Annotated in this window: 49 protein-coding genes, 4 tRNA genes and 1 pseudogene (2 of these 54 running past the window's edge); 40 read left to right on the top strand and 14 right to left on the bottom strand. The window is 60.6% G+C overall.

Annotated elements, in window-relative coordinates; translation table 11 throughout:
* From ACKUUJ_RS03650 to rplA, 11 genes are all read left to right on the top strand, one after another.
* A protein-coding gene (locus ACKUUJ_RS03650; RefSeq protein WP_409064697.1) for a hypothetical protein crosses the window boundary here: on the top strand, positions 1 to 206 show its 3' portion. The gene continues 793 nt to the left of window position 1, outside the view; only the last 206 of its 999 coding nucleotides appear in the window; its start codon lies off the left edge, out of view; it ends in the stop codon at positions 204 to 206.
* A gap of 481 nt (positions 207 to 687) precedes the next feature.
* Positions 688 to 769 (top strand) — tRNA-Tyr (locus ACKUUJ_RS03655).
* 10 nt (positions 770 to 779) lie between these two features.
* Positions 780 to 855 (top strand) — tRNA-Thr (locus tag ACKUUJ_RS03660).
* Between the two features lie 3 nt (positions 856 to 858).
* Positions 859 to 935: transfer RNA gene (locus ACKUUJ_RS03665), tRNA-Met, on the top strand.
* A gap of 96 nt (positions 936 to 1031) precedes the next feature.
* A complete protein-coding gene (gene tuf, locus ACKUUJ_RS03670; RefSeq protein WP_152073434.1) occupies positions 1032 to 2222 on the top strand; it encodes an elongation factor Tu in 1191 nt (396 codons plus the stop codon).
* 277 nt (positions 2223 to 2499) lie between these two features.
* On the top strand, positions 2500 to 2649 hold the full coding sequence (gene rpmG / locus ACKUUJ_RS03675; protein ID WP_117655047.1) for a 50S ribosomal protein L33: 150 nt from the start codon (positions 2500 to 2502) through the stop codon (positions 2647 to 2649).
* 13 nt (positions 2650 to 2662) lie between these two features.
* Positions 2663 to 2738: transfer RNA gene (locus ACKUUJ_RS03680), tRNA-Trp, on the top strand.
* Positions 2739 to 2814: 76 nt separating this feature from the next.
* Positions 2815 to 3153, top strand: coding sequence for a preprotein translocase subunit SecE (gene secE, locus ACKUUJ_RS03685; protein ID WP_117583102.1), 339 nt, complete (start codon positions 2815 to 2817; stop codon positions 3151 to 3153).
* Between the two features lie 3 nt (positions 3154 to 3156).
* Complete coding sequence (gene nusG / locus ACKUUJ_RS03690; RefSeq protein WP_099432095.1) at positions 3157 to 3693, top strand: transcription termination/antitermination protein NusG; 537 nt, start codon at positions 3157 to 3159, stop codon at positions 3691 to 3693.
* A 120-nt stretch (positions 3694 to 3813) separates the two neighbouring features.
* Complete coding sequence (rplK, locus tag ACKUUJ_RS03695) at positions 3814 to 4242, top strand: 50S ribosomal protein L11 (RefSeq protein WP_152067404.1); 429 nt, start codon at positions 3814 to 3816, stop codon at positions 4240 to 4242.
* Between the two features lie 117 nt (positions 4243 to 4359).
* Positions 4360 to 5067 (top strand): 50S ribosomal protein L1, encoded by a 708-nt coding sequence (gene rplA, locus ACKUUJ_RS03700; protein WP_409064698.1) that lies wholly within the window; start codon positions 4360 to 4362, stop codon positions 5065 to 5067.
* A gap of 287 nt (positions 5068 to 5354) precedes the next feature.
* On the opposite strand, the gene ACKUUJ_RS03705 is transcribed toward rplA, so the two are convergent.
* The 10 genes and pseudogenes from ACKUUJ_RS03705 to ACKUUJ_RS03750 all read right to left on the bottom strand — a co-directional run bounded on the left by ACKUUJ_RS03705 (position 5355) and on the right by ACKUUJ_RS03750 (position 17309).
* The gene (locus ACKUUJ_RS03705; protein ID WP_409064699.1) at positions 5355 to 6065 is read right to left on the bottom strand and encodes a metallophosphoesterase; all 711 of its coding nucleotides are present in this window, start codon (positions 6063 to 6065) and stop codon (positions 5355 to 5357) included.
* On the bottom strand, positions 6062 to 7978 hold the full coding sequence (locus ACKUUJ_RS03710; protein WP_409064700.1) for a BMP family ABC transporter substrate-binding protein: 1917 nt from the start codon (positions 7976 to 7978) through the stop codon (positions 6062 to 6064). The genes ACKUUJ_RS03705 and ACKUUJ_RS03710 overlap by 4 nt, the downstream gene beginning before the upstream one ends.
* 92 nt (positions 7979 to 8070) lie before the next feature.
* Positions 8071 to 8838, bottom strand: a complete 768-nt coding sequence (locus ACKUUJ_RS03715) for a mechanosensitive ion channel family protein (RefSeq protein ID WP_409064701.1) — start codon at positions 8836 to 8838, stop codon at positions 8071 to 8073.
* A 128-nt stretch (positions 8839 to 8966) separates the two neighbouring features.
* Positions 8967 to 10991, bottom strand: a pseudogene (locus tag ACKUUJ_RS03720) (bifunctional metallophosphatase/5'-nucleotidase).
* 72 nt (positions 10992 to 11063) lie between these two features.
* Entirely contained in the window at positions 11064 to 11858 is a 795-nt protein-coding gene (locus ACKUUJ_RS03725; RefSeq protein WP_117756907.1) for an ABC transporter ATP-binding protein, read from the bottom strand.
* Positions 11851 to 12774, bottom strand: coding sequence for an ABC transporter permease (locus ACKUUJ_RS03730; protein ID WP_409064702.1), 924 nt, complete (start codon positions 12772 to 12774; stop codon positions 11851 to 11853). Before ACKUUJ_RS03730 ends, ACKUUJ_RS03725 begins: the two co-directional genes overlap by 8 nt.
* 204 nt (positions 12775 to 12978) lie before the next feature.
* Positions 12979 to 13959: an ABC transporter substrate-binding protein gene (locus tag ACKUUJ_RS03735; RefSeq protein ID WP_409064703.1), complete on the bottom strand. Its 981-nt coding sequence runs from the start codon at positions 13957 to 13959 to the stop codon at positions 12979 to 12981.
* 160 nt (positions 13960 to 14119) lie between these two features.
* Positions 14120 to 14902 (bottom strand): hypothetical protein, encoded by a 783-nt coding sequence (locus tag ACKUUJ_RS03740; RefSeq protein ID WP_409064704.1) that lies wholly within the window; start codon positions 14900 to 14902, stop codon positions 14120 to 14122.
* A gap of 258 nt (positions 14903 to 15160) precedes the next feature.
* Complete coding sequence (asnS, locus tag ACKUUJ_RS03745; RefSeq protein ID WP_409064705.1) at positions 15161 to 16564, bottom strand: asparagine--tRNA ligase; 1404 nt, start codon at positions 16562 to 16564, stop codon at positions 15161 to 15163.
* 181 nt (positions 16565 to 16745) lie between these two features.
* Complete coding sequence (locus tag ACKUUJ_RS03750; protein WP_409064706.1) at positions 16746 to 17309, bottom strand: PTS glucose transporter subunit IIA; 564 nt, start codon at positions 17307 to 17309, stop codon at positions 16746 to 16748.
* 244 nt (positions 17310 to 17553) lie between these two features.
* Here ACKUUJ_RS03750 and ACKUUJ_RS03755 point away from each other — a divergent pair, with 244 nt between their 5' ends.
* Entirely contained in the window at positions 17554 to 18456 is a 903-nt protein-coding gene (locus tag ACKUUJ_RS03755) for an alpha/beta hydrolase (RefSeq protein WP_409064707.1), read from the top strand.
* Between the two features lie 470 nt (positions 18457 to 18926).
* On the opposite strand, the gene ACKUUJ_RS03760 is transcribed toward ACKUUJ_RS03755, so the two are convergent.
* Both ACKUUJ_RS03760 and ACKUUJ_RS03765 read right to left on the bottom strand, forming a co-directional pair.
* Positions 18927 to 20048 carry an IS110 family transposase gene (locus ACKUUJ_RS03760; protein ID WP_349089033.1) on the bottom strand — a complete coding sequence of 374 codons (1122 nt, stop codon included), beginning with the start codon at positions 20046 to 20048 and terminating at the stop codon, positions 18927 to 18929.
* A 232-nt stretch (positions 20049 to 20280) separates the two neighbouring features.
* A complete protein-coding gene (locus ACKUUJ_RS03765; protein ID WP_368140208.1) occupies positions 20281 to 20931 on the bottom strand; it encodes a GntR family transcriptional regulator in 651 nt (216 codons plus the stop codon).
* 255 nt (positions 20932 to 21186) lie between these two features.
* Between ACKUUJ_RS03765 and ACKUUJ_RS03770 the strand changes: the two genes are divergently transcribed.
* The 6 genes from ACKUUJ_RS03770 to ACKUUJ_RS03795 all read left to right on the top strand — a co-directional run bounded on the left by ACKUUJ_RS03770 (position 21187) and on the right by ACKUUJ_RS03795 (position 29761).
* Positions 21187 to 21963: a dimethylarginine dimethylaminohydrolase family protein gene (locus ACKUUJ_RS03770; RefSeq protein ID WP_368140207.1), complete on the top strand. Its 777-nt coding sequence runs from the start codon at positions 21187 to 21189 to the stop codon at positions 21961 to 21963.
* A gap of 109 nt (positions 21964 to 22072) precedes the next feature.
* Positions 22073 to 23536 (top strand): basic amino acid/polyamine antiporter, encoded by a 1464-nt coding sequence (locus ACKUUJ_RS03775; protein ID WP_409064708.1) that lies wholly within the window; start codon positions 22073 to 22075, stop codon positions 23534 to 23536.
* Between the two features lie 448 nt (positions 23537 to 23984).
* The gene (gene feoB, locus ACKUUJ_RS03780; protein ID WP_409064709.1) at positions 23985 to 26345 is read left to right on the top strand and encodes a ferrous iron transport protein B; all 2361 of its coding nucleotides are present in this window, start codon (positions 23985 to 23987) and stop codon (positions 26343 to 26345) included.
* 121 nt (positions 26346 to 26466) lie between these two features.
* Positions 26467 to 27663, top strand: coding sequence for an MFS transporter (locus tag ACKUUJ_RS03785; protein WP_409064710.1), 1197 nt, complete (start codon positions 26467 to 26469; stop codon positions 27661 to 27663).
* A 154-nt stretch (positions 27664 to 27817) separates the two neighbouring features.
* On the top strand, positions 27818 to 29194 hold the full coding sequence (locus ACKUUJ_RS03790) for an alpha-amylase family glycosyl hydrolase (RefSeq protein ID WP_368135316.1): 1377 nt from the start codon (positions 27818 to 27820) through the stop codon (positions 29192 to 29194).
* 3 nt (positions 29195 to 29197) lie between these two features.
* Positions 29198 to 29761, top strand: coding sequence for a uracil-DNA glycosylase family protein (locus ACKUUJ_RS03795; protein WP_409064711.1), 564 nt, complete (start codon positions 29198 to 29200; stop codon positions 29759 to 29761).
* 1 nt (position 29762) lies between these two features.
* Here the strand turns inward: ACKUUJ_RS03795 and ACKUUJ_RS03800 are convergent, their stop codons facing one another.
* Positions 29763 to 30422, bottom strand: coding sequence for a hypothetical protein (locus tag ACKUUJ_RS03800; RefSeq protein WP_409064712.1), 660 nt, complete (start codon positions 30420 to 30422; stop codon positions 29763 to 29765).
* 93 nt (positions 30423 to 30515) lie between these two features.
* Between ACKUUJ_RS03800 and ACKUUJ_RS03805 the strand changes: the two genes are divergently transcribed.
* From ACKUUJ_RS03805 to rpsJ, 12 genes are all read left to right on the top strand, one after another.
* A complete protein-coding gene (locus ACKUUJ_RS03805) occupies positions 30516 to 31652 on the top strand; it encodes a pyridoxal phosphate-dependent aminotransferase (RefSeq protein ID WP_409064713.1) in 1137 nt (378 codons plus the stop codon).
* A gap of 505 nt (positions 31653 to 32157) precedes the next feature.
* Positions 32158 to 32679: a 50S ribosomal protein L10 gene (gene rplJ, locus ACKUUJ_RS03810; RefSeq protein ID WP_117646079.1), complete on the top strand. Its 522-nt coding sequence runs from the start codon at positions 32158 to 32160 to the stop codon at positions 32677 to 32679.
* A 102-nt stretch (positions 32680 to 32781) separates the two neighbouring features.
* The gene (gene rplL, locus ACKUUJ_RS03815) at positions 32782 to 33159 is read left to right on the top strand and encodes a 50S ribosomal protein L7/L12 (RefSeq protein ID WP_006235005.1); all 378 of its coding nucleotides are present in this window, start codon (positions 32782 to 32784) and stop codon (positions 33157 to 33159) included.
* 313 nt (positions 33160 to 33472) lie between these two features.
* On the top strand, positions 33473 to 34381 hold the full coding sequence (locus ACKUUJ_RS03820; RefSeq protein ID WP_390398728.1) for a UTP--glucose-1-phosphate uridylyltransferase: 909 nt from the start codon (positions 33473 to 33475) through the stop codon (positions 34379 to 34381).
* 351 nt (positions 34382 to 34732) lie between these two features.
* On the top strand, positions 34733 to 38161 hold the full coding sequence (locus ACKUUJ_RS03825) for a DNA-directed RNA polymerase subunit beta (protein WP_409064746.1): 3429 nt from the start codon (positions 34733 to 34735) through the stop codon (positions 38159 to 38161).
* Positions 38162 to 38167: 6 nt separating this feature from the next.
* On the top strand, positions 38168 to 42646 hold the full coding sequence (locus ACKUUJ_RS03830) for a DNA-directed RNA polymerase subunit beta' (RefSeq protein ID WP_409064714.1): 4479 nt from the start codon (positions 38168 to 38170) through the stop codon (positions 42644 to 42646).
* 201 nt (positions 42647 to 42847) lie between these two features.
* Positions 42848 to 43366, top strand: a complete 519-nt coding sequence (locus ACKUUJ_RS03835; protein ID WP_409064715.1) for an RNA polymerase sigma factor — start codon at positions 42848 to 42850, stop codon at positions 43364 to 43366.
* Positions 43317 to 44393: a hypothetical protein gene (locus ACKUUJ_RS03840; protein WP_409064716.1), complete on the top strand. Its 1077-nt coding sequence runs from the start codon at positions 43317 to 43319 to the stop codon at positions 44391 to 44393. Before ACKUUJ_RS03835 ends, ACKUUJ_RS03840 begins: the two co-directional genes overlap by 50 nt.
* Before the next feature lie 544 nt (positions 44394 to 44937).
* Positions 44938 to 45315 (top strand): 30S ribosomal protein S12, encoded by a 378-nt coding sequence (gene rpsL, locus ACKUUJ_RS03845; RefSeq protein WP_006235012.1) that lies wholly within the window; start codon positions 44938 to 44940, stop codon positions 45313 to 45315.
* A 73-nt stretch (positions 45316 to 45388) separates the two neighbouring features.
* Complete coding sequence (rpsG, locus tag ACKUUJ_RS03850; protein WP_006235013.1) at positions 45389 to 45862, top strand: 30S ribosomal protein S7; 474 nt, start codon at positions 45389 to 45391, stop codon at positions 45860 to 45862.
* 19 nt (positions 45863 to 45881) lie between these two features.
* Positions 45882 to 47981: an elongation factor G gene (gene fusA, locus ACKUUJ_RS03855; RefSeq protein WP_022094183.1), complete on the top strand. Its 2100-nt coding sequence runs from the start codon at positions 45882 to 45884 to the stop codon at positions 47979 to 47981.
* A 60-nt stretch (positions 47982 to 48041) separates the two neighbouring features.
* The gene (gene rpsJ / locus ACKUUJ_RS03860) at positions 48042 to 48350 is read left to right on the top strand and encodes a 30S ribosomal protein S10 (RefSeq protein WP_022094184.1); all 309 of its coding nucleotides are present in this window, start codon (positions 48042 to 48044) and stop codon (positions 48348 to 48350) included.
* A gap of 115 nt (positions 48351 to 48465) precedes the next feature.
* Here rpsJ and ACKUUJ_RS03865 read toward each other — a convergent pair whose 3' ends face one another.
* On the bottom strand, positions 48466 to 49242 hold the full coding sequence (locus ACKUUJ_RS03865; protein WP_409064717.1) for a biotin--[acetyl-CoA-carboxylase] ligase: 777 nt from the start codon (positions 49240 to 49242) through the stop codon (positions 48466 to 48468).
* Between the two features lie 176 nt (positions 49243 to 49418).
* Between ACKUUJ_RS03865 and ACKUUJ_RS03870 the strand changes: the two genes are divergently transcribed.
* The 10 genes in view from ACKUUJ_RS03870 to accD are tightly spaced (at most 51 nt apart) and all read left to right on the top strand, a layout consistent with a single transcriptional unit that may run on beyond the window.
* The gene (locus ACKUUJ_RS03870) at positions 49419 to 50378 is read left to right on the top strand and encodes a 3-oxoacyl-ACP synthase III family protein (protein ID WP_409064718.1); all 960 of its coding nucleotides are present in this window, start codon (positions 49419 to 49421) and stop codon (positions 50376 to 50378) included.
* Positions 50379 to 50429: 51 nt separating this feature from the next.
* A complete protein-coding gene (locus tag ACKUUJ_RS03875; protein ID WP_409064719.1) occupies positions 50430 to 50666 on the top strand; it encodes an acyl carrier protein in 237 nt (78 codons plus the stop codon).
* 2 nt (positions 50667 to 50668) lie between these two features.
* Entirely contained in the window at positions 50669 to 51613 is a 945-nt protein-coding gene (gene fabK, locus ACKUUJ_RS03880; protein WP_409064720.1) for an enoyl-[acyl-carrier-protein] reductase FabK, read from the top strand.
* Positions 51601 to 52527 (top strand): ACP S-malonyltransferase, encoded by a 927-nt coding sequence (locus ACKUUJ_RS03885; RefSeq protein WP_409064721.1) that lies wholly within the window; start codon positions 51601 to 51603, stop codon positions 52525 to 52527. Before fabK ends, ACKUUJ_RS03885 begins: the two co-directional genes overlap by 13 nt.
* A gap of 30 nt (positions 52528 to 52557) precedes the next feature.
* Positions 52558 to 53331 (top strand): 3-oxoacyl-[acyl-carrier-protein] reductase, encoded by a 774-nt coding sequence (fabG, locus tag ACKUUJ_RS03890; RefSeq protein WP_409064722.1) that lies wholly within the window; start codon positions 52558 to 52560, stop codon positions 53329 to 53331.
* A 39-nt stretch (positions 53332 to 53370) separates the two neighbouring features.
* Positions 53371 to 54618, top strand: a complete 1248-nt coding sequence (fabF, locus tag ACKUUJ_RS03895) for a beta-ketoacyl-ACP synthase II (protein WP_409064723.1) — start codon at positions 53371 to 53373, stop codon at positions 54616 to 54618.
* Between the two features lie 3 nt (positions 54619 to 54621).
* A complete protein-coding gene (accB, locus tag ACKUUJ_RS03900) occupies positions 54622 to 55098 on the top strand; it encodes an acetyl-CoA carboxylase biotin carboxyl carrier protein (protein ID WP_409064724.1) in 477 nt (158 codons plus the stop codon).
* Positions 55099 to 55107: 9 nt separating this feature from the next.
* Positions 55108 to 55530: a 3-hydroxyacyl-ACP dehydratase FabZ gene (gene fabZ, locus ACKUUJ_RS03905; protein WP_006235025.1), complete on the top strand. Its 423-nt coding sequence runs from the start codon at positions 55108 to 55110 to the stop codon at positions 55528 to 55530.
* 10 nt (positions 55531 to 55540) lie between these two features.
* Positions 55541 to 56884 (top strand): acetyl/propionyl/methylcrotonyl-CoA carboxylase subunit alpha, encoded by a 1344-nt coding sequence (locus ACKUUJ_RS03910; RefSeq protein WP_409064725.1) that lies wholly within the window; start codon positions 55541 to 55543, stop codon positions 56882 to 56884.
* On the top strand, positions 56877 to 57671 hold the beginning of the coding sequence (gene accD / locus ACKUUJ_RS03915) for an acetyl-CoA carboxylase, carboxyltransferase subunit beta (RefSeq protein ID WP_409064726.1). The gene runs 924 nt beyond the window's last position; only the first 795 of its 1719 coding nucleotides appear in the window; its start codon is at positions 56877 to 56879; its stop codon lies off the right edge, out of view. Before ACKUUJ_RS03910 ends, accD begins: the two co-directional genes overlap by 8 nt.

The following is a 57671-nucleotide window of genomic DNA, read 5'->3' on the forward strand; positions in this document are numbered from 1 at the left end:
CGCGTGTGTGTCTTGCGGGCGGCGGGAGCGTGCAAGGGATTATCTTGCCGCGAGCTGAGCTTGGGCGCTTCTTTGCGAGTCGTCCACAAGCGGCGAGGGACGATGCAGCCCAAGCGGATTCACGACCCAAGTGTGTCGTCTGGCGAAGCGATGATGACTACGACGTTATTGACTGGGCAGATGTCGTGGATGTAAGGCGAGAATAGATAAATGTCTCGATCTGTAACACGAAGGGGCGGAAAACCGTTCGTACTGTTACAGAATGAGACGTAAGCCAGAGTCTCTGCGAAACATCTCGATCTGTAACAGATAGGGGAGAAAATGTTCTCTAAATGTTACAGATCGAGACAAAGGCCGGACCGGTCCCGGTCATCCTGGTCGATCGTGCCGGAAAAGTCCGATCGCGACCTATGTAATAGTGCAAGAGGGTCGTTATCGAAGGTCGATGCTGTAGGCGTACTCCACCGTGCCAAAGTGTTCCCTTGGGAAATGCCACCAGCGTAGCGAAATCCACCGTCCTTCATATCTAAACTCAACAAAAACGCAGGTCAAAGGCATATAGATACGCCCGGCACCGTGTATCTAGAGGTTTTCGTTGACAGCCCCCAAGGTTGCATCGTATTATCTTTTTCGTTCGCGGGGGCGGCGGTCCAAAAGACCAAAGAACCTGCGGATACTTGAACGATTGGGAGTTTGCCCGAGTGGTTAATGGGGACGGGCTGTAAACCCGTTGGCTCTGCCTACATAGGTTCGAATCCTATAGCTCCCACCCGTCAAGTGCCTGTATAGCTCAGTCGGTAGAGCACTTCGTTGGTAACGAAGAGGTCACCAGTTCAAGTCTGGTTGCAGGCTCCATCCGGCGGTGTAGCTCAGTTGGTTAGAGCACACGGTTCATACCCGTGGCGTCACTGGTTCGAATCCAGTCACCGCTACCATAGGTAACACGGTGGCTTCTCAATAGTATGTTGAGAGGCCACTATGGTATAAAGGCAAAGTCCCGTCCGGGGACGACCTGTTAAGAGGAGGGCTTTATGGCCAAAGAGAAGTTTGAGCGCACTAAGCCGCATGTTAACATCGGCACCATTGGTCACGTCGACCACGGCAAGACCACGCTGACCGCCGCCATCACCAAGGTTCTCTCTGAGACCGAGGGCTGCAAGGCTGACTTCACTGCGTTCGAGAACATCGACAAGGCTCCCGAGGAGCGCGAGCGCGGCATTACGATCTCCGTCTCCCACGTTGAGTACGAGACTGCTGCCCGTCACTACGCTCACGTTGACTGCCCGGGCCACGCTGACTACGTCAAGAACATGATCTCCGGTGCTGCTCAGATGGACGGTGCTATCCTGGTCATCGCCGCTACCGACGGCCCCATGGCTCAGACTCGCGAGCACATCCTGCTCGCCCGTCAGGTCGGCGTTCCCTACATCGTCGTCTTCCTGAACAAGTGCGACATGGTCGACGATGACGAGCTCATCGACCTCGTCGAGATGGAGACCCGTGAGCTCCTCTCCGAGTACGATTTCCCCGGCGACGACATCCCCGTCATCCGTGGTTCTGCTCTGGGCGCTCTCGAGGGCGACGCCAAGTGGATGGACGCTATCCGCGAGCTCATGAAGGCTGTCGACGAGTACATCCCGACGCCTGCTCGTGACAACGACCTCCCCTTCCTGATGGCCGTTGAGGACGTTATGACCATCTCCGGCCGTGGTACCGTTGCTACCGGTCGTGTTGAGCGCGGAGAGCTCAAGCTCAACGAGCCCGTCGAGATCGTCGGCATCAAGGATACCCAGAACACCGTCGTTACCGGTATCGAGATGTTCCGTAAGTCCATGGACTTCTGCGAGGCTGGCGACAACGTCGGTCTGCTGCTCCGCGGCATCAAGCGCGAGGACATCGAGCGCGGCCAGGTTCTCTGCAAGCCTGGTTCGGTTACCCCGCACACCAAGTTCACCGGCGAGATCTACGTTCTGACCAAGGAGGAGGGCGGCCGTCACACCCCGTTCTTCGATGGTTATCGTCCTCAGTTCTACTTCCGTACCACCGACGTTACCGGTACGGTCAAGCTGCCCGAGGGCACCGAGATGGCTATGCCTGGTGACCACATCACCATCGAGGGCGACCTCATTCACCCGATCGCCATGGAGGAGGGCCTGCGCTTCGCTATCCGCGAGGGTGGCCACACCGTCGGTTCGGGCATCGTCTCCACGATCATTGAGTAAATTAGCTCTTTGATATAGCTGACTTAGAGAACCCGGCACTTATAGGGTGCCGGGTTCTTTTCTACGCGGGGCTTGTTCCCTGCCGATTGCGCTTCGCTCGCTCTTAAGCCGAGCGTGAGGGATCGATTAGATCTCGCTGGCTTCATTGATGTGTTCCAAATATGAATGGATCCAGCGAGAACCAATTGATTCGAGGTTTTCATTGACAGCACTTACGTAGAGCTGATAAAGTACCAACTCGTGCCCGTACGGGGCGGAAATGAAAGGTTCAGGATAAATGCGTACTCTAGTTACTCTTGCGTGCACTGAGTGCAAGCGCCGCAACTATACGACCACCAAGAACAAGTCGAACATGCCTGATCGTATGGAGATCAAGAAGTATTGCCCCTGGTGCCGTCACCACACGCTGCACAAAGAGACTCGCTAGTCTCTAGTCACATACGCCAGTAGTTCAATTGGTAGAGCATCGGTCTCCAAAACCGAGTGTTGAGGGTTCGAGTCCTTCCTGGCGTGCCAGTCATTATTCCGTAAGCTCCCAATTGGGGGCTTACGGTTTACTCATGTATAAGCGCATTGCGCGGAGGTAACCCAAATGGCCAACAAGAAGAACAAGAAGAAGGCTCAGCAGCCGGCACCTGCCAACAACGCTGCCGCCAACTCCAAGGTTGAGGCCAAGAAGGCCGTTGCCAAGAAGAACGAGAAGGCTGCGAAGTCCAAGAAGAACGAGAAGCCTGGTTTCTTCGCCCGCACCAAGAAGTATTTCGCTTCGGTGAAGTCCGAGATGAAGCGTGTCACGTGGCCCGATAAGAAGGAGCTCGTGAACTACTCGGTCGTCGTTTGCGCTTCTCTGATCGTCGTCGGCGTCGTCATCGCTCTGCTCGATGCTGGCTTTGGCGAGGCTCTTGCTCTGTTCTCTGGATTGAGGGGCTAAACCATGTCTAAGCGTTGGTACGTCGTTCACACTTACTCTGGATACGAGAACCGTGTTAAGTCCGATCTCGAGCATCGCATCGAGACCATGGGCATGCAGGACCGTATCTTTGATATCGAGATTCCTATGGAGCGCGTCACCGAGATCAAAGAGGGTGGCAAGCGCGAGACCAAGGATTCCAAGATCTTCCCGGGTTATGTCCTGGTTCGCATGGAGATGGATGACGATGCGTGGACGTGTGTTCGCAACACGCCCGGTGTCACTGGTTTCCTGGGCGGCAATGGCAAGCCCGCTCCGCTTTCCCGCGACGAGTACAATAAGATGACTCGTCGTCCCGGTAAGGGCGATTCGCCCAAGCGCACCTCGGTTGATATTGAGGTCGGCACGTCCGTCCGCGTCACTGATGGCCCGCTTACCGACTTTGATGGCAAGGTCTCCGAGGTTAACACCGAGGCAGGCAAGCTGAAGGTCACCCTGATGATCTTTGGCCGTGAGACGCCGGTCGAGCTCGACTTTAACCAGGTCGCTGTCATCGCTTAAGTTTTCGTCCGTTCGCGCGAGCGTGCTTCTTCTGTGACTGCTCATCTCAGGAGTGCTTCTAACACGTGCGTGCTTACGATATAGCAAGTACTTCACACTCGTGATTCGAAAGGAATGACCATGGCTGAGAAGAAGGTTGCCAACGTCATTAAGCTCCAGATTCCTGCTGGTGCAGCTAACCCCGCTCCTCCCGTCGGCCCCGCCCTGGGCGCAGCTGGCGTGAACATCATGCAGTTCTGCCAGGCCTTTAACGCCGAGACGCAGGACAAGAAGGGCGACATCATCCCCGTTGAGATCACTGTCTTCGAGGATAAGTCCTTCTCCTTCATCACCAAGACCCCGCCGGCGGCTCACCTCATCAAGAAGGAGCTGAACCTCAAGTCTGGTTCCGCTAAGCCCCAGGCCGACAAGGTTGGTCAGCTCTCCCAGGAGCAGCTCACCAAGATCGCCGAGATCAAGATGCCGGACCTCAATGCCAACGACATTGACGCCGCCAAGAAGATCATCGCCGGTACCGCCCGTTCCATGGGCGTCACCATCGCTGAGTAGCGATTTCTTTTGGTAACGACGGGTGCTCCAACCGGGGCGCCCGTTAAATGTGTGCAATAGGGCACACGATACGATGTGGGAGGGCTCGCGCCCGTTTAACCACAGGAGGTAATGCACATGGCTAAGCATGGTAAGAGCTATAACGCCGCTGCCGAGAAGATCGACCGCGCCACGCTCTACACCCCCCTTCAGGCTGCCAAGCTCATCAAGGAGCTCGACACCGCCAAGTTCGACGAGACCGTCGAGGCCCACTTCCGTCTGGGCGTCGATACTCGTAAGGCCGACCAGAACATCCGCGGCTCCATCTCCCTGCCCCACGGCACCGGCAAGACCATTCGTGTTGCCGTCTTCGCCGAGGGCGAGAAGGCCCGCGAGGCCGAGGCTGCCGGCGCCGACATCATCGGTTCCGACGAGCTCGTCGCCCAGATCCAGAAGGGCGAGATCAACTTCGACGCCGCTATCGCTACGCCGAACATGATGGCCAAGGTTGGCCGCATCGGTAAGATCCTTGGTCCCCGTGGCCTCATGCCGAACCCTAAGCTCGGCACCGTGACCATGGACGTCGCCAAGATGGTCTCCGAGCTCAAGGCCGGCCGCGTTGAGTATCGCGCCGACCGCTACGGCATCTGCCACGTGCCCCTGGGCAAGAAGTCCTTCTCCGAGCAGCAGCTCGTCGAGAACTACGCTGCCCTGTACACCGAGATCCTGCGCGTCAAGCCCGCTTCTGCTAAGGGCAAGTACGTTAAGTCCATCTCCGTGTCTTCCACCATGGGCCCTGGCGTCAAGGTCGATCCCGCTATCCAGCGTGACTTCTTGGCTGAGTAACTAACGGTTACTGCCTGAGCAAAGCAAGCATTGCTAAAGAAACCCGGTTCTGTCTCGTGCAGGACCGGGTTTCTTGCTATCTCGGGCCAAAACCACCACAAAGGGGACAGGCACCTTTGTGGTGGTTTTGGCACTTTGGCGTCAATGTTATGGCATCGCAGCGAGCCGGTTCCAAGTGCCCCAGGTCGCCCCGAAAGAGGAGCGACGCGTACTTTGGTACGCGAGCGACGGCTTGAGGGGCGAGATGGGGTGCTTGGGGCCGGCGCAGCGTCAAGCCTTAAAGGTGGTTACCAGGGGGTTCTAGCGGTTGAGGACTCGATAGCCTCGTGGCGCTTGAGTTCACGACGCATGGTTTGCGAATTAAGCCAGGCTGCCTGCCAGCCACGGATGGGGTAGCGCGCTTCGTCCAGCTCAAACTGCGTATAGCCGCAGGCGTTGATGATCGTTGCCCCGCATGCGTGCTGACGCTCACGTTGAAAGTCGCGACCATAGCATTGGTGCACATGCCCGTGCACCATGTAGTCGGGATTCCAGGACTCGAGCGCTGTGTTAAAGCATTTGAATCCTCGATGTGGCAGATCGTCCAGATCGCCCTCGCCGGCGGCGGGCGCATGGGTGAGCAAGATGTCGCAGCCACCGACCATCCTCACTTTACGAGACAGCTTGCGCACGCGCTTGGCCATCTCGCGCTCGGTGTACATGTTGGCGCCATCTCGATAGCGCATGGAGCCGCCAAGGCCTGCAATGCGGACGCCGCGGTACACGTAGACAGCGTCTTCGACACAGATGCAGCCACCTGGTGCATGACGCGCATAGCGGTCATCGTGATTGCCTCGCACGTAGATGAGCGGTCTGTTGATGACCGTGACCAAAAACTCAAGATAGTCCGGGTCCAGATCACCAGCGGACAAAATCAGGTCGACACCCTCAAAGCGTTCTTTGCGAAAGCACTCCCAAAGGCATCGTTCTTCGGTATCGGCTATGGCAAGGATTTTCATAGGGCGCGGACCTTCGGCTCATCGTCGGGCTGCGGAATGGTGCCCACCACGTTGTCTGCCAGCCAGTCCATCTCGACGATTTGCGTGCTCGGCAGCGGGGGAAAGCCTTCGATCTGCACCACGCCGTCTTGGCTATGGAGCTCGCCGCCAAATGGATTGATGGAGCCCTCGACAATGCCATTGCGCAGTAGCTGAACGAGCTTGCGCGTCTGATAGGGCAGGCCTGGAGCGTAGCGAATATCGATAACGCCCGAACTCATGCCATACCAGTAGTTGACGGCGCGAACCTGGCTGTCGTCACTGGTCTCATCCCAGGTGCCATGCAGCAGGCTTCGCACGATAAGCTCGTAGTAACGGCCCCAGTTCCATACCGGCATGGCAATGCCGGCAACCTTGCCATCGACCAAGCGGTGGAGTCCGTAGGCCGTGGGGTCTTCGAGCGGCTTTGACATGTCGGCGCCGGACATGACGCTTACGCCTTCGCGGCACATGGCCTCGGCAAGGCCACCGGCGGGCACATCGCCCCAGGTCAGGATAATTTGCGCACGGGGGTCGAGTAGCGAGGCTCCAATCGCAAAGGCGTTGATCTCGCTGAGTGCGCCCGAGGCGAAGACCGACGCGTGGTAACCGATGCGGTGGTTGTCCGCCATGCTGGCGGCAAGGGCGCCCAGGAGAAACTTGGCCTCGTACATCTTGCCAAAGTACGAACGGACGCTTTGGTGGGGAAGGCCGATAGAGCAGTTGAGGAACCGAACCCGGGGATACTCCACGGCTGCCCTGAGCGTGTATTCCATCAGGCGGTGCGAGGTCGAGAAGATGACGTTAGCTCCATGTTTGACAGCCGTTTCGACGGCGGCGTAGAACACGTCCGGATCGTGGCAGTCCTCAAACGCCTCGGTGCGCACGATACCGCCAAAGTGCTCGTCAAGATACTGACGCCCTTGGTCGTGCAGACTGTCCCAGCTCGACGTCGCACAGGGGAACTCATGGATAAAGGCGATGCGCAGGGGGTTGGCCGCCGAATAGACGGTCTTGCCCATAAAGAAGTTGAGCACGCCGGAGGTGGACTTGGCGTGCGTCTCCTCCTCGTCGACACTCGGTGCTTCGACAAGATCGACCTTGTCCTCGTCATTTTTGCCGGCAATGACCAGCTCGCGCCAAATCTTACACAAGCGGTTTACGACGATATCCGTCGGCGTATCCAGCAGGCGGTCCTGGTTGTACACATTGAGGTAGACGAGCATGGCGTCTGCGGGCGTAATGTCCAGGTGGTCGCCGCCCGCGCGAAGGTAGGCGCGCTTAAAGAGTAGGAAGGTGTGGCGCAGGTAGTCGACCTTTTTCTGCGGCCATTTTTCGATAAGGTCCTGACCGAGCATCTTGGCGAGCGTCTCGTAGCTTCCCTCGCGCGAGAACTCGATCTCGTATAGGGGACAGACGCGCCAAAACGCGCAGAACTCACCGTACAGGCGGCTTTCGACGAAATCCCATGTGCCGGGGTAGAGACGGGTGACCTTGGCCGAAACCGTCGGGGCGTCCAGGAATTTGAGGACACTGACGCGCTTGTTGCCCTCTTGGACGTAAAACCGATGCATGAACTCGGTGACGATGACGGGATCGCGATAGCCCTCGGTCACCTGGATGTCGTAGAGGTTGGACCACTTGCGGGCGAACTCCGTGCTAAACGGCAGCAAGGGCATAAAGTTGCATGAAAAGGCCGACTGACGGCCCTTGGTAACCGTACCGACGACCATTTCGAGTGGAATGTCTCTCAGGCCGACATTCTCTCGCTGGCCTAAGGGGAGCTGGGCAACCAAGCTATCGAGGTCCGTGAGATACGGATGCTCGCTTTGACTAATGGCGCGTCGACGTCCTTGCTCGCCGCGCTTGCGTGCTTGACGATAGGCCTCTTCCATAGTTTTGCTCCCTTAGTCGTTTAAACAACTATATGAACCATGGTATCACGAATGAAAACCACCACAAAGGTGCCTGTCCCCTTTGTGGTGGTTTAGGCGATGATGGGGGCGATGGCGCGGATGCAGGCGTCGGCCGCCGTAAAGGTGGTGCTGTCGTCGCTGACGATAAAGATGATTTTGCCCTTAATGCCAAAGTCGCCGATCTCGCTAAAGAGCACGTAGGGTTCCTTGTCAAAGCCTGAGATGGGTGAGACGGCCGTTTTGGTGGCGCTGACGAGCTCGTCTGCTAGCACATCGAGCGATGCCCATTTGGAGGGGTCTTTGACCGCGACGGGGACGGCCACGCGCCCAAAGGGCATCAAATGCACGAGTGTGTTCTTGGAAATGTTGGAGTTGGGGACGATGACGGTCTGCCCGCAGGCATCTTCGATGGTCGTGTGGCGCCAAGTGATGTCCTGGACCACGCCCGACACGCCGCCGACCTCGATATTGTCGCCGGGCTTGATAATGCCCATAAAGGTCACCTGCATGCCGCCGATAAGGTTTGATAGCGTGTCCTGAAAGCCGAGCGAGATGGCGATGCCGCCGACGCCAAGAGCGGCGACGAGCGCGTTTGCGTTAATGCCAAAGCAGTTGTCGAGGATAAAGCTGCCGCCGATCACCCAGATGACGGCGCGCGTGATATTGATGAAGATACTCGATGCCGGAAGCGGGTTATCGTCGCGGTTGAGTAGGTGACGCAGAGTCTTGGATGCGACCTTGGCGGCGACGGCGGTGCCTATCGCCAAGATGACGGCCCAGATGATGTTGTGGACCCACCGTTGCTCAAAGAAATGAAGAATCGGCTCAAACAATTCCATGTAGGGAAAACCTCCTAATGATCATTCAACCATGATACCCACCAAAAAGCCCGTCCGATCACATCGGACGGGCTTCTGTGCTCGATATAAGGTTTGCACGGAGGGGCTGCAAGGCCCGGCGGTGTAGCTTAGCGGCGGCGCATCCAGATAATGCCGAGCATGATGACGATGATGCCGCCGATGAGGCATGCGCCGACCACGGCCGGCGTGCGGTCTCCCGTTGCGACAAGCTTGCCGGTTGTCTTCTTGGCGCTGGTTTTCGTGGTCGTAGTAGTCGTGCCGGGCTTGGGCGAGGGCTTAGGCTTTGGATTCGGATTGGGCGTGGGGTCCACGGCTGCGGAGCTGAAGCTGATGGTGCCGGCGAGCCCGGCCATCTTGTTCTCCCAGTCGCTCTTCCCGATCAGCGCTCTGATCGCCGCCTCGCATGTGCCCCACTCGGTGCGCTTGGTGGCATTTGCGAAAGTGGGAAAGTCGGTCGTGTTGGTAATGATGTAGTTGTTGGTGGCGACGGTGTAGTTCTTGGCGGGATCGAGCGTGCTGCCATCCTTGGTGAGCGTGGCGCTCACAATGCGCTTGCCTTCGGGCTACGTCCAATCAATCGTCACGTTAATGCCGCCAAAGGAGAGAACGCTGCCAGAGTCATCGCGCCACTTGTACTTGTCTTGCGCCTCCTGCTCGGTGTGGCCGGCTGCCACATAGGCTTGCTGAAGCTCGTAGCTGTCGTTGCAATCGTCGCTGATCTGCAGTGAGTGCTCAAGCGCTGCGAGGAAGTTTGCGCCGGTCATGCCCCAGGTCTCCACGGTGTTGCCATAGGGCGAGATGGCGACGACGTTGCCGGCGGTCACATCGCCCGCCGCGATGCCGCCGCGGATGCCGCCCGCGTTTTCGATGGCGAGGTCTGCCCCCGTCAGAGCAAGATAGGAGCCGCAGATAACATGCCCGATGGTCTGGGCTTTGGTGGCGTCGCCCGCTTTGCTGGGACGCAAATCGGTAGTGCGCACCATCTCCCAGCCATGCGTACCCGCGGCGTCCTCGCCGTAGAAATAGTTGGTGGAGGATGTGCCGAGCACCTTGTTCGATTCGCTTTCAAAGGCATCGTCGAGTGGCTTGATTTTGTTGTTGCGAACCTCGTCAAGGATGTTCTGGTTGTTAGGGTCTGCCAAAAGGTCGTCGACGTCCTTGGCGGTGTAGAGCTTCTCGTCGCTGTCGCCTGCGGAGACCGTCACCATGTCGTCGTTGGTGGTTTCGGTACCCCTGGTGTCGTACTCATAGGGAATGGAAAGCAGACCAACCTCGGCAAAGGCGCTGCCTGCCTCGACGACGCGGACCGGCTTGCCGTCGGCCCCCGTCACGTTTTCGTCTAAGTTGATGTGCTCGTGGCCCGCGACCAGTGTATCGACCCCAACGAGCTTTGCGGCAAAGGTCTTGGCGTTGAGCGTGTGCGCGATGCAGACGATAACGTTGCAGCCCTCATCCTCGCGCAGTCGCTTGGCCTCGGCATTGATGGCGTCCGCTGCACCCGAGAACGACGTGCCCGCGACCAGGTCCGCGCGTAGCGAGGAGCCCAGCGACTCATCCATGGCTCCGACGACGCCGACCTTAATCTTGTAGTTAAACGTGGGGCTGCCCTCGCCGTCCTTCCAAGTGCGATTGAGCGTCTTGGTGATGCTCGAGCTCCATACGCCGCTCGAGGACGTTGCATTCGCGCAGAGCATGGCGAAAGGTGTACTGGTGGCACCATTGCCGGCCATCGTGCGAAGCTTGTCCGCGCCGTAGCTCCAGTCATGGTTGCCCGGTGTGGTCGCGTCGTAGCCGTTTGCGTAGAAGGTGTTCATGAGTTCGGCGATGCTCTTGCCCTCGCTCATGGTGGCAAAGGACTGCCCGTGGAAGGTGTCGCCTGCATCGAGCAGAAAGTCGGGGGCGTTGCTTTGAGCGCTATAGAGAACCGCCAGCCCGTCAAAGCCAATGGTGCCCGTGCCCTTGCTTGCGTTGTAGCTGTACTTGTAGCTGCCGTGGATGTCGTTGGTGTGCATGACGGTTACGGCGCCGTCAATAGCGGCGGGCAGGTTCCCCGCGAAAGCGAGGCTTGGGATGCCTGCGAGCGCGCCGGCAAACAACGCGGCAGCTAACGCAAGGCGGGGGAGTCTTTTCATGGCAGTCTCCTTACTCTTTAACAAAAACCACCACAAAGGTGCCTGTCCCCTTTGTGGTGGTTTTCTAGGTCGTTAGCTCAGCAGCATGCGGTCGTTGGCGAGCTCGCCGCCCGAGACCTCCTCGAATTTCTGCAGCAGGTCGGCAACGGTGAGCGACTTCTTCTCGTCGCCTGCCACGTCGTAGATTACGTGGCCCTCGTGCATCATGATCAGACGATTGCCCAGACGGATGGCGTCGTTCATGTTATGCGTGACCATGAGCGTGGTCAGGTGGTGCTCGTCGACGATTTCCTCGGTCAGATTGAGCACCTTAGAGGCCGTCTTGGGGTCGAGCGCCGCGGTGTGCTCGTCGAGCAGCAGCAGGCGTGGCTTGGTGAGCGTGGCCATGAGCAGGGTGAGTGCCTGGCGCTGGCCACCCGAAAGCAGACCGACCTTGGCGTTGAGGCGCGTGTCCAGACCGAGGTCTAGGCGCTTGAGCAGCTCAACGTACTCGTCCTTCTCGGCCTTGGTGACGCCCCACGAAAGACCGCGACGCTGGCCGCGGCGCTTGGCGAGGGCCAGGTTCTCGGCAATTTGCATGTCGGCTGCGGTGCCGCGCATGGGGTCCTGGAACACGCGGCCCAGGTACTTGGCGCGCTGCGACTCGCTCAGACGCGAGATGTCGGTGCCGTCGAGCTCGATAACGCCCGAATCGAGCGGATACACGCCGGCGATCATGTTGAGCAGCGTGGACTTGCCGGCGCCGTTGCCGCCAATCACGGTTACAAAGTCGCCGTCGTTAAGGGTGAGGTCGACGCCGGTGAGCGCGCGCTTCTCGGTGACGGTGCCCTTGTTAAAGGTCTTCTTGACGTGTGAGAGCTTAAGCATCTGCCTCATCCCCCTTCGTGTAGGAGCTGCGGAGCTTATAGCGCTCCCAACCCACGGGCACGCACAGGGCCACGGCGACGATCACAGCGGAAAGCAGCTTCATGTCGTTGGCGTCCATGCCCAACTGCAGCACGATGGCGCGGATGAGGAAGTACACCACGGAGCCAAAGACGGCGGAGGCAAGACGGACGCTAAACTGCGTGAGGCCGCCGGGCAGCAGGCGGCCGAGCACCTCGCCGATAACAATGGCGGCAAGACCGATAACGATGGCACCGGTGCCCATGCCAATGTCGGCATACTTTTGGCTCTGGCAGATGAGCGCGCCCGAAAGGCCGATGAGGGCGTTGGAGAGCACGAGGGCGATCATCTTGGTGGAGTTGGTGTTGACGCCCAGAGCGCGGATCATGTACTCGTTGTTGCCGGTGGCGCGCAGCGCCGAGCCGATCTCGGTGCCAAAGAACCAATACAGGATGGCGACGATAGCCACAGCGAGCAAGATGCCCAGGATGATGGCGACGGTGGACTGCGGCAGGCCCGTCATGTTGCTGACAGACGAGAAGATGGTGCCCTTGGCAAGGATGGGCGTATTGGATTTGCCCATGATGCGCAGGTTGATGGACCACAGGCTGATCTGCGTCAGGATTCCGGCGAGGATCGCGGGAATCTCAAAGACGGTGGTCAAAATGCCCGTGACGGCGCCCGCGATGGCACCGGCACACATGCCGGCCAAAACAGCGAGCAGCGGGTCGACGTTGTTATTGACGATGAGTACGGCGCAGACGCAGCCGCCGAGGGCAAAGCTGCCGTCGCAGGTCATATCGGGGATGTCGAGCAGGCGGAACGTGATAAACACGCCAAGCACCATAATGCCCCAGAGGACGCCCTGCGAAACGGCGCCCTGCAATGCAATAAGCATGCTTCATACCTCCTAGGATAGGGTGGACACGTGAGTCACCATGATAGCGGTAACAATGCATAAAAGAGCTGCGGCCGGATGTTTTGTCTCATCCGTAACAAGCAGGGCGAACGCCGGTCTTTGGCGTTCGCCCCTGTGGCTCAGATATTGAATAACGCAGCTATGGCGCGAGTGCGGGTCCTAGACGCGTTACCGCGCATGGCGCTACTCGTCCAGAGCGGAAAGGTCGATGCCCAGCGCCTCGGCCATCTCGTCGTTCTTGACGACGACCAGGTCCTTGCTCGAGAGGTGCTTGATCGGCATATCCTCGGGTTTGGCCTTGCCCTTCAGGATCTTAACGGCCATCTCGCCCGCGGCGTAGCCCAGGTCCTCATAGTTGATGGAGAGGGTGAACAGGCCGCCGGCCATGCACATGCCCTCCTCGCCGGTTACGAAGGGGAGCTTATTCTCCTTGCAGATCTGGCCGACCTGCGAGGCGCCCGCGGCGATGGTGTTATCGGTGGGGGAGTACAGCGCGTCGACCTTGCCCACGGCAGATTCGACGACGGACTGGATCTCGTTGGAGCTCGAGACGGTGAAGTCGGTGTAGTCCAGGCCCAGCTTGTCGAGCTCCTTCTTGGCGGCCTTGATCTGGACGTCGGAGTTGGACTCGGCGGTGCAGTAGAGCAGACCGACCTTCTTTACGTCGGGCAGGACCTTCTGCATCATCTCGAGCTGCTCGGCGACCGGGGTGAGGTCGGAGGCGCCAGTGACGTTGGTGCCGGGCTTTTCGTTGTCCTGGACCAGGCCCGAGGCGGCGTAGTCGGTGATGGCGCAACCCACGATGGGGATATCGGCGGTGGCGCCGGCGGCGGCCTGCGCGGCGGGCGTAGCGATGGCGTAGATCAGGTCGACGTCATCGCCCACGAACTTGTCGGCGATGGACTTACACGTGGACTGGTCATTCTGGGCGTTCTTCTGGTCGATTTTGACCTTAAGGCCGCTCTTCTTGATGGCCTTGACGAAGCCGTCGTTGGCGGCGTCGAGTGCGGAGTGCTCGGTGAGCTGCAGAACGCCGACGGTGTAGTCGGAACCGGCGGCAGCAGAGCCGGAACCAGAGTTGCCGCCGCATCCGGCGAGCGGAGCGAGCGCGAGCAGGCCAGCAGAGACCAGAAGGCTCCTGCGGCTGATGGTGATGTCCTTCATATCGTTACCCCCAGTATAGAAATGGCTGGAAATACTGCACTCAAACAAAGTGCAAGTGGAACTATAGTAGCGCGGATGTCCATTTTTACAATAACCTGGCAGGTTTTTTAATACAGAACCGGATGGGCGGTACGGGTAGTCGAATGGACGGCGGAGGTTCTTATGCGGCGGAGGCGTCGTCCTCCTCCAGGGCGGCGAAGAGCTTCTTGCCGTCGAGGAGACGCGTGGTGACGTTTCTCATGCGCCCGATCTCTACGGTACGCAGCGTGTCATCGGCGCCTCGGGCGTCATAGACCGTTCCCAGCAAATACGAGATGCCGTCTCGTTGCTTGATGGCAAAGGGGCGGAGTGTCATCCGTGCTACTTCGGTTTCGCCACGTGCCGTGACGCTCGAAATATCAAAACTCACCGTGGTTCCGTGGTCGATGGCCTGCTCGACGAGCTCGCAGGTGTCGATGCGCTTGACGGGCGTGCGCGTGGCCTTGGTGGATTTGCCGCCGGCGCTTGGAGCAGGCTCGGGTGCATCGAGGTAGCCGCGAACATCGGCGCTCGCCATGGCGACCAAGTGCTGCGCCATGCTTTTTCGAATGGCGATGGGCGTAGAGCGGTTGCGCATGACCATGCCGTGGAGCCGGATGATCTCTTCGTCGGTGAGCGGACGGGTCAAGAGCCGATACCCCACGCCGCGTTTGTACTCAATTTCGTATCCGGCATGGCGAAGTGCGGAGATGGCGGTGTAGATGCTGCGCCGCGCCGCCGAGATGGGCATGCGGGCGGGGTCGTCGGGATGGGCGAGGAGCCGGATCAACTCATCGGAAAGCATGGCCTTGTCCTCGCCGGTGTTCTCGCTTAATAGCTGCAAGATGCGAACGGCGCGATAGGCTGCCATCGACGCGGCGCCCCTAGTTGTGGTGTCGTAGGTTTCAACAGCGGTTTCGGTCATGGTGCCCACGTCCTTTCCGTTTTGGGTGGCGACGGTATGGAGCCTAGGGCGCGGGGTTTTCCCAGGGGCGCAGGGCGCTCTGGGCGGTCGGTAGTCGTCGGCAAACGGCGGTTCGAGTTTTCAACAGCCCTGCCCAACTGACCAAAAACTTGCCAAAAGCTTGACGGATGCTGTTGAAAAAAGCGTCTCTCGACCGATGTCGAGAGACGCTTGTGCGATGAGCGTTGGCGTGTGGCGACGCGAGCTAACGTCCGACGATTAGAAGTCGGCGTTGCCCACGGTGCGCGGGTGCGGCAGGACGTCGCGGATGTTGCCCACGCCGGTCAGATACATGACCAAGCGCTCGAAGCCCAGACCGTAGCCGGCGTGCTTGCAGGAACCGTAGCGGCGCAGGTCAAGGTAGTACTTGTACTGCTCGGGATTCATGCCCAGGTCCTTGATGCGGGCCTCGAGCAGATCCAGGCGCTCCTCGCGCTGGGAGCCGCCGATAATCTCGCCGATACCGGGAACCAGGCAGTCGGCGGCGGCGACGGTCTTACCGTCGTCGTTCATGCGCATGTAGAAGGCCTTGATCTCTGCCGGGTAGTCGGTCACGAAGGTCGGGCGCTTAAAGTGCTCCTCGGTCAGGAAACGCTCGTGCTCGGTTTGCAGGTCGATGCCCCAGCTCACGGGGTAGTCAAACTTGTGGCCGGCGGCGACGGCCTGCTCCAGGATTTCGACGGCCTCGGTATAGGTGACGCGGGCAAAGTCGGAGTTGGCGACATGGTCCAGGCGCTCGATCAGGCCCTTGTCCACAAACTTGTTGAGCATGTTGAGCTCGTCGGGACAGGTGGCCATAACGTCCTTAAGGACGTACTTGAGCATGGCCTCGGCGTTATCCATGTAGTCGTTCAGATCGGCAAAGGCCATCTCGGGCTCGATCATCCAAAACTCGGCGGCATGGCGCGTGGTGTTGGAGTTCTCGGCGCGGAAGGTGGGGCCAAAGGTGTACACGTCGCCAAAGGCCATGGCAAAGTTCTCGGCATTGAGCTGGCCGGACACGGTCAGGCTCGCATGCTTGCCAAAGAAGTCTTGGCTCCAGTCGACCTCGCCGGACTCGGTGAGGGGCGGATTTTTGGGGTCGAGCGTGGTCACGCGGAACATCTCGCCGGCGCCCTCGCAGTCACTCGTGGTGATGATGGGGGTGTTGACGTAGACAAAGCCCTGCTCCTGGAAGAAGCGGTGGATGGCGGCAGCCGCGACAGAACGGATGCGGAACACGGCGCGGAACAGGTTGGTGCGCGGGCGCAGGTGCTGCTGGGTGCGCAGGAACTCGACGGTTGCGCGCTTCTTCTGCAGCGGGTAATCCGGGGCGCTGACGCCCTCGACCTCGATGGAAGTGGCAGAAAGCTCGAAAGGCTGGGGCGCATCGGGGGTCAGCTTGACAGTGCCGGTGCAGATGAGTGCGGCCGAGACGTTTTGATGGGCGATCTCGTCGTAGTTGTCGAGTGCCTCGCGGTTCATGACGACCTGCAGGTCGCGGAAGCAGCTGCCGTCGTTGAGCGTAACAAAGCCAAAGTTCTTCATGTCGCGGACGGACTTGACCCAGCCGGCGATGGTGACGGTCTGGCCGCCGAGCGACTCGGCGTCGGCGTAGAGCTGCGCGATTTTGGTGCGGTTCACGTATCCTCCCATAACGGTTGAATGATAGTTATCCATACAGTTCGATATTCTAGCAGCTCGGCTCATTTGGGCTATACAGATAAGGCATTGGCGGGATGGTTTTTCAAACGAAAAGCGCCCGCGGCCAAATGGTCGCGGGCGCTTGACGAGGTGCCTTTTGGCTGTGTGGCGCGGGGCCTGACTACTTGGTCTTGGCCACCAGCAGCGGGTCGCCCAGCTTGACGAGCGGGTTGCCGCCGATAAGCGTTCCAGACTCGCCGACATGGTCGATGCTCTTAAGACGATCGAGCTCGGAGACGATGACGGTCACGATGTCTTCGTGACCAGCGGCCTTAATGGCCTCGCGGTCGAAGCTGATGAGCGGCTGGCCTGCCTTGACCACATCGCCCATCTCGACAAAGCGGGCAAAACCCTTGCCGTTCATTTCCACGGTGCCCAGGCCAACATGGATGAACACGCGAAGACCGTCCTCGGTGATCATGCCAATGGAGTGGTTGGTGACGGTGGTAGCGCCGATGCGACCGTTGGCGGGCGCATAGATGGTGCCGGTAATGGGCTCGATGCCATAGCCCTGGCCAAGCATGCCCGAGGCGATCGTCTCGTCGGGGACCTCGTTCAGGTTGACGAGCACGCCGTTGACGGGGGCATAGATGACGCCTTCGCGGGTGGCGAAGCTTGATGCGGGCGGAACGGACGCCTCGCCCGTCGAGGTGAAGGTGGACTTAAGCGAATCGAGCAGACCCATAGTTGCCTCCAACTTAAATAGGCGCATATCGCGCGTTTGGTTTGCCGGAAACGTTTCATATGTGTTTCGCGGCTTGGTCAACATCCCTCATTCTACGCTGCTCAGCGATGGTCCTGAGCTGGGATTATGTGATATATCAGTTGATGGGAAGCTTATTGCTGAAGTGTTTCTGTGCCACGGGCCCAAGTGGGGTACGCTTGAAAACGAAAAACAAGGGCGCATAATTTGCGCGAAGGGAGCACATATGATTGTCGAGAACCACGCGCTGTGGGGCGAGGAGCCGACCGAGGAATATCCAGCGACGTTTACGTATTTGGGTGCCGAGCCGCTGCCCGATAAACCGAATGGCCGCCGCCCTGCCGTGATTATCTGCGGCGGAGGTGCGTTTACGCATATCGCCCCGCATGAACAGGATCCCGTGGCGTTTGCGTTTTTGGATCACGGTTACCAGGCCTTTGTGCTCAACTATGTGACGAGTGGCACGGGTGACGTGAGCTTTCCGCACCCCCAGGCAGATCTTGCCAAGATGGTCGCCACGGTTCGTGCGAATGCCGACGAGTGGCATGTCGATCCCAAGCGCGTGTGCGTTGTGGGCTTTTCTGCGGGCGGTATGATCTGCGCCTCGCTGGCAACACAGTGGAAGACCGGCCCCTTCGCGGGCCTGGCAGGGGCGCGTCCGGACGACATTCGTCCCGATGTCGTGGTGCTGGGCTATCCGCTGCTCGACTTTGCCTATGTGCGCGACATGCAGACGCGCGACCCGCGCATCGACCTGCGCGTGCCAAAGACGGGCGGCAAGACGGGGCGCGATTTGCTCAACGACTATTTGTCGATGGTGACGGGTGGCGAGGCAACTGACGAGCATCTGGCCGACATCTGCCCCACCACACATGTTTCGCGCCAGATGCCGCCGACCTTTGTGTGGGGCGTGTCCGATGACAAGACGGCGCCGATCGCGCAGGTCTATCCGTTTGCGCAGCGCATGGCCGAGGAGGGCGTCGCATGCGAGATGCACGTCTTTGACCAGGGCGGCCACGGCCTTTCGCTCGGCAACGCCAACACCGCGGTCGACAACGAGGACAAGCAGGTGGCTGTCCGTCCTTGGATTCGCTTAGCCTTCCGCTTCCTGGAGCGCCATGGGTTTTAGTTACGGCGTTTTACCAAACGCCGTAACCACTTGACGCTGCGCCTTTGGTTCCGCCGTTCTAACGAACGGCGGACCGGTCGACGCTGCAAGCCCGCCAGAGCGGCAATCTGACGTTCAGCTTCGGCGGCATGACCAGAAGGTCAATGCCTCCTCGCTTCAAGGCACCTTGCTCGCTCTGGCGGGCTTTCGCTCATATGACCCAATCCGCTGTCAAGAGCCACAATGGCCCCGCCGACCGCTTGCAATCGGTCGGCGGGGCCTGCCGTTGAACCCGTCCCGGTCCGCCCCCGGCATGTCGTCGACGCCTTCGGCTCAGTCTCATATCCGCGGATACCGTTCTGTCGGCCCGCACTCCGTTCCTTCGGCGGGGTTCCCCAAGTCTGTCGAGGCGCATGCGGAGGGCTCCGCGCGCACAGCGAAATAGGGGGTATCCCCGAAGGCCGCCCGGCTCGCCGGGACGGGGGCTATGTCTATTCCGCGCCCTCCCGGCACATCATGCCGAGGGCCCAGAGCCACCTCACGAGCTCGGCCGCGGTGGCCGCGTTGGCCTTCGCCGCGGGCACGCCGCGGGCGAGCATCTCCTTGCGCCGCCGCAGGAGCCGCTCGGACCCCTTCCTCCCGTGCATCCTTATCTCGAGGGGCACGCCCGTGTCCCTTGGCATGAGCTTCGGCTGGTGCCGTGCCGCGGCGTAGCACCATGAACCCTCAACGGCCAGCTTCCTCACGAGCGCGTTGCCCGCACCGCTGATGCCTCCGAGCCGCACGGAGTCGCCACTCGACCTCTGACTCGGCGCGAGGCCGAAATAGGCCGTGACCTGCCTTCCGGAACGGAACCTCGTGAAGTCGCCGACCTCGGCCGAGAAGGCTGCGGCCAGCGCGAAGGCGCAGCCCTTGATCGACTGGAGGGCGGCCACCTCCGCGGCGATCGGGCTGGCATCCACGGCGGCCCTGTACTCGGAGAGCAGGTCCGCCCGGGCCTCCGCCGCGGCCTCGACCTCGTTCCTCAGGGCGGCGAGCGTCCGAACCCCGCCATCGTCCTCCGGCCTGACCTTGTCGAGCCACCTCAGGAAGTCGTAGGTCCAGTACTTCCTCGGGTTGCCGGCGGGCGTGGTGCCGCCGTAGACGAACCCTCGCTTTGCGAGGAAGGCGAGCAGCCGCTGCTTGGCGGTCGCCAGGCGCGCGGTCGCCCCGTCGTAGGCGCCGGCGAGGTCCCTGATGCCTTCGACCTCGGGGGAGGGGATCCATACGGGGGAGATGTCGTGGGCGAGTATCGCCTTGGCCATCCTGGCGGCGTCGTTCCTGTCGTTCTTGGAGGCCGAGTCGGCGGCCGACCTGGGGATCTTCGAGACCGCGGCGACGACGCACTCGACGCCGAGCCCGGCGAGCTCCCTTTGCGGGGCGAAGCCGAGGTAGCCGCTCTCGTAGGCCGCGAGCGACGGCCCGGGGAACCCATCCATCCACCCGGCGATCTCGCCCCAGGGGTTGCCGGGGAACCTCCTCGTCACGGCCTCGCCGGTGTCCGCGTCGAGGGCGCAGACGGTGGTCGACCTCAGGTGGACGTCCATCCCGAACGCGGTAGAATACTTTGGCATGGGAGCCTCCCAACCTCGTTGCGGCGCGGCTGCGCCTATGGCACTTCAACATCATTGTCGCAGCCCCGACCCGCGGTCACGAGCGGGGGCTCCTATCTTTTTAGTGCCCTCGGATTGGGTCATAGTGTCTGTCGTTGCCAAAAGAATGATCCCTTGGGGACGGAGGAAAACGGATCAGTTTGGGCGGTGCTGGCGCCAAGGTTTAAGACCGACGTTGTCCCTTGTTGCATCCCTACCAGACGGTGAACTGGGCGTTTTCTGTGTTCCAATGGACATCGCGAACGTAGTCGCGCACGCCCGTCGCATCTCGTGCTTCGAACAACTCAAGAATATGGGCATGTTCGTTGTTGGCTTTGTTGAGCAGTTTGCACGCCGTCTCCTGGTCGACAGTCTCGTAATCGCGCTTGATAAAGCAGCGCTCGAGCTGCGAGATCATATCGCGCAGACGGTCGTTGCCGCAGCGGTTGAAGTACGTCAGATGAAAGTCTCGCTGAATGTCGTCATACTTTCGGATGAGACCGCCTTGGATCGCGAGGTCCATAGAGCCGACGAGAAATTTCAGCTGCGTAATGTCATCGTCGGTTAGGTTCGGACAGGAGAGATATGCGGCCTGCCCGTCGAGCGGTCCCATAATCTCAAAGACTTCAACGGCGTTTTGCTGATCGAACCCACGGACGCGGAATCCGCGGCGGGGGAGATTGTCCAGGTAGCCATCGCTTGCCAGCTGGATGAGCGCTTCGCGGACCGGCGTGCGCGACACGCCCATGGCATCGCAGATCGTCTGCTCGCTCAGCCGGTCGCCGGCGGACAATTCGCCGGCGTCAATACGGCTCGAAATATAGTCGTATACGTGGTCCTTCAGGGGCCTTCTGAGCGTTTCCATGAGCTTATGTTCCTTAACTGTATATTTCTAAAATTAAATACGTTTCGCTTGAATAGCTCAATTGAATTATAGAACGACCAGCTAAATCGCGCTACTTTGCGCCGATACGTAAGAATACGCTTACCGATGAATATCTACCGTTCAGTATCGTATACAATATACAAAACAGGAAAACCGCACTAAGATAAAGCCATCGAAAGGAAGGCGGGCGCGAAGAAGTCCCGCTCTCTGCTAAGAGATCCAAGGAGGATCATCATGACCAAGTTCAGCCACGTCATCATCCGCCGCCCCGGCAAGTCCCTGAGCAATGGCATCACGAGTGCCCCCGAGCTTGGCCAGCCCATCTACGAGCGCGCCATCGAGGAGCACTACGATTACGAGCATGCGCTCGAGCAGTGCGGCGTGGATGTCTCGGTGCTGCCGGCACTCGAGCAGTATCCTGACAGCTGCTTCGTCGAAGATCCGGCCGTTATCACTCGCTGCGGCGCCATCATTACCAACCCCGGCGCCGATAGCCGCAACGGCGAGAAGGACGAGATCGAGCCGGCCGTCCGTCGCTTCTTTGACGACGAGCATGTCAAGCACATCGTTTCTCCGGGCACGCTCGACGGCGGCGACGTCATGATGGTCGGCGACCATTTCTACGTCGGTCGCTCCGCTCGCACCAACGAAGAGGGCATCCGCCAGTTCTGCGAGATTCTCGAGGGCTGGGGCCTCGAGGGTTCCGAGGTTCCGCTGGAGGAGGTCCTGCACCTCAAGACGGGCGTCAACTACATCGAGGACAACAACATGCTCGTCTCCGGTGAGTTTATCGATAAACCCGACTTTGCCCAGTACAACAAGATCATCGTGCCCGAGGACGAGGCTTACGGCGCCAACTGCATCTGGGTCAACGGTACGGTCATCGTCGCCGAGGGCTATCCGACCGTGCTCAAGGCCGTGCAGGATCTGGGCTACAAGACGCTCGTCGTCGATACCTCCGAGTATCGCAAGGTCGACGGTGGCCTTTCTTGCCTGTCGCTGCGCTTCTAACGCGATGGCTGTAACAGTCTGATGATCGCTTGACCGATGGCCCGGCACCCGATTCGGGACGTCCGGGTCATCTTTCGTTCGATCACATGATGAAGGGGGTGCACATACAATGGCCTCTAAAGCTCAAAACGACGAGATTATCGACCCTAATGGCCTCGATCTCTTTCGTCTGACCATGATGGTCATTACCGCCAGTATTTGTGGCGGCATCTTCTCGCTTGCCGGCGATATGGCAGCGGGCGGGGCAAATACCGGTGCAGTTATCGTCTCGTGGGGAATTTGCTTTATTGGCGTCTTTGCGCTGATGATGGTGTTCAACGGTTTGTCTCAGGCCCGTCCCGACCTGACCGGCGGCATCTATGCATACGCTGCGGCCGGTTTTGGCGATTACATTGGATTCAACTCCGCCTGGGGCTACTGGATCAGCGCATGTCTTTCCAACGTGAGCTTTGCGCTCTTGCTGTTTAGCGCGCTGGGCTATTTCTTCCCTGCGTTTGGCGCGGGCAACAACTTGCTTTCCATCGTCTGCGCCAGTGTGTTTTTGTGGTTCCTTACCGCCCTTGTGCTTCGTGGCGTTAAGGAGGCTGCGGGCATTAACACGATCGTTACGTTGGCGAAGCTGGTGCCGCTGGGACTCTTTGTGCTGAGCATCGTGCTCCTGGGCAAGTTCAACGTCGATATCTTTATGGACAACTTCTGGGGAGAGCCGGCTGGTCCTGGCTTTGGCGAGCAGGTTGTCTCGACCATGATCGCCCTTGTCTGGGTCTTCACGGGCATCGAGGGCGCTGTCGTTATCTCGGGCCGTGCAAAGTACGTGCGTGACGTCGGCCGCTCGACGGCACTTGGATTCGCGGCTGTGTTCACGCTGTATCTGATCATCTCGATGCTGTCACTCGGCATTATGCCGCGCGAGGAGATGGCACAGCTCGCAACGCCCTCCATGGCGGGAATTCTCGAGTGCGCAATCGGTCCTGTTGGCGCTGCCATCGTAAACCTTGGCGTTATTCTCTCGCTGGTCGGCGCGATGCTGGGCTATGTCATCATTGCGTCCGAGACGCCGTTCGAGGCAGCACGCCAGGGATCCTTCCCTCTGGCGTTTGCCAAGACGAACAAGCACGACGCCCCGGTGGTAACGGTTCTCGTGAGCTCCGGCATTACGCAACTCTTCTTGATCGTGTCGTATGTGGCGGCGAGCACGTACAAGTTCTTCTACAGCTGCGCAGTTAATACGATCCTAGTTCCGTACGTGTGCTCGGCAGCTTATTACATGGTGATTGGCTGGAAGAACGAGCATCTGGACGGGCCGCATGCGCCAAGCGTCGGCAAGGCGCGCTTCTTCGGTACGCTCGGCTTCATCTACACATTGTTCCTGGTGTGGTCGACGGGTCTTCAGGGCGTTATGATCACGACGATTCTTTTTGCTCCGGCCATTCCCGTTTATATGCTGGGCGAGCGAGGCCGCGGTAAGCCGGTACTTCCGCATCTGCACGACAAGCTGATCGCAGCGGTGGTCATTGTCGTGGCAATCATTTCGCTGTATCTGCACTTTGCCGGCATTGCGCCGATTGTCTAAGGCTATGGCGAGTTTCATTGCTAGGTAAGCCGGCGGGCATCGCGTATCGGTGCTACTTGGCATTCCATAGCTGATGTGGGTCTCTATAACGTGCCTATGTGAGCGCCCACCAAGCCCGCGCAGGTGACATTTGTTGCCAGCGCGGGCCTTTGCTGTTGCGGCGAAATGCTGCCGGCAGCTGGGGACGTTCCTGTTGTGCCGGCGCCTTGGGACACTCCTTGGTTGTTTTGCATGCGACGAAGGGAATGGATCATTTTGTCGAGGGGGCGGGCGGCTTTCGGTCCTCGGGGAAACCACGGCCCGGAATCCCCCTTGCACCGATCTGTCGATTGAACATCGTTGTGTGTTCGCGCTATCATGCATGGTTACAATTGGTTAGCCATGGCAAACGGTTAGCCATGGTAAACAAAATGCAACGCCCTGTGGGCGCCGGGGGAGGAACGCGGACGTGAGACTCGATACACTCGAGATTGGAAAGGACGCCGTTGTCGCATCGGTGGCATCGGACGACCAGGCACTCCGACAGCATATTTTGGACATGGGCCTAACGCCGGGCACCGAAGTCACCATGATGAAGTACGCCCCCATGGGCGACCCGCTCGAGATTCGCCTACGCGGCTACGAGTTGACGCTGCGCAAGGACGATGCCGCTCGCATCGAGCTCGTGGGCATTCACGACACCGATACGGGTCCGCGCGCTAACGCCGCAATCGGCACGACGGAGCATCCGGCCCTGGGCGAGGGGACGTATTCGCCCCGCGCGGCAAAGACGGCCGTGCCCGAGGGCGCACCGCTGCATTTTGCCCTCGCCGGCAACCAAAACTGCGGCAAGACCACGCTGTTCAACCAGCTGACGGGCTCCAACCAGCATGTCGGTAACTTTCCTGGCGTGACGGTCGACCGCAAAGATGGCGCCATCCGCAACCACCCCGAGGCGAGCGTCACTGATCTGCCCGGCATTTACTCTCTGTCGCCGTACACGGGCGAGGAGATCGTAAGCCGCCAGTTTATCCTGGATGAGCACCCCGACGCCATCATCGATATCATCGACGCCACCAACATCGAGCGTAACCTTTACCTGACGCTGCAGCTTATGGAGCTCGATCGACCCATGGTCATCGCGCTCAACATGATGGACGAGGTGACGGCCAACGGCGGCGCCGTGGACGTCAACCTGCTCGAGAGCCTGCTGGGCGTGCCTGTTGTTCCCATTAGTGCTGCCCGCAACGAGGGTATTGGCGAGTTGGTGGATCATGCCTTGCACGTGGCGCGGTTCCGCGAGCGTCCCGGTCGCCTGGACTTCTGCGCGCCCGATGGTCCGGACGGCGGCGCGCTGCATCGCTGCATTCACGGCATCGCCAACCTTATCGAGGACCATGCCGCGACGGCGCACATTCCCGTGCGTTTTGCGGCGACCAAGCTGGTTGAGGGCGACGAGCTGGTGACCGAGGCGCTTCACCTGGACCGCAACGAGCTCGACGCCATCGAGCACATCATTAGCCAAATGGAGGGCGAGGCCGGCACCGACCGTCTATCTGCGCTGGCTGACATGCGCTTCGGCTTTATCGGCGACGTGTGCGGGCGTTGCGTCGTCAAGCCGCACGAGAGCCGCGAGCACGTGCGCTCCGTCAAGATTGACCGCATCCTGACGGGTCGCTACACGGCCATCCCGGCGTTCCTGGTGATCATGGGTCTCGTCTTTTGGCTGACGTTTGGCGTGATCGGCGCGGCGTTGCAGGGACTTATGGAGGACGGCATCGCTGCCATCATCGCCTCGGCCGATGCGGGTCTCAAGGCGTTCGGCACCAACGACGTAGTGCGCTCGCTGGCTGTCGACGGCGTGCTTACGGGTGTGGGCAGCGTGCTGACCTTCCTGCCGATTATCGTCGTGCTCTTCTTGTTCCTTTCCATTCTGGAAGACTCGGGCTACATGGCGCGCGTGGCCTTTGTCATGGATAAGGTATTGCGTCGCTTTGGCCTGTCGGGCCGCAGCTTTGTGCCCATGCTCGTCGGTTTTGGCTGCTCCGTGCCGGCTATCATGTCGACCCGTACGCTCCCATCCGAGCACGACCGCAAGATGACCGTCATGCTCACGCCGTTCATGAGCTGCTCGGCCAAGCTGCCGGTTTACGGCTTGCTGTGCGGAGCATTCTTCCCGCAGGCGACGGTCCCCGCCATGGTCTCGCTCTATCTGATTGGCATTGCGGTCGGCTGCATTGCCGCTCTGGTGCTCAACCGCACGGCATTTAAGGGCGACCCGGTGCCGTTTATCATGGAGCTTCCCAACTACCGCTTGCCGAGTGTCAAGACGACGGTGATGCTGGCATGGGATAAGGCCAAGGACTTTATTACCAAGGCCTTTACCATTATCTTTGCCGCGACCGTGGTCATCTGGTTCCTTCAGACGTTCGACATCCGCTTTAATGTGGTCGCCGATCAGTCGCAGAGTCTGCTTGCCGGTCTGGGTAGCATTATCGCGCCGGCGCTGGCACCGCTCGGCTTTGGCGACTGGCGTGCATCCACGGCGCTCGTCACCGGACTTATCGCCAAGGAGAGCGTCATCTCGACCCTCACGGTGCTTTTGGGCGCGACCTCGCCTGCGGTGTTGTCGACCATGTTTTCGCCGTTCACCGCCTACGTGTTTTTGGTCTTTACGCTGCTGTATCCGCCCTGCGTGGCTGCCATCGGCGCCGTCAAGAGCGAGCTGGGCGCGCGCTACGCCGTGGCCGTATTCGCATTTCAAGTGACGGTCGCCTGGATCGTGGCGTTTGTCGTGCATTCGGCAGGTATATTGCTGGGGTTGGCTTAGTTATTTATTGACGGCGCAACCTCTGTGTATCGAATTGTTTTCGGCCCCGCATCTGTTGCTGACGGATGCGGGGCCGTTGCTATATAATCGCCTCCGCTCAAAACGATTGGAGACGTTATATATGACTCAGGCAAGGCAAGACGGCATCACGCTCAAGCAGTGGCTCCCGCTCATCGGACTCACCTGCTGCGCCTTCGTGTTCAACACGTCGGAGTTTATGCCCATCGGTCTTTTGACTGACATCGCCGCGTCGTTCTCGCTCACCGAGTCCCAAGCCGGCATCATGATCTCGGTCTATGCCTGGGGCGTCATGCTGCTGTCGCTGCCGCTCATGGTGTTCGCTTCGCGCTTTGAGTTCAAGCGGATGCTGCTGGGCGTGCTGGCCGTGTTTTCGCTGGGCCAGTTTCTGTCCGCTGTGGCGCCGACTTATCCCATCCTGGTCTGTGCGCGCCTGGTGGTCGCTTGCGCACATGCCGTGTTCTGGTCGGTCGCTTCGATTATGGCCTCGCGCCTGGTCGACACGCGCCACGGGGCGCTCGCCATCAGCATGATCGCTACGGGCTCGTCCATCGCGCAGATCTTTGGTCTGCCCCTCGGTCGCGCTATTGGCTTGGCCGTGGGCTGGCGCATGACGTTTGCCGTGGTCGGGGTCCTCTCGGCCATCGCGGTCGTCTACCAGGCGACCGTGTTCCCGGCCATGCCGGCGGGCGAGCGCTTTACCGTCAAACAGTTGCCCGAGCTGCTCAAGAACCCGCTCCTGATCGCGCTCTACGCAGTCACGGTCTTCATGGCGACCGGCTATTACGCAAGCTACAGCTATATCGAGCCCTTCCTGGCGCAGGTCGCGCACGTCGATGCGGGCGCCATTACCATGACGCTGACGGCGTTTGGCTGCTCTGGTTTGCTCGGAAGCTGGCTGTTTGGCCGCCTGTTCGATGGGCATCGCTTCCCGTTCCTTGCTATCACGCTCTCCGGCGTGCCGGTGGCCCTGCTGCTCATGGGGCCGGCCGCATCGTCGCTCGTGACAGTGCTTGCCGTCTGCGCACTGTGGGGTTGCTGCGCCACGGCCTTTAACGTGGCGTTTCAGGCCGAGCTCATCAAGCACACGCCGGCAGATTCGTCGGCCGTCGCCATGTCAATCTTCTCGGGCCTGTTCAACCTCGGTATCGGTACGGGCACCGCGATCGGTGGCGCCGTGGTTTCGGGCCCCGGTATCGCCTGGATCGGCTGCGCAGGTGGCGCAATCGCCGTCGTGGGCGTCATCCTCGCTATCACGATACTATTCCCGGCCATACGCCGCGCAAAGCCCGTCGCCTAGCCACATCCTCCTCATCAGTTGCGGTGAAATACGGACTGCTGGGCCCAATAAACCCGGCAAACAGTCCCTATTCCACCGCAACTTATTTTGGGGGAGGGGATGCACGGCAGGCATACAATGGATGGCGTTGTGTTGAGCTTACCGGGAGGCTGTTATGTGGGCATACGAGACGACGTTCTATCAGATCTATCCGCTGGGCTTTTGCGGGGCTCCGCGCGAAAACGCTGCACCCGTTGCCGAGGATGAGCTCGCCCAGGCTGCCAACGCCGCGCCCAACCCCGATGCGCCCATCATGAAAATCGCCCAATGGGCCGACTACCTGCAAGAGCTCGGTATTGGCGCTGTGCTCATCAACCCGCCGCTCGAGTCTGATAGCCACGGCTATGATACGCGCAGCCTGCGCCATATCGACCGCCGCCTGGGTGGGGATGCCGATTTTGCCGCCGTATGCGAGACGCTGCACGCCCATGGCATCCGCGTGGTGCTCGATGCCGTCTTCAACCACGTCGGTCGCGGCTTTTGGGCCTTCCGCGATGTGCAGGAGCGCAAGTGGGACTCGCCCTACAAGGACTGGTTCCACATCAGTTTTGACGGCGACTCCTGCTATGGCGACGGCTTTTGGTACGAGGGCTGGGAGGGCCATTTTGAACTCGTGAAGCTCAACCTGCAAAACCCCGCCGTGGTCGATTACCTGCTTGAGTCCGTGCGCCGCTGGGCCGAAGTCTTTGGCGTCGACGGTCTGCGCCTGGACGTCGCCTATATGCTCGATCGCGATTTTATGCGCCGCCTGCATACTTTTACCCGTGAGCTCAAGTCCGACTTTGTGCTGATTGGTGAGACGCTCCACGGCGACTACAACCAGATCGTCAACGACGAGATGCTCGACTCCTGCACCAACTACGAGTGTTACAAGGGCCTTTACTCCAGCTTTAATTCGGTCAACATGTTCGAGATTGCCCATTCGTTGCATCGCCAGTTTGGCGGCGATCCGTGGTGCATCTACCGCGGCAAACACCTGCTGTCGTTTGTCGACAACCACGATGTGCCGCGCCTGGCGAGCATCCTTACCGACAAGTCCTGCCTGCGCCCCGCCTATGGCATGCTGTTTGGCATGCCGGGCATCCCGTGCGTCTACTACGGCAGCGAGTGGGGAATTGCTGGCGAAAAGGGCGGCCCCGATGGCGACTGGGCGCTGCGACCTGCGCTCGATGAGCCTGCGCCCAACGAGCTGACGGCCTTCATCAAGCAGCTCACGCACCTGCGCTCGGCCGACGACGCGGCGGCCCGTGCTCTCAACTACGGTGCCTATCGCAACGTGGTGATCCAGAACAAGCAGCTGCTGTTCGAGCGCGCCTGCGACGACGCGACGGTGCTTGTGGCGGTCAATGCCGTGAACGAGCCCTATACCTTTGGAGCCGGCGAACTCAACGGCTCCTTCGTCGACCTACTTGCCGACGATGCTCCCACGGTCGAGCCGACGGGTACCCTTGAGCTTGCACCCTACGAGGTGCGCTATCTGCTGAGGGCCTAGCTCGTGGCCGCGCCGGACGAGGGCTATCAACATATTGAGCATGGGTTTGAACCCGTGTTTGACGAGCACTCGCGCGTTTTGGTGCTCGGGTCGTTTCCCTCGGTGCTTTCGCGTGCCAATGCCTTTTATTACGGTAACCCTCAGAATCGCTTTTGGCGCGTGATGGCCGCATGCCTCGGTGTGCCCGTGCCGCCCAACGAGGGCGACCCTTTGGCAAGCGGTGAGCCTGCGACGCTCGACGCCTCGATTGTCGCCAAGCGCTCCATGCTGCTGAACGGCGGCGTGGCCCTGTGGGACGTGATCGAGAGCTGTGACATTAAGGGCTCGAGTGACGCGAGCATTCGCAACGTTGTGCCGGTACATGTCGAGCGCATTGCCGGCGCAGCTCCCATTGAGCAGGTGATATGCAACGGTGGTACAGCTGGTCGGCTCTACAAGCGCTATCTACAAGAACGCACCGGGCTGCCGGCCATCGTTCTGCCGTCGACAAGTCCCGCCAATGCGGCATGGCGCCTGGAACGCCTTGTCGAGCGCTGGCGCGAGGCCGTTGACTGGGGCGCTCTGTAATTTAGATATCTGATTGGGCGCGGGTGCCGAGGCGTTTCATGATGGCATGCCAGATTGGTGCGGGCAGCGCGGGCTTGACGCGCACCATACCGTCGGCATCGACGCTACCGGCATTGCCACCGCCAAGCAGCTGCGCATGCTCAATGGAGCAGCCCATGCGCACAGCGCCCACAAGCTTATCCATCGCTTCCGAAAATGGTCGGCGCATGAGGCCCATGCGTGGGGAATGGCGAAGCGCTGCGATGCCGCTGCCGGCACAGACGACAACGCCGCCACACCACAATTGGTCATGGCGCTCACAGGTCTTGTGAAGACGAATGGCGGTCCCGCGCGCCTGCTTAGCGCCCTCTTGTGCGGCTCGAATCGCGGCATAGACGCGCGTTCCTGTACCGCCAAAGCGTTCAAGCGCCTGCTCGATAGCTGTCAACGTCTCATCGTCAGCCACATCTTCAATGGCCAGCACGATGCCATCGACTGCGCCGGCATCATCCGCCTCCAGGTCAACCGGGCGGGGGAGCGCGGTGTCGGAAAACTGTGCATAGGCGGCGATGGCATCCTGCAGGTCCCAAAGCAAAAACTCAAGATCGGCGCTATTGGGAACGCTGATATACGCAATGGTTTGCAGCGTTTTTGGTACATCGCCGTGCGCGGTTGTCTCCATGCCGCCTCCTTTCCGGTTGGTTTCCGTTTAGGTTACACCGTCTGACGGCGCCCCGCCGCGCTATCCTAGTGCAACCCTTACGAAAGGAACGCCATGCGTCTGCCCATGAACACCTCGCTTGCCACGCTCAAGCCCTCCGGCATCCGTCGGATCAATGCGCTCGCCGCTCAGCACCCGGAGTGCATCGCGCTCGCGCTCGGCGAGCCCGATTTTCCCACGCCCGATGTGATTAGCGCCGAGGTGACGGCTTCGCTCGACCGCGGCGACACGCACTATCCGCCTAACAACGGTCGCCCCGCCCTGCGTGAGGCGTTGTCTGCCTACATGGGGGACGCGGGCCTTACGTTTTCTGCCGACGAGATCATCCTGACCGACGGCGCGACCGAGGCCCTGTCGGCAACATTCATGGCTATGCTCAACCCCGGCGACGAGGTCATCATCCCCACGCCGGCCTTTGGCCTGTACGAGAGCATTGTCGTGGCCAACCACGCCAAGGCGGTCTTTTTGGATACGGAGTCTGCGCAATTCCAGATTGACGAGGACGCACTTCGTGCTTGCGTGACGCCGGCGACCAAGGCCATCGTCATCTGCACGCCCAACAATCCTACGGGCTGCATTCTCAACGCGGCGTCGCTCGACGCCGTGGCACACGTGGCAGAGCAGGCGGGCATCTACGTAATCTGCGACGATGTATATAACCGCCTGGTCTACGTGGACGGCTACGAGCGATTTGCCCAGCGTCACCCGGAGCTTCGCAATCAGACAGTAGTTATCGAGAGCTTTTCCAAGCCCTGGGCCATGACCGGCTGGCGCTTGGGCTGGCTAGCAGCGGCAACTCCCGTTATCGCCGAGATCGCAAAGGCCCACCAATACTTAGTATCGAGCGCCGTTTCATTTGAGATGGACGCCGCAGCTCGAGCTCTGACCGTCGACCCCACCCCCATGCTCGAAGTCTACCGAGCTCGTCGCAAACGTGTACTCGCAGCCTTAAACGCCATGGGCCTCGACGTAGTGGAACCGGCGGGAGCCTTCTACGCCTTCCCCAGCATCAAACAATACGGCCTAACGAGCGAAGACTTCTGCATCAAAGCCATCAAAGAGGCCAACGTAGCCCTAGTCCCGGGAGACTGTTTCGGCACCGAAGGCCACGTCCGCTTAAGCTACTGCGTCTCCGACAAAAATCTGGACGAAGGTCTCCACCGCCTGTCAACCTTCGTTTCAACCTTATAGCCCAACGGGACGCAACACATCAGCCCACCGACCCAAGCATTATGAGTGGGGGCGTTGCTCAACGGAAAACCGGGCTGCCCCAAAGTCACCGCAGGCCGCGCCGCCGAAGGCCGGGCGCAAGGTTTTCGTAGATTCCGCACGAGCCGGAAAGCACTTAATGTGCTTTCCGAGCGAGCCCAGGACCTGACCGAGCGAAAACCTTGCGCCCGGCCTTCGGCGGCGCGGCCGGATGGTGGAATTGTGTGCAGCCCGGTTTTCCGTTGACCGACGCCGGGGTCCCCGCCATAATACTTTCGGTTCACGCACGAATCCGCTGCCAGAGACAGCCGGTGCAAACGGGCATTGCCCGCGAGCTTAATGGGATATCCCGCCAGCCGAGGTGGTCGAGTAGATATGTCTTCTCGCCCCCGTCGCTCATGCAGCGCGGGGGCTTTCTTTTTGGACATGCCCCCGTCACGTCCTTGTGGCGGACCGTGCCCGGAAAGAATTCGAGGAGGTGTAATTCATGCCCCAGCAGTACAAAATCGACAAGGTTGCAGAGATCGAGTCCCGTATCGCCGAGAACGCCGGTCTGTTCGTCGTCAACTACAACGGTCTGACGGTTAAGCAGGCTCAGGAGCTGCGTCATCAGCTTCGCGAGTGCGGCGCCGAGATGAAGGTCTACAAGAACAACCTGGTCAAGATCGCTCTCAAGAACCAGGAACAGCCCGAGCTCGACGAGATCCTCGCCGGCCCCGTCGCTTATGTGTTCTACGAGACCGAGCCGGTCGAGGCCGCTAAGACCCTTAAGGACTTCTCCGCTAAGTCCAAGGGCGTCCTTGAGATCAAGGGCGGTATCTCCGACGGCAAGGCCGTTTCCGCTGATGATGTTAAGGCTATCGCCGAGCTGCCCACCAAGGACCAGCTTCTCGGCCAGATCGCCGGTCTCATCTCCGGTTTCGCTCGCGACATCGCTGTCTGCGTCAACGGCGTTTCCTCTGGTCTCGCTCGTTCGATCCAGCAGGTCTCCGAGCAGAAGGCAGCCTAGTCGCTGTTTTCACCCGCGGCGGCAACGCCGCACCCCTGACGCATTCGCGTCGTGTTTTAACTGATCTCCGTGCACAGACACGGAAACCGAAAGGACTTAGAAATGGCTAAGCTTACCACCGATGAGATCATCGATGCTCTTAAGGAAATGACCCTTCTCGAGGCTTCCGAGCTCGTTAAGGCTATCGAGGACACCTTCGGCGTTTCCGCCGCTGCTCCTGCCGCCGTTGTCGCCGCTCCGGCTGCTGGCGCTGCTGAGGCCGAGGAGAAGACCGAGTTTGACGTCGTGCTCGAGGGCTTCGGCGACAACAAGATCCAGGTCATCAAGGCCGTCCGTGAGCTCACCAACCTTGGCCTGAAGGAGGCCAAGGAGGTCGTCGAGGGCGCTCCCAAGGCTGTTCTCGAGGGTGCCAAGAAGGAGGACGCCGAGGCTGCCAAGGAGAAGCTCGAGGCTGCTGGCGCTGCTGTCACCCTCAAGTAATCAGGCTTTCTCGCCAGATTTCTTTGCAGACGGGGTTCGCATTGCGAGCCCCGTCTTTTTCGTTTTGATCCCTCTATTTTGTTGGCTCGGCATACAAATTGCTGCCGCTTGCGGTGCTTTGGGGTCGCTACCGTTGGGCGATAAAATTGCACGATTCGAGCAATAATTTGCGTTGACCTGCTGAAGAATGGTGCTTGCCTACATTAACGTTAATTAACGGCGGTAAGATAAACCGGTATCGCAATTTGGTCTGCGGCCGCCGTGCCGCACGCACAGGGCGCATCCTGCGCCTGCGAAAGGATCCCTGAATACTATGAAGGCAATCATCCCCGCCGCCGGTCTTGGCACGCGTTTTCTGCCTGGCACCAAGTGCACGCCCAAAGAGATGCTGCCGGTGCTCGACAAGCCGGTCATCCAGTACGTCGTCGAGGAGGCGCTCGACCCCGAGGAGGTCGACGACGCCATTATCGTCACCTCTCCCGGCAAGCCCGAGTTGCTGAGCTACTTCCAGCCCGATCGTTCGCTCGAGAACCTGCTGCGCGAGCGCGGCAAGGATGCTTATGCCGACGCCGTCGCCCATGCGGGCGGTATGCCGGTCGACTTCCGCTATCAGTACGAGCCCAAGGGCCTCGGTCACGCCATTCGCTCTGCCGCTGACGCTGTGGCGGGGGAGAACTTCCTGGTTCTTCTGGGCGACTACGTTGTGCCCAACCGCGACATCTGCGACAAGATGCTTGCCGTCTCCAAGGAGCACGGTGGCGCTTCTGTTATCGCCGTTGCCGCGTGCGCTCCCGAGGAAGTCAGCCGCTATGGCGTTATCGCCGGCGATCGCGTGGGCGCTCTCGAGGGCTTCGAGAATGCCGCCGACGACGAGCCCGGTGCCGTTTGGCGCATCGGCGGCCTGGTCGAGAAGCCCGCTCCCGAGGCGGCTCCGTCCAACCTGTACATCGTCGGTCGCTACCTGCTGAGCCCGTTGGTCATGGACCTGCTGGCCGATCAGCAGGCCGGTAAGGGCGGCGAGATCCAGCTGACCGACGCCATGGCCCGCTCGCTCGACCGCGAGGCCATGTACGCCGTCGTCATCGACCCGCTGTCGGGCTACGATACCGGTACCCCGTCTGGCTGGATGGCCACCAACGCCCTCATGGCTGCAAGCGATCCTCGCTTTGCCGGCGCCTTCTGGGATGCCATCGACGAGCGCGGCGGTTTGATGCGTAAGTAAGCCTTCGGGCATCGACATTTACGGGTGCGGACTTCGGTTTGCGCCCGTTTTTTTATAAGAGCTGCGATTGCTAACCATCTGTTCACAGAAAATATATGAACAGGTGTTCGATGCACATCCATCTACCTGCATGTTTTCTGTCGAAAAACTTTGCTACTCCAAAAACTCAATCACGTCAAGGCTTTTCTTGCTCAACGGTCGGTACCTGATAAACTATTAGGTTGCGATAACTGGCGAAGCTATGCCTCGCCAATCCACCGAGCATTTCCGTGAAGGAGGAAAAACCTGGTGACCTACGCATACACTGCCACTGAGCGCAAGCGCGTCAGCTTCGGGAAAATCCCGGAGGCCATGGAGCTCCCCAACCTTATCTCTGTTCAAAGGGAATCCTTTGAGCGTTTTAAGGACGAGGGCCTTCGTGAGGCGTTCAAGGAATCCAGCCCCATCCAGAGCCAGAACCATGTTCTCGAGGTTACCTTCGGCGAGCATCAGTTTGGCGATCCCGCGCACACCGTCGAGGAGTGCCGCGAGAAGGACATGACCTATCAGGCTCCGCTTCTGACCGACGTCCGTCTCACTAACAAGGAGACCGGTGAGATCAAGGAGCAGCTCGTCTTTATGGGCGACTTCCCCATGATGACCGATCAGGGCACCTTTATCATCAACGGTACCGAGCGTATCGTCGTCTCCCAGCTCGTCCGTTCCCCGGGCGTGTACTACAGCTCCGAGATGGATTCGGGCAAGCAGATCTACAAGGCTCAGATCATCCCGTCCCGCGGTGCCTGGCTCGAGTTTGAGGTCGACAAGCGCGACCAGCTCATGGTCTCCATCGACCGTAAGCGCAAGCAGAGCGCCACGATGTTCCTGCGCGCCCTTGGCATCGCCGTCACCAACGACGATATCATCGAGCTGCTCGGCAACTCCGATGTGATCAAGCGCACCCTCGAGCGCGATACCGCCCTTACCCGCGAGGATGCTCTTATCGAGATCTACCGTCGCCTGCGCCCGGGCGAGCCTCCCACCGTGGATGCTTCCCGCAGCCTGCTCGAGGGCCTGCTCTTCAACCCGCAGCGCTACGATCTGGCCCGCGTCGGTCGCTACAAGGTCAACAAGAAGCTCAACCTCACCACCGAGGAAGAGGTCACGGTGCTCACCGACGAGGATATCGTCGCTACGCTGCGCTACCTGCTGTCCCTCGCTGCTGGCGAGCAGGGCTTCAAGGTCGACGACATCGACCACTTTGGCAACCGCCGCATTCGCACCGTCGGCGAGCTCGTCGCCAACCAGTTCCGTATCGGCATGAGCCGTATGGAGCGCGTCGTCCGTGAGCGCATGAGCTCCCAGGACATCGACGAGATCACCCCGCAGTCGCTCATCAACATCCGTCCGATCGTGGCCTCTATCAAGGAGTTCTTCGGTTCCTCGCAGCTCTCGCAGTTCATGGACCAGGCGAACCCCCTGACCGGTCTGACCCACAAGCGCCGTCTGTCCGCACTCGGCCCTGGCGGTCTTGCCGGCCACAAGTCGGGCTCCAGCCGCCGCACCAACGTGCCGACGGCCGTCCGCGACGTTCACAACTCGCACTACAGCCGCATGTGCCCGATCGAGACCCCCGAAGGCCCCAACATCGGCCTGATCGGCTCGCTCGCCCTCTACGCCCGCGTCAACGAGTATGGCTTCATTGAGGCTCCGTTCCGTCGCGTCGAGAACGGCGTTGCCACCGACCAGATCGACTGGATGACCGCTGACGAGGAAGAGAAGCACGTCATCGCGCCGGCCAACACGCCGCTCGATCCCAAGACCAACGAGTTCATCACGACCGATGCCGAGGGCAAGATCGTTCGTCCACATACCGTGATCGCCCGTACCCGCGACTTCGACGGCTCCTTCGGCGCTCCCGCCGACGTGCCTGTCGAGGACGTCGACTACATGGACGTCTCGCCGCGTCAGATGCTCTCCGTCGCAGCCACGCTGATTCCGTTCCTCGAGCACGACGACGCCAAGCGTACGCTCATGGGCGCCAACATGCAGCGTCAGGCCGTGCCGCTGGTTCACCCCGCCGCTCCCTATGTCGGTACCGGCATGGAGCGTCGCGCCGCCCTGGACTCTGGCGAGGTTACCCTGGCCAAGAACGCCGGCGAGGTCATCTATGCCGACGCTTCCAAGATTATCGTCAAGCATGCCGGCGGCATGGACGAGTATCACCTGGCCAAGTACCAGCGCTCCAACCAGTCCACCTGCATCAACCACCGTCCGCTCGTGCGCGTCGGTGACACCGTTGAGCAGGGCGAGCCTCTGGCCGACGGTCCTTCGACCGATCATGGCGAGCTCGCACTGGGTCAGAACCTCACCGTGGCATACATGCCGTGGGAAGGCTTCAACTACGAGGACGGTATCGTCGTGTCCGAGCGCCTGGTGGCCGAGGACCTGCTGACGACCATCAACATCACCCGTCACGAGATCGACGCCCGCGACACCAAGCTTGGCCCCGAGGAGATCACCCGCGAGATCCCGAACCTCTCCGAGGACATGCTTGCCAACCTCGACGAGGACGGCATCATCCGCATCGGCGCCGAGGTCGGCCCTGGCGACATCCTGGTCGGCAAGGTCACGCCTAAGGGCGAGAGCGCTCTGACCGCCGAGGAGCGCCTGCTGCGCGCCATCTTCGGTGCCAAGGCCCACGACGTCCGCGACACCTCCCTTAAGATGCCTCACGGCGCTTACGGCCGCGTCATCGACGTCGTCCGCTTTAGCCGCGAGAACGGCGACGACCTGGCCCCCGGCGTCAACGAGCAGGTGCGCGTCTACGTCGCCCAGCGTCGTAAGATCCAGCAGGGCGATAAGATCGCCGGCCGCCACGGCAACAAGGGTGTTATCTGCAACGTTCTGCCGGTCGAGGATATGCCCTACATGGCTGACGGTACCCCGATCGACGTTATCCTCAACCCGCTGGGCGTTCCTTCGCGTATGAACGTCGGCCAGCTGCTCGAGTGCCACCTTGGCTGGGCTGCTGCCTGCGGTTGGGATACCGAGAATGCCGACTCCGACAAGTATGTCCCCGGTCCGTTCTTCACCGCGACGCCCGTCTTCGACGGCGCCAAGGAGGACGAGATCGCCGAGGTCATCCGTCGCGCCAACAAGAACATGCTCAACAAGGCCACCGCTGCCTTTGGCGATCACATGCGCCCCGAGTTTGTCACCCAGCTTGACGAGCGCGGCAAGACCCGTCTGTTCGACGGCCGCACCGGCGAGGAGTTCCGCGAGCCCATTACCGTGGGTACGTCCTACATCCTCAAGCTCGGCCACATGGTCGACGACAAGATCCACGCCCGTTCGACCGGCCCTTACAGCCTGGTTACCCAGCAGCCGCTGGGCGGCAAGGCTCAGTTCGGCGGCCAGCGCTTCGGCGAGATGGAAGTTTGGGCACTGTACGCATACGGTGCTTCCAACGTTCTGCAGGAGATCCTGACCGTCAAGTCCGACGATACCGTGGGCCGCGTCAAGACCTACGAGTCCATCGTCAAGGGCGAGAACGTTCCTGTCCCGGGTATCCCCGAGTCCTTCAAGGTTCTCGTCAAGGAGATCCGTTCCCTCGCGCTGGACATCGAGCCCATGCACGATGCCGACGAGGACGCCTCCGCCCCTGTGACCGCCGAGGAGACCTCTGCCCTCGATGACCTGGCCGCGCTCGCCGGCGTTGATGCCGACGTCGAGGCCCAGGATGCCGAGACCGCCGAGGCACCCGAGGCTGTCGCCGCCACGACCACTGATAAGGAGTAGTTGACTGTGGCAGATTTCGAAGCTACTGATTTTGACTCGGTAAAGATCTCCCTTGCCTCCGCCGACCAGATCCGTTCCTGGTCGCACGGTGAGGTCAAGAAGCCGGAGACCATCAATTACCGTACCCTCAAGCCCGAGAAGGACGGCCTGTTCTGCGAGAAGATCTTCGGTCCCGCCAAGGACTGGGAGTGCTCCTGCGGCAAGTACAAGGGCATCCGCTTTAAGGGTATCGTCTGCGAGCGCTGCGGCGTCGAGGTCACCTCGGCCAAGGTGCGTCGCGACCGCATGGGCCACATCGAGCTCGCCGCTCCCGTGTCCCACATCTGGTACTTCAAGAGCCCCACGAGCTTCCCGATGAGCCGTATGCTCGACATCAAGTCCAAGGACCTCGAGAAGGTTCTGTACTTTGCCAGCTACATCATCACCGAGGTCGACTACGAGGCTCGCGAGGCCGACGCTGACGACCTGCGCGAGGAGCTCGCCGCCGATCTGGAAGAGATCGATGCCGAGTGCGCCCGCCAGATCGAATCCCTCAAGGAGCAGGGCAACCCCGAGAACTTTGACGAGTTCTCCGACGAGGAGCCGCTGACCCCCGAGGAGATCGCCTCTGGCATCGTCGACATTGAGGAAGAGTGCAAGGACGAGAAGCAGCTCCGCACGGACGCCTTCAACGCCTTCATGAAGCTCACCGAGCGCGACCTCATCTCCGATGAGCCGCTGTTCCGCGAGATGACCCGCTACTACTCCATGTACTTCAAGGGTGGCATGGGTGCCGAGGCCGTCCGCGACCTGCTCGCTGCCATCGACCTCCCCTCCGAGGCCGAGAAGCTCAAGGCCATCATCGCCGACGAGGACTCCCAGAAGCAGAAGCGCGAGAAGGCCGTCAAGCGCCTTGAGGTCGTTGACGCCTTCCTGAAGGGCGGCAACAGCCCCGCGAACATGATTCTGGATGTTATCCCGGTCATTCCGCCCGATCTGCGCCCGATGGTCCAGCTCGATGGCGGTCGCTTCGCCGCGTCCGACCTCAACGACCTGTATCGTCGCGTGATCAACCGTAACAACCGACTCAAGCGCCTGCTCGACCTGGACGCCCCTGCGATCATCGTGAACAACGAGAAGCGTATGCTCCAGGAGTCCGTGGACGCCCTGTTCGACAACGGCCGTCGTGGTCGCCCGGTCTCTGGCCGTGGCGGTCGCCCGCTCAAGTCGCTCGCCGAGGCCCTCAAGGGCAAGCAGGGTCGTTTCCGTCAGAACCTGCTGGGTAAGCGTGTCGACTACTCCGGCCGTTCGGTTATCGTTACCGACCCCAAGCTGCTGCTGCACCAGTGCGGTCTGCCCAAGACCATGGCGCTGGAGCTCTTCAAGCCCTTCGTCATGAAGCGCCTGGTCGAGCTTGGCAAGGTCGAGAACATCAAGGGCGCCAAGCGCGCTATCGACCGCGGTGCCACCTTTGTGTGGGATATCCTCGAAGAGGTCATCGACGGCCGCGTCGTGCTGCTCAACCGTGCACCGACCCTGCATCGTCTGTCCATCCAGGCCTTTGAGCCGGTTCTGGTCGAGGGCAAGGCTATCCACCTGCACCCGCTGGTCTGCTCGCCCTTCAACGCCGACTTCGACGGCGACCAGATGTCTGTCCACGTGCCGCTGTCCAGCCAGGCTCAGGCCGAGGCCCGCGTGCTCATGCTCTCTGCGAACAACCTGCGCTCGCCGGCATCCGGCAAGCCGGTCAACATTCCCTCGCAGGACATGATCATCGGTGTGTACTACCTCACCCAGGTCCGCGACGGCCTGCCGGGCGAGAACCACGTTTTCTCGAGCTTCGACGACGCGCTGCACGCCTATGACTGCCGTTCCGAGGTCGACATGCAGGCCAAGATCCAGGTCCGCGTGTCCGCCGAGAACGCCAACGTCATCAACGAGGACGGCACCCGTATCTTCCGCGTCAAGAACGGCAAGAACGAGTTTGTCGACTACGACGTCACCGGCAACAAGACCGCGCGCTTCGAGACCTCTATCGGCCGCATCATCTTCAACCGCCAGTGCCTGCCCGAAGACTATGAGTTCATGAACTACAAGATGGTCAAGGGCGACGTGGCCAAGCTGGTTGCCGACTGCTGCGATCGTTACCCCGAGGCCAAGGTCGGCCCGATCCTCGACGCCATCAAGTACTCCGGCTTCCACTACGCTACCCGCGCCGGCCTCACCATCTCGGTGTGGGACGCTCTCATCCCTGCCGAGAAGCAGGAGCTGCTCGATCGCGCCCAGGCCAACGTCGACCAGATCAACGAGTACTTCGAGGAGGGCTTCATCAACGAGACGGAGCGCCACATCGAAGTCGTTAACGAGTGGACCGCTTGTACCGATAAGGTTGCAGCGCTCATGCTCGACATGTTCGACGAGGAGAACCCGCTGTACATGATGGCCGACTCCGGCGCCCGTGGTTCTAAGACCCAGCTGCGTCAGCTCGGCGGCATGCGTGGCCTGATGGCAGACATGTCCGGCGAGACGATCGACCTTCCCATTAAGGCGAACTTCCGCGAGGGCCTGCTGCCGCTCGAGTACTTCATTTCGACCTACGGCGCCCGTAAGGGCCTGGTCGATACCGCATCCCACACCTCGGACTCTGGTTACCTGACCCGTCGTCTGGTCGACGTGGCCCAGGACGTCATCGTCCGCGAGGAGGACTGCGGTACGCACGAGGGCGTCACCTACAACCTCATCATCCCCGGCACCACTGACCTCAACACCGACCTCGTCGGCCGTTGCTTCATTGAGGACGTCGTGGCTCCCGATGGCACCGTGCTCTTTGAACAGGACGGCTACATCGAGAAGGTCGCCGACATCCAGAAGATGGTCGATGCGGGCCTCAAGAAGGTCAAGCTTCGCGCGCTGCTCACCTGCCGCTCCAAGTACGGCGTGTGCCAGAAGTGCTACGGCTGGGATCTTTCCACCCGCCGACCGGTCGCCATCGGTACTGCCGTCGGCATTATTGCCGCCCAGTCCATCGGCGAGCCCGGTACGCAGCTTACGATGCGTACCATTCACTCCGGCGGCGTCGCTGGCGTCGACGATATTACGCAGGGTCTGCCTACGGTCAGCCGTATGTTCGATATCGTCGGCAACGTCAACGAGAAGATCCTGGGTCGCGAGGCCGAGCTGGCTCCGTACTCCGGCCACCTCTCGATTAAGCCCGAGAAGTCCGAGTACGTGCTGACGCTCACCGACTCCGATGATCACACCCGTGTCCTCGACGAGCGTCGCGTTCCCGCTTCGGTGCGCTTTATGCCCGAGATCGAGGACGGCTGCGAGGTTCGCGCCGGCGACCAGATCACCAAGGGCTTCGTCAACTTCCGCAACCTGCGCAAGCTGACCGATATCGAGTCGACGATGCACACCTTCGTCGAGAGCGTCAAGGACGTCTACACCAGCCAGGGCGTCGACCTGAACGACAAGCACATCGAGGTGCTCGCACGTCAGATGCTGCGTCGCGTTCAGATCACCAACCCCGGTGACTCCAAGTACCTGCTTGGTCAGTACGTCGACCGCTACGAGTTCGCCGACGAGGTCGAGCGCGTTGCCCGTCTGGGCGGTCAGGCTCCCGTGGCCGAGCCCGTCATCCTGGGTACGCTCAAGGTCGCGTCCAACATCGACTCCTGGCTGTCGAGCGCTTCGTTCATCCGTACCGCGGGCGTCCTTACCGAGGCTGCCATCGAGGGCAAGGTCGATCACCTGCTCGACCTTAAGTCCAACGTCATCGTCGGTAAGAAGATCCCGGCCGGTACCGGCCTCAAGCCGTACGCCAACGCCAAGCTGACGTATCGCACGGCCGACGGCTACGTGGACATCGACGGCCCGGCTTCGCCCAACGCCAAGTCGCTGCCCGAGTGGGCACCTGTGGAGCTCAAGGACCTGGACGAGCAGCTCCCGCAGCAGCTCGACTGGGCCGGCTACGACGAGTTCGGTGGTGCTGACGGTTCGTTCACCCGCAACGGCCACACCATCTCCGCCGAGAAGGCTCGCCTGTACCTGTTCGACGACCTGGGCGTGTCGCAGCGCTGGACCAACAAGTTCAGCGAGGTTGGCATCGAGACGGTCGGCGACCTGGTCGGCAAGTCCGAGGAGGATCTGCTGCGCATCGATGGTATCGGTGCCAAGGCGATCGAGGAGCTCCGTGATGGCCTGGAGGCCCACGACCTGCTCTATATCCTCGAGAACAACGACGACGTTGCCGACGAGGAAGACCTCTCGCAGCTGCTGCAGATGGTCTTTAGCCCCGACGGTCCGGACGACATCCTGCTGGGCACCTCTGCCGCGCCGACGCATCACGCCGACGCCGACGAGGAGCTCCTGGGCGCCCCGATCGACGACAAGAAGGCTCCCGCCAACGGTGCCATCAACGAGGACATGGCTTCCCTCGACGAGCTGCTCAACCAGCTCGTGGACACCGACGACGCCGAAGAGGCCAAGGACAACGACGAGGAGTAATTTCCTAGTACGTTAACCGTCCTTCCAAAGACCCGCTTCCCAACAGGGGAGCGGGTCTTTTTTGTTGAAGAAAACCTGCCAATAAGGGACAGGTTTATTTTGGTAGGTTATTCCTGCTTGAATTTGAAACATTTCGTTCGGTCAAAGCGTATCTATGGTGAGGACCTCATCAAGAATCATTACCGTCACCGGGAGGTGATTATGGAAGAACAAACATTTAGACAGGCGGTCGAAGATCACCGGGATGTCGTGTTTCGAATTGCATTGGCGTACCTGCGCGATCGTGCCGATGCCGACGATATTGCCCAAGATGTCTTTCTTAAGTTGCTTAAAAGCGATGGACACTATGAAAGTTGGGAACATCTTCGCCGCTGGCTTATCCGGGTCACGATCAATGAATGTAAATCGCTCTTTCGAAAGCCATGGAGGCGTGTGGAGGATATTGAGAACCTGGCCGATTCGCTTTCGGCGGCGCAGGATGAGACCAAGGCGGTCCTGTCAGACGTTATGCGACTTCCGGAGCGATTCCGCGTTCCCATCGTGCTCTATTACTATCTGGGCTTTTCGACCTCAGAGATTGCCGAGTTGTTGCATGTACCAGCCGCGACCGTTCGAACGCGTTTGGCTCGCGGCAGGTCGAAGCTCAAGTTCATCCTAGAGGAGGGCGACCGTGAAATCCAATCAAATCAAGCAGGCCTTCGAGTCCGTCCAAGCCGATAGCGATCTTGCTGACCGTGTTCTTTATGCCGCTGCTGGTGAGCCGCTTCGCCGAAAGGGTCACGCGAAGCCTCTGTATGTTGCCGTGATCGGATGCCTTGCCGGAGTGCTGGCGACCGGAGGGGTCGCCTACGCCGTCGTCAATTCCAGTTATTTTGCCTCTGCCTGGGGAAACCATGGCAACGGAGAGTCCATTACCTGGACTCAAGGTGGCTCGTTGGGGACTAAATATACCTACACCAGAGAGTTTGGTGATGGTATCGCGCCCCAAAGCTTGGAGGGTTCAGTACAGAAGGTCAATCTGTCCGTCGAGGGCAACGGCTATACACTCGACATTCATGATATGGCTATCGATAAAAACGGTTGCGGTGCCGTGACGTTTACGTTGTCCAATCCAAATGGTGTTAACTACTACAAGCCGGCAGCAGAGACTGGCGAACTTGTTCTCTATGGTGAAGAAGAACAAGGCATCGGCACGCCCAGCATGAACTTCGGCGAGGAATGGGCTGACACACGCTGCACAATTGATAAAGACACATCAAGCGACACGGTCATTAATGGCACGATGTACTTTGCCTCGTGGAATCGCGAGCGAGATTTGGGACATGCGGTCAGCTGGAATATCTGCTGGACTGAGGGCGAAGGCGAGGACGCGAAGCTGCTCGAGGCATCGACGCCCGAGTTTAGCGTTGGAGCGTACGTCGATACAAAGGAACTCCGCTCCGATGACTCGCCTCTTGAGATTAGCCCGTTTTCCATCCAGACGCACATCGACGATCTGGGCATTGACGCAGTCACGAAAAAGTTGACCGTTACCTACAAGGATGGATCGGAGCAGATTATCGAAGACGATGCTGCAGGCGCGTACAATTCCTATGTTTCGCTGACGCGCAATAGCGGGGAGAACATCTCGGTTCCGACAAAGCTGATCAATGTCGATCAAGTGGTCTCGGTAACCCTCGAGGGCACGAGATACACATCAACAGGAGAGACCGAAACAGAAGTTCCCTTTACCATCGTCTATTCGTAAGGTCTGGGCCGCTTCCCAAGAGGGGAAGCGGCCTTTTTAGCGTTATATGGACGAGTGGATTGAACGCTATTTGCCTGATTCTCGCAAGAACGTGGCAAATGGATGCGAATCACCGTGAAGAGCGGCGTTTCCCCAGATAAAACCGACCAAAATAAACCTGTCCCTTTTTGGCAGGGAACGTTGCCCCGACGAGCACGTCGGATTCCCGGTCCGGGCGGCCCGCTGTTTAAGTTTGTCGCGAGTTCCGCACGAGCCGGAGGCCACTTAATGTGGCCTCCGTGCGAGCCAGGACTGTAGAGCAGCAAACTTAAACAGCGGGCCGCCCGGGCCGGGAATCCGCCCCCGCGCACAGAAGGGGATTCCTTTTGTGTAGGCTTTGCGGAAATATACTCATTTTGGGATACGCCCGGCGGCGTGGTCTGTTGACGGCACAGCTAACGCCACGTATCCTATCGAACTGCGTGTTTCGTAGGGGGATGCTGACCCCTCGATTCAAGCCGTTGCACTTTACAGAAAGCTGGAATCATTCGAGAAGGAGTACGCTTTGCCTACTATTAACCAGCTGGTTCGCCAGGGCCGTCGTTCCGTGCCCAAGAAGTCCAAGAACGCTGCTCTGCAGCACAACTCCCAGAAGCGCGGCGTGTGCACCCGCGTCTTCACCACGAGCCCCAAGAAGCCGAACTCGGCTCTTCGTAAGGTTGCCCGTGTTCGCCTCGTCAACGGCATCGAAGTTACCGCTTACATCCCGGGTGAGGGCCACAACCTGCAGGAGCACTCCATCGTGCTCGTCCGCGGCGGTCGTGTCCGTGACCTCCCTGGTGTCCGTTATCACGTCATCCGTGGCGCCTACGACGCTGCTCCGGTCCAGAACCGTATGCAGGCCCGTTCCAAGTACGGTGCTAAGCGCCCCAAGGCCAAATAAGCCAGATAACGTTTTGATACTTTCGCCGTGTGCCGCCTAAGCGCCGCACGGTAGACACTTAAGGAGATTTCACATGCCGCGTCGTGCAGCAGCTAATCGTCGTGAGGTTCAGCCTGACGCCGTTTACAACAACCGCCTGGTGACTCAGCTCATCAACAAGGTCCTTCTTGACGGCAAGAAGGCCACCGCTGAGCGCATCGTTTACACCGCTTTCGAGATCGTTGCCGAGAAGTCCGAGGGTGGCGACGCTCTCGCTACCTTCAAGAAGGCTATGGACAACGTCAAGCCCACGCTTGAGGTTAAGCCCAAGCGTGTCGGTGGCGCTACCTATCAGGTCCCGATGGAGGTCAACTCCCGTCGTTCCACCGCTCTGGGTATCCGCTGGATCGTCAACTTCTCCCGCGCTCGCAAGGAGAAGACCATGGCCGAGCGTCTCGCCAACGAGATCCTCGACGCTTCCAACGGCCTGGGCGCTTCCGTCAAGAAGCGTGAGGACGTCTTCAAGATGGCCGAGGCCAACCGCGCGTTCTCTCACTATCGTTGGTAAGTTAAGGTAAGGAACTAACATGGCTAAGCCTAAGTACAAGCTTTCCGATACCCGTAACATCGGCATCATGGCTCACATCGATGCCGGTAAGACCACCACGACCGAGCGTATTCTTTACTACACCGGTAAGACCCACAAGATCGGTGAGGTCCATGAGGGCGCTGCCACCATGGACTGGATGGTTCAGGAGCAGGAGCGCGGCGTAACCATTACCTCCGCTGCTACCACGTGCTTCTGGAACAAGGACGGTAAGGACTACCGCATCCAGATCATCGACACCCCGGGCCACGTTGACTTCACCGCCGAGGTCGAGCGTTGCCTGCGCGTTCTCGATGGCGCTGTCGCCGTCTTCGACGCCGTTGCCGGCGTTCAGCCCCAGTCTGAGACCGTTTGGCGTCAGGCTTCCACCTTCAACGTCCCCCGCATCGCCTTCATCAACAAGTATGACCGCGTGGGCGCTGACTTCTTCAACGCTATCGAGACCATGAAGGATCGTCTCGACGCTAACGCCGTGGCCGCTCAGGTCCCGATGGGCGCCGAGGACAACTTCTGGGGCGTCATCGACCTGGTCACCATGACTGCATGGGACTTCAAGGCCGACGAGAAGGGTATGACCTACCCCGAGCCGATGGACGAGATCCCGGCTGAGTTCGCCGACATCGCTGCCACCAAGCGCGAGGAGCTCCTTGACGCTGCTGCCAGCTTTGACGACGAGCTCATGGAGAAGATCCTCATGGAGGAGGACTTCACCGTCGAGGAGCTCAAGGCTGCTCTGCGTAAGGGCGTTCTGGCCAACGAGCTCAACCTCGTCTTCGTGGGCTCCGCCTACAAGAACAAGGGCGTTCAGGAGCTGCTCGACGCTGTCGTCGACTACCTGCCCAGCCCGCTCGACGTTGAGGCCGTCACCGGTACCGATCCGGACACCGGCGAGGAGATCCAGCGTCATCCTTCCTTCGACGAGCCCTTCTCCGGCCTGGTCTTCAAGATCATGACCGACCCGTTCGTCGGTAAGCTCACCTATGTCCGCGTTTACTCCGGCCGCGCCGAGTCCGGCTCCTACGTGGTCAACGCTTCCAATGGTCAGCGCGAGCGCCTCGGCCGCATCCTCGAGATGAACGCCGCCGAGCGTATCGACCGTGACGACGCCGCCGCCGGCGACATCGTCGCTTGCGTCGGCTTCAAGAACTCCACCACCGGTGACACCCTGTGCGCCGAGGGCAAGGAGATCGTCCTCGAGAAGATCGAGTTTGCTAAGCCCGTTATCGACGTTGCCATCGAGCCCAAGACCAAGGCCGAGCAGGACAAGATGTCCCTGGCTCTGACCAAGCTCGCCGAGGAGGACCCGACCTTCCAGGTGTCCACCAACCACGAGACCGGCCAGACCATCATCGCCGGCATGGGCGAGCTGCACCTCGAGATCATCGTCGACCGTCTGCTCCGCGAGTTCAAGGTTGACGCTAACGTCGGTAAGCCCCAGGTCGCCTACCGCGAGACCGCTGGTCACGACGTCGAGAAGGCTGAGGGCAAGTTCGTCCGTCAGTCCGGCGGTCGCGGTCAGTACGGCCACGCCGTCATCAAGCTCGAGAAGATGGAGGAAGGCTTCGGCTACGAGTTCGTCAACGCTATCGTCGGCGGCGTCGTGCCCAAGGAGTACATCCCGTCCATCGACAAGGGCATCCAGGAGGCCCTGAACACCGGTGTTATCGCCGGCTTCCCGGTCCTCGACGTTAAGGTCACCCTGTTCGACGGTTCTTACCACGAGGTCGACTCCTCCGAGGCCGCCTTCAAGATCGCCGGTTCCATGGCTATCAAGGATGCCCTCAAGAAGTCCGATCCGCAGCTGCTCGAGCCGATCATGGCTGTCGAGGTCGAGACCCCCGAGCAGTACATGGGCGACGTTATGGGCAACCTCTCCGGTCGCCGCGGCAAGATCGAGGGCATGGAGGATCGCAAGAACAGCAAGCTCATCCGTGCCAAGGTGCCGCTGGGCGAGATGTTCGGTTACGCTACCGACCTTCGCTCCCAGACCCAGGGCCGTGCATCCTACACGATGCAGTTCGACTCTTATGAGCCCGCGCCCAAGTCCATTGTGGACGAGGTCATGAGCAAGAACGCCTAAGTTCGAGCTCCCTGTTACGTAATCCGCGAGAACATCTCTCGCACTCTTTGGAGGTTTAAGTTGGCTACCCAGAAGATCCGCATTCGCCTCAAGGGCTATGATCACGAGGTCGTCGATCAGTCCGCGAAGCTCATCGTCGAGACCGCTCAGAAGACCGGCGCTCGCGTTTCCGGTCCTGTCCCCCTGCCCACCGAGCGCAACCTGTACACGGTTATCCGCTCGCCGCACGTGAACAAGGACTCCCGTGAGCAGTTCGAGATGCGCACCCACAAGCGCCTCATCGACATCCTCGACCCCACCTCGGGCACCGTTGATTCGCTCATGCGTCTCGATCTCCCCGCTGGCGTCGACATCGACATCAAGCTCTAAGCGATATCGCTCTTAGCTTAAAGGGCCCCGCTGCCGTTACGGTAGCGGGGCCCTTTTGTTTTGAATGATGGTTTGGACTGCCGGGCAATGCTGCCGAGTAGGTGGTTGCGGCGCCCTATTCGCTCAAGGGACGCAGCGATGCTTCCTCAAAATGGAAGGATCGCAAACCGCCTTCCGCTTCGATACACGCGCGACCAAAGCCATCGACGGTTTTAAAGATGCCGCGTGCCAGCTCGTCGCCGGCAGGGGAACGGGCGATAACGTGCTCCCCAATCCAATTGAGGTGAGTGACATATTCGCCGTGGACGGGCGCGAGCGGACCGGCGTCTTCTTCCATGACGTTGAGCAGATCTGCCCACGCGTCCACAGCGTTTACGACGGTGTGATAGACCTCCTTGAGTAGCACATCGACGGTGGGAACGTTCTCGTTGAGATCCGAGAGACCGATTGCCGGCAGACCGCCATCGGGAACCTCCGAGGGCACATAGTTCACATTGACGCCAATGCCGCAGACGGCGAAAGGTTTGCCTTCGTTATCGCGTGCAGCTTCGACCAGAATGCCGCCGAGCTTGCGTCCTCGCGCGACCAGGTCGTTGGGCCATTTGAGGCCAATCTCGTTTGCAAGACCCTGCTTTTCGAGCGCCTTGAGCACCGCTAGGCCGCTGACGGCAGCAAGACCAGAGTACTTTGCAGGATTAACGCATGGACGCAGGACAATCGAAAGTAATAGGTTGCCGGCGGTTGAATCCCACTTGTGGCCGCGCCGGCCGCGTCCTGCTGTCTGAGCCCGGGCGGCAAGTCCTGTGCCGTGCGGCGCTCCCTGTTTTCCTGCTTCGAGCAGGTCATCGTTGGTCGATCCGGTTACGTCGACTATCGTTAATTTGGCATCCATAACGGTTGCTACCTCCTAAGTTAATAAGGCAATCGCGTAATGGTGTCGAGAGATAGACACAATGTGAAGCCTTTGTCGCATTTGGACAATTTAATGTTAACACGTCAACAACGACTAAAATGCGCTATCCTCTCTTGGTCGATGTAAACACGTCAACAACTCAAAGGAGGCTAGTGATGGGTTTCACGATTCTTGGAACAGGCTCGGCGCTTCCTGAGCGCAGTGTTTCCAATGACGAGCTGTCTGAGTTCCTCGATACCTCGGATGAGTGGATTTTTACCCGCACAGGTATCAAGAGCCGCCACGTCTGCACCACCGAGTCACTTGACGACCTTGCCGTAGCGGCGAGCGAGCGGGCACTCCAGGTGTCCGGAATCGACGCGAGCCAGCTGGATCTGATCGTCTGCTCGACGACGACGGGTGACCACCTTGTTCCCGCTGAGGCGTGTGCCGTTGCTGAGCGACTAGGCGCGACGTGCCCTGCCTTCGATGTCTCGGCGGCTTGTGCCGGCTTCGTATTTGCGCTCGATATTGCCGAGGGCTATATCGCCCGCGGCCGTGTCGAGCACGTGCTGGTCGTTGCTGCCGAGCAGATGACGCGCGCGCTCGACTGGACCGACCGTGCCACCTGCGTGCTCTTTGGCGATGGGGCAGGCGCCGCAGTGATTGAGGCTGGGGGAGACAGTCCCCTTGCCGTTGAGCTTTCGACGGCGCCCGACGTCGAGACGTTGCGCGTTCCTGGTCTAGTTGGCACCTCGCCGTTTAAGGCCTCCGCAGATAGCGAGAGCGTGCTGTCCATGAATGGCCGCCGCGTGTTCAAGTTCGGCGTCAACGCCATCTGCGACACGGTCCATAAGCTTGCGATCGATGCGGGCATTTCGGTCGAAGACATCGATCATTTTGTATTCCATCAGGCTAACGAACGAATCCTGAGCCAGGCGGTCAAGCGCCTGGGCGTGCCGGACGAGCGCGTGGTTCGCACGTTGCGCGAGACCGGCAACATTTCGAGCGCATGCATTCCGCTTGCCCTCGACCGGCTGGCAAACGCCTGTGCACTTCACACGGGCGACACCATCGCCTTGGTTGGATTTGGCGCCGGTCTGGATATAGGTGGCTATCTGCTTCGTTGGAAGTAGTCGCACATAGGAAATAAAAACGCCCTAGGGCACAACCAAAGGAGAACTACCATGGCAGATCAGAAGACCTTCGAGCGCGTTTGCGACGTTATCCGCGAGACCGCCGGTCTTGACGATGTCGAGATGAAGCCCGAGTCCACGCTCGAGGAGATTGGTCTCGACAGCCTGGGCACCGTCGAGATCCTCGTCGCCGTCGAGGACGAGTTTGGCATCCAGCTCGATACCGAGGAGAACCCCAAGACGGTCGGCGAGTTCGCCGATACGGTCGAGACGGCATTGGAGAAGTAGAGATGCTCAAGACTCCTCTCTGCGATCTGCTCGGCATCGAAAAGCCCGTGTTCCAGGGCGGTATGGCCTGGATTGCCGACGCCTCGCTGGCATCGGCCGTATCCGAGGCGGGTGGCTTAGGGATTATCGCGGCCATGAATGCCGACGCAAACTGGCTGCGCGATCAGATTCACGAGCTGCGCGCCAAGACGGATAAGCCCTTTGGCGTCAACGTCATGCTCATGAGCCCGTTTGCCGACGAGGTCGCGCAGGTCGTGATCGATGAGCAGGTGCCCGTTGTGGTGACTGGTGCCGGTAATCCCACCAAGTACATGAAAGCTTGGAACGATGCGGACATCAAGGTCATCCCCGTTGTGGCTTCGGTGGCGCTCGCCCGTCTCGTGGCGCGTCGTGGAGCCACGGCGGTTGTTGCGGAGGGCACCGAATCGGGCGGCCATATTGGCGAGACCTCGACGATGGCACTGGTGCCGCAGGTCGTCGATGCGGTCGACATTCCCGTCGTGGCCGCCGGCGGTATTGCCGACGGCCGCGGCGCGGCGGCCGCCTTTATGCTGGGCGCCGAAGGCGTGCAAGTGGGTACGCGCTTTCTGGTCGCAGACGAGTGCACCGTCTCGGAGCAGTACAAAGAGATGGTCCTGAAGGCCAACGACACTTCGACGCGTGCGACCGGTCGCTCGACGGGACATCCAGTGCGCGCCCTCAAGAGCCCCTTCACCAACGCCTATGCCAAGAGCGAGGGTTCCGGTGCGAGTGCCGAGGAGCTCGGTGCTATGGGAACCGGTGCGCTGCGTAAGGCCGCCAAGGACGGCAACTACGAAGAGGGTTCGTTTTTGTGTGGACAGATTGCCGGCATGGTCAACGAGCGCCAGAGCGCACGCGAAATCGTTGACGACCTGGTCGATTGCGCCGAGCACATCCTGAAGGGTGCGTGCGCATGGGTGGCGTAGCGTTTCTTTTTGCCGGCCAGGGTGCCCAGCACCCCGCGATGGGCGTCGACTTGATCGAGACATCGCCGGCGGCCGCCGAGGTGTTCGCCATTGCCGATGAGGTGCGCCCGGGGACGAGCGAGCAGTGCCGGAGCGCCTCCAAGGAGGAGCTCTCGCAGACCGAGAACACGCAGCCGTGCGTGTTCGTGCACGACTTGGCTGTCGCCGTCGCCCTGCGCGAGCGCGGCGTGGTGTCTGCCGCCTGTGCGGGATTCTCGCTGGGCGAGGTCGCTGCACTCACCTTTGCGGGGGCATTCGATACGCGAGCGGGTTTTGAGCTCGTGTGTGAGCGCGCGGCATTGATGGCCACGGCGGCCGAGCGTCACCCCGGCGGCATGCGCGCCGTCATCAAACTTGATGCTGCGCAAGTCGAGAACCTGGCTGCGCAGGCCGGCGAGGACTGCTGGCCGGTCAACTACAACAGTCCCCAGCAGACGGTTGTGGCCGGAGCGCCCGAGGCGCTGCAGACCCTCGACGCCCTGGTAAAAGAGGCTGGCGGCCGCGCTATGAAAGTCGCGGTGTCGGGTGCATTCCATAGCCCCTATATGGCCGAGGCGGCTGAGGGGCTGGCGACGTATATCCAAGCCGGGCACGCCCCGTCCCCTTTGCTGATTCCGGTCATGGCAAATATGACGGCGGCGCCCTATCCGGCCGACCCGCAGGCGGCATCGGAGGTGCTGGCCAACCAGGTAAGTCATGCCGTGCGCTGGGTCGACACGCTGCATGCTCTGCAGGATCAAGGCATCGACACGTTTATTGAGGTCGGCCCCGGCAAAACGCTGTCGGGCCTGGTCAAGCGTACGCTGAGCGACGTTCGCGTGTATTCGTGCGAAACGGTCGAGCAGGTCGCAGCTATTGCCGACGAGCTCGCATAGTTCACAGGGCTGTAACCCGAAAGGAATGACATGGGCAACTTGAACAACGGCGCGCTCGAGCGCAACGACTCACGTCGCGTGGCGCTTGTCACGGGCGGCTCGCGCGGCATCGGTCGCGCTTGTGCCGTGGGCCTGGCGGAGGACGGCTTTGATATCGCCGTCGTCTATGCCGGTAGCGCAGATGCGGCGCGCGAGACGTGCGAAGCCTGTGAGGCGGCTGGCGCCACGGCGCGCGCATATCAATGTGACGTGGCCGACCCCGCCGCCGTCAACACTTGCGTGGAGACGGTCCTCAACGACTTCGGCTCCATTTGGGCGCTCGTCAACAACGCTGGCATCACGCGCGACGGCCTGCTCATGCGTATGGGTGACGATGCCTTCGACCGCGTGCTCGACGTCAATCTCAAGGGAACATTCAACATGACGCGCGCGCTCACCAAGACCTTTATGCGCCAGCGCGGCGGTTGCGTCGTCAACATGAGCTCGGTCGTGGGCCTGATGGGCAATGCCGGGCAAGCCAACTACGCTGCCTCCAAGGCGGGCGTGATCGGCCTGACCAAGGCGGTGGCGCGCGAGCTTGCGCCCCGCGGCGTACGAGTGAACGCGGTTGCCCCCGGGTTTGTCGAGACGGATATGACGGCAAAGCTCTCGGAGAAGGTGCGTACGGTAACCGAGGAGCAGATTCCCCTTAAGCGTATGGCGCAGCCCGAAGAGGTGGCCGGTGTGGTGCGATTTTTAGTGAGCGATGCGGCTGCCTACATTACGGGCGAAGTCGTACGCGTCGACGGCGGAATGGCGATGTAGAAACCAGGGCCGAAGAACGGCTTGGATGAGGAGACCATGATGGAACAGAGAGTTGCAATCACCGGTATCGGTGCCGTGTCGCCGCTCGGCAACACCGCGCTTGCCACCTGGGCGGCCATGTGCGCCGGCACGTGCGGCATCGGCCCGATCACGCACTTCGATACCGATGCGTTTGCCGTCAAGGTGGCAGCCGAGGTCAAGGGCTTTGACGGCAACGAGTACTTTGGCAAGCGTGACGCCAAGCATCTCGACCCCTGCGTTCAGTTTGCACTGGCGGCTTCGGACGAGGCAATGCACGATGCGGGTTTTGATGTCGAAGGTGCAATCGATCGCGAGCACCTGGGCGTCTACGTGGGCTCGGGCGTGGGCGGCATGCAGACGCTTGTCGACAACGTCCACACGATTGCCGACCGCGGGCCTCGTCGCGCATCGCCCTACATGATCGCGATGATGATTCCCAACATGGCTTCGGGCAACATCGCGATTCGCCATAAGGCAAAGGGCCCGACCCTGCCCGTGGTGACCGCGTGCGCAACCTCGGCCCATGCGGTGGGTGAGGCGTTCCGCGCTATCAAGCACGGCTATGCCGATGCGATTCTCGCCGGCGGTGCCGAGGCCGCAATTATCCCCGATGCCGTTGCGGGCTTTACGTCCTGCCGCGCATTGACCACCAACCCTGATCCCGCGACGGCCTGCCGCCCGTTCGACGCGAACCGCGACGGCTTTGTGATGGGCGAGGGCGCCTGCGTGCTGGTACTCGAGAGCATGGAGCATGCACAGGCGCGCGGTGCGCACATTTACGCCGAGGTCGTGGGCTACGGCAACACCGATGATGCCTATCACATCACGAGCCCCGATCCCGAGGCTGCCGGCATTGCCCGCGCGATATCGCTGGCGGTTGCCGAGGGCGACGTCAAGCCTTCCGAGGGTCTCTACATCAATGCTCACGGCACCTCGACCAAGCTCAACGATTCGTCCGAGACGGCGGGCATTAAGCGTGCACTCGGCGAGGATGCGGCACGCGCCGCGCATGTCTCGTCGACCAAGTCGATGACCGGCCATATGATCGGCGCCACGGGTGCCATCGAGGTCATGGCATGTGCCATGGCGCTCGAGCAGGGCGTGGTGCCCCCGACCATTAACTACCATACACCCGATCCCGCCTGCGATCTTGACTACACGCCTAATCGCGCGGTTCGCGCCGATCTTACCTGGGCGCTTTCGACCAACCTGGGCTTTGGCGGGCACAACGCCGCCATCGCGCTGCGTAGATATACGAGGAGCTAGTGCATGGATTCCAAAAGACTTGCCGAGATAGCCGATGTTATGGAGGACCGCGGCCTCACGCGCGTACGCGTTGAGGAGCCCGATGGCACCGCGGTCGAACTCGAGCGCGCGAGCGCCGTGCAGCCGGTTGCCGTGCCCATGCCTATGCCGGGTGCCGTGACTGCTCCGGCGGTGGCTCCTGTCGCCATGCCTGCCGCCGCACCGGAGCCCGCCGCGCAGACGCCTGCCGCCGCACCGGAGCCCAAGGGCACCGAGGTGACCGCTCCCATGGTCGGCGTTTTCTATGCTGCCCCAGCGCCGGGCGACGAGCCGTTTGTGCGCGTGGGCTCCAAGGTCAAGGCCGGCGAGACCCTCTGCATCATCGAGGCTATGAAGGTTCTCAACGAGGTGACGGCCGAGGCAGACGGCGAGGTGCTCGAGATCTGCGTGGCCGACGGCGACCTCGTGGAGTTTGGCAGCTGCCTCATGAGAATCGGATAGGTGATATCCATGAACAAAGAAGAGCTTAAGGAACTGTTGCCGCATCGCGAACCGATGCTTTTGCTCGACGAGGCCGAGCTGGTGGGCGACGAGGCCCACGGCAAGATCACGATCACGGGCGACGAGTACTTTTTGCAGGGGCATTTTCCGGGAAACCCGGTGGTCCCCGGCGTGATTCAGTGCGAGATGCTCGCCCAAAACTGCTGCGTGCTGCTGATGGGCGATGAGGAGGCGCGCGGCGCGACGCCGTTCTATACGAGTCTGGACAAGGTGCGCTTTAAGCGCCCGGTGCGCCCGGGCGACACGGTGGATCTGGTGTGCTCCATCACGCGTGCGCGCGGGCCGTTCCGCTTTGCGACGGGTACTGCGAGCGTCAACGGTGAGGTTTGCTGCCGCGCCGATATGTCTTTTGCACTCATGCACGAAAGTTAAGGAAGGCTTCATGTTCGACAAAGTGCTCATCGCCAACCGCGGCGAAGTCGCGGTCCGTGTTATCCGCGCGTGTCGCGATATGGGCATCAAGACCGTCGCCGTCTACTCCACGGCCGATGCGGACGCGCTGCACGTGCAGCTTGCCGACGAGGCGTATTGCATCGGCGGCCCGCGTCTTGCCGAGAGCTACCTCAACGACGATGCCGTGCTCACCTGTGCCGTGAAGTCGGGAGCTAAGGCAATTCATCCCGGCTATGGCTTTTTCTCCGAGAAGGCGAGCTTCGTGCGCGACTGCGACAAGTATGGCCTGGCGTTTGTCGGCCCTTCGGCCGAGGTGATCGACAGCATGGGCGACAAGGACGCCGCACGCCGAACGGCTGCCGCGGCGGGCGTGCCCATCGTGCCGGGCTGCGATTTGCTCAAAAGCCCCGAGGAGGCGACGGCCGAGGCCGAGCGCATTGGCTGCCCCGTGCTCATCAAGGCGCGCGCGGGCGGTGGCGGTCGCGGCATTCGCAAGGTCGAGCGCGTGGAAGATGCGGCAAAGGCGTTCATCGAGGCGCGTGCCGAGGCCGAGGCCGTTTTTGGCGACGGCGAGTGCTACATGGAGAAGTTCGTCGCGCCCGCGCACCACGTTGAGGTGCAGATTATGGCCGATAAGCAGGGCCATGTGTTTTCGCTCGGCGAGCGCGAGTGCTCGGTTCAGCGTCGCAATCAAAAGCTGATCGAGGAGAGCCCCGCGCCGTGCCTCGACGGACACGACGACATTCGTGCTCGCATGCACAAGGCAGCGCGTGACCTGGCTCGTGCCGTCGGCTACGAAGGGGCCGGTACCATCGAGTTCTTGTATTCGGACGACGGCAATTTCTACTTTATGGAAATGAACACGCGCTTGCAGGTGGAGCATCCGGTTACGGAGTTTGTGACCGATACCGACTTGGTCAAGTGGCAGCTGCGCGTGGCAGCCGGCCAGCCTCTGCCCTTTGAGCAGGAGGACATGCCGGTCCGCAATCACGCCATGGAGTGCCGCATCAATGCCGAAACGCCGGACTTTTTGCCGTCATGTGGAACGGTCACCGCGTTGCGTGTGCCGGGTGGTCCGCGCGTGCGTTGGGATTCCGCCATGTTTACCGGTGCGAACGTTCCGCCGTACTACGACTCCATGCTCGGCAAGCTCATCGTGTGTGCGCCCACGCGTGACGGCGCTATTCGTAAGATGCGCTCGGCTCTGGGCGAGCTCGTGATTGAGGGCGTGAGCGAAAACAGCGAGCTTCAGCTCGACGTGCTGGCAAACGACGAGTTCTTGTCGGGCATGTATCACACCGATCTGATGGGGCATCTCTATGCTGATGAATAGAAAAGCGAAGACGGTCAACGTCCTCGAGGGGCCGATGACCGAGTCGTGCGCCGAGTTTCCCGCGCGCCACGTGTTTATCAAGTGCCCGGAGTGCCGCCGCGTGATCGATGAGGCACGCCTGCACGACAACCTCGAGGTCTGCCCTCGTTGCGGCAAACACTTTCGCGTGAGCGGTCGCGCGCGCATGCGCATGACGGTCGACGAGGGCACGTTTGAGGAATGGGATGCCAATCTGGCGTCGGAGGACTTTCTCTCGTTTCCCGGCTATGCCGACAAGCTCAAGAGCGTGAGCGAGCGTTCGGGCGAGCGCGATGCCGTCGTGTGCGGTAGGGGTAAAATCTGCGGCTTCGATACCGCGCTCTTCTTTATGGACGCCAACTTTATGATGGGCTCGATGGGTTCCGTGGTGGGCGAGAAGATCTGTCGCACATTTGAGCATGCGACCGAGTTGGGATTGCCGGTCGTTGGCTTTACCGTATCGGGTGGCGCCCGCATGCAGGAGGGCGTGACCTCGCTCATGCAGATGGCCAAGATTTCTGCGGCGGTTAGGCGCCACAGCGAGGCGGGCGGTCTGTACATCACGGTGCTCACCGATCCGACGACCGGTGGCGTGACTGCGAGCTTTGCCATGGAAGGCGACATCATCTTGGCCGAGCCCGATGCCCTGGCGGCGTTTGCCGGCCCGCGCGTGATCGAGCAGAACATGCACAAGCGCTTGCCCAAGGGATTCCAGCGCTCCGAGTTTTTGCTGGAGCACGGCTTTTGCGATGCCGTTGTTCCGCGTGGC

It is taken from the genome of Collinsella sp. wc0583 (assembly GCF_046116915.1).
Taxonomy (GTDB): Bacteria; Actinomycetota; Coriobacteriia; order Coriobacteriales; family Coriobacteriaceae; genus Collinsella.

Excerpts from the sequence above, each read along its gene's own strand:
- fusA (WP_022094183.1), top strand. The coding sequence starts at position 45,882 with ATGGCTAAGCCTAAGTACAAGCTTTCCGATACCCGTAACATCGGCATC.
- rpsG (WP_006235013.1), top strand. The coding sequence starts at position 45,389 with ATGCCGCGTCGTGCAGCAGCTAATCGTCGTGAGGTTCAGCCTGACGCC.
- ACKUUJ_RS03885 (WP_409064721.1), top strand. The coding sequence starts at position 51,601 with ATGGGTGGCGTAGCGTTTCTTTTTGCCGGCCAGGGTGCCCAGCACCCC.
- rplL (WP_006235005.1), top strand. The coding sequence starts at position 32,782 with ATGGCTAAGCTTACCACCGATGAGATCATCGATGCTCTTAAGGAAATG.
- fabF (WP_409064723.1), top strand. The coding sequence starts at position 53,371 with ATGGAACAGAGAGTTGCAATCACCGGTATCGGTGCCGTGTCGCCGCTC.
- ACKUUJ_RS03910 (WP_409064725.1), top strand. The coding sequence starts at position 55,541 with ATGTTCGACAAAGTGCTCATCGCCAACCGCGGCGAAGTCGCGGTCCGT.
- ACKUUJ_RS03820 (WP_390398728.1), top strand. The coding sequence starts at position 33,473 with ATGAAGGCAATCATCCCCGCCGCCGGTCTTGGCACGCGTTTTCTGCCT.
- ACKUUJ_RS03800 (WP_409064712.1), bottom strand. The coding sequence starts at position 30,422 with ATGGAGACAACCGCGCACGGCGATGTACCAAAAACGCTGCAAACCATT.
- rpmG (WP_117655047.1), top strand. The coding sequence starts at position 2,500 with ATGCGTACTCTAGTTACTCTTGCGTGCACTGAGTGCAAGCGCCGCAAC.
- ACKUUJ_RS03760 (WP_349089033.1), bottom strand. The coding sequence starts at position 20,048 with ATGCCAAAGTATTCTACCGCGTTCGGGATGGACGTCCACCTGAGGTCG.
- ACKUUJ_RS03715 (WP_409064701.1), bottom strand. The coding sequence starts at position 8,838 with ATGGAATTGTTTGAGCCGATTCTTCATTTCTTTGAGCAACGGTGGGTC.
- ACKUUJ_RS03825 (WP_409064746.1), top strand. The coding sequence starts at position 34,733 with ATGGAGCTCCCCAACCTTATCTCTGTTCAAAGGGAATCCTTTGAGCGT.
- ACKUUJ_RS03705 (WP_409064699.1), bottom strand. The coding sequence starts at position 6,065 with ATGAAAATCCTTGCCATAGCCGATACCGAAGAACGATGCCTTTGGGAG.
- ACKUUJ_RS03750 (WP_409064706.1), bottom strand. The coding sequence starts at position 17,309 with ATGGGTCTGCTCGATTCGCTTAAGTCCACCTTCACCTCGACGGGCGAG.
- ACKUUJ_RS03770 (WP_368140207.1), top strand. The coding sequence starts at position 21,187 with ATGACCAAGTTCAGCCACGTCATCATCCGCCGCCCCGGCAAGTCCCTG.
- ACKUUJ_RS03725 (WP_117756907.1), bottom strand. The coding sequence starts at position 11,858 with ATGCTTAAGCTCTCACACGTCAAGAAGACCTTTAACAAGGGCACCGTC.
- ACKUUJ_RS03765 (WP_368140208.1), bottom strand. The coding sequence starts at position 20,931 with ATGGAAACGCTCAGAAGGCCCCTGAAGGACCACGTATACGACTATATT.
- rplJ (WP_117646079.1), top strand. The coding sequence starts at position 32,158 with ATGCCCCAGCAGTACAAAATCGACAAGGTTGCAGAGATCGAGTCCCGT.
- rplK (WP_152067404.1), top strand. The coding sequence starts at position 3,814 with ATGGCTGAGAAGAAGGTTGCCAACGTCATTAAGCTCCAGATTCCTGCT.
- fabK (WP_409064720.1), top strand. The coding sequence starts at position 50,669 with ATGCTCAAGACTCCTCTCTGCGATCTGCTCGGCATCGAAAAGCCCGTG.
- fabG (WP_409064722.1), top strand. The coding sequence starts at position 52,558 with ATGGGCAACTTGAACAACGGCGCGCTCGAGCGCAACGACTCACGTCGC.
- accB (WP_409064724.1), top strand. The coding sequence starts at position 54,622 with ATGGATTCCAAAAGACTTGCCGAGATAGCCGATGTTATGGAGGACCGC.
- secE (WP_117583102.1), top strand. The coding sequence starts at position 2,815 with ATGGCCAACAAGAAGAACAAGAAGAAGGCTCAGCAGCCGGCACCTGCC.
- ACKUUJ_RS03785 (WP_409064710.1), top strand. The coding sequence starts at position 26,467 with ATGACTCAGGCAAGGCAAGACGGCATCACGCTCAAGCAGTGGCTCCCG.
- ACKUUJ_RS03730 (WP_409064702.1), bottom strand. The coding sequence starts at position 12,774 with ATGCTTATTGCATTGCAGGGCGCCGTTTCGCAGGGCGTCCTCTGGGGC.
- ACKUUJ_RS03805 (WP_409064713.1), top strand. The coding sequence starts at position 30,516 with ATGCGTCTGCCCATGAACACCTCGCTTGCCACGCTCAAGCCCTCCGGC.
- ACKUUJ_RS03875 (WP_409064719.1), top strand. The coding sequence starts at position 50,430 with ATGGCAGATCAGAAGACCTTCGAGCGCGTTTGCGACGTTATCCGCGAG.
- rplA (WP_409064698.1), top strand. The coding sequence starts at position 4,360 with ATGGCTAAGCATGGTAAGAGCTATAACGCCGCTGCCGAGAAGATCGAC.
- ACKUUJ_RS03755 (WP_409064707.1), top strand. The coding sequence starts at position 17,554 with ATGATTGTCGAGAACCACGCGCTGTGGGGCGAGGAGCCGACCGAGGAA.
- ACKUUJ_RS03740 (WP_409064704.1), bottom strand. The coding sequence starts at position 14,902 with ATGACCGAAACCGCTGTTGAAACCTACGACACCACAACTAGGGGCGCC.
- ACKUUJ_RS03710 (WP_409064700.1), bottom strand. The coding sequence starts at position 7,978 with ATGGAAGAGGCCTATCGTCAAGCACGCAAGCGCGGCGAGCAAGGACGT.
- ACKUUJ_RS03835 (WP_409064715.1), top strand. The coding sequence starts at position 42,848 with ATGGAAGAACAAACATTTAGACAGGCGGTCGAAGATCACCGGGATGTC.
- ACKUUJ_RS03790 (WP_368135316.1), top strand. The coding sequence starts at position 27,818 with ATGTGGGCATACGAGACGACGTTCTATCAGATCTATCCGCTGGGCTTT.
- tuf (WP_152073434.1), top strand. The coding sequence starts at position 1,032 with ATGGCCAAAGAGAAGTTTGAGCGCACTAAGCCGCATGTTAACATCGGC.
- nusG (WP_099432095.1), top strand. The coding sequence starts at position 3,157 with ATGTCTAAGCGTTGGTACGTCGTTCACACTTACTCTGGATACGAGAAC.
- ACKUUJ_RS03870 (WP_409064718.1), top strand. The coding sequence starts at position 49,419 with ATGGGTTTCACGATTCTTGGAACAGGCTCGGCGCTTCCTGAGCGCAGT.
- ACKUUJ_RS03865 (WP_409064717.1), bottom strand. The coding sequence starts at position 49,242 with ATGGATGCCAAATTAACGATAGTCGACGTAACCGGATCGACCAACGAT.
- ACKUUJ_RS03775 (WP_409064708.1), top strand. The coding sequence starts at position 22,073 with ATGGCCTCTAAAGCTCAAAACGACGAGATTATCGACCCTAATGGCCTC.
- ACKUUJ_RS03735 (WP_409064703.1), bottom strand. The coding sequence starts at position 13,959 with ATGAAGGACATCACCATCAGCCGCAGGAGCCTTCTGGTCTCTGCTGGC.
- fabZ (WP_006235025.1), top strand. The coding sequence starts at position 55,108 with ATGAACAAAGAAGAGCTTAAGGAACTGTTGCCGCATCGCGAACCGATG.